Here is a 53,953-nt window from a genome sequence, read left to right as displayed (position 1 = left end):
TCCTCGACGACGCCCTGCCGCGGGGCGCCGACCTGATCACCCTCGTGCGCATCGTCCACGACCACGACGACGCCCGCGTCGCCGCGTTGCTGCGCGCCGCGCACGCCGCCCTCGCGCCGGGCGGCACCCTGCTCATCGCCGAGCCCATGGCGGGCACGCCCGGCGCCGAGCCGATCGCGGACGCGTATTTCGGCTTCTACCTCCTCGCGATGGGCAGCGGCCGGGCCCGCACGCCCGACGAGCTCCGAGCACTCCTGGCGGAGGCTGGATTCGGCCGGATCCGCACGGTTCCGACGCGCCGGCCGCTGCTGGCTCGCGCGATTGTCGCCGCGCGTTGACAGGAACATGTGTAAAGAAGACTTGACGGTCGTTAATGTCCGTCTAAGCTGACATCAACGGACGCATCCCCGGACCCACCGGAGAGCAGAACCGGGAAACACGGGCGGAAAGGCATCGACTGATGGACGCGCTCGCTGTCGTTCTCGAACAACCGGAGCAGCTGGCGCTCTCGCGCCTGCCCCTCAGCCCGGCCGGCGAGTCCGACGCGGTGGTGGCGATCTCCTGGAGCGGCATCTCCACCGGCACCGAGCGCCTGCTCTGGTCCGGACGCATGCCGAGCTTCCCCGGCATGGGCTATCCCCTGGTTCCCGGCTACGAATCGGTCGGCACCGTCATCGCGGCCGGCCCGGCGAGCGGGCGCCAGGTCGGCGAGACCGTGTTCGTGCCCGGCGCCCGCTGCTTCGGCGAGGTCCGCGGCCTGTTCGGGGGCGCCGCCTCCCACCTGATCGTCCCGGGTGGGCGCCTCGTTCCCGTCGATCCGAACCTCGGCGAGACCGCGATCCTGATCGCCCTCGCGGCGACCGCCTACCATGCGCTCGCGGGAATCAGCCCGGGCGAGCGCTCCCTGATCGTCGGCCACGGTGTCCTCGGGCGCCTCCTCGCGCGCCTCACGGTGCTGGCCGGCGGGGCGCCGACCGTGTGGGAGACGAACGCCCTGCGGGCGAGGGGCCGGTTCGGCTACCCGGTGGTGGCGCCCGAGACCGACGAGCGGCGCGACTACGCGACGATCACCGATGTCAGCGGGGATGCGAGCCTGCTCGACAGCCTGATCGGCCGGCTCGCCCCCTCCGGCGAGATCGTGCTCGCGGGCTTCTACGAGGCGCCCCTCGCCTTCGCCTTCCCGCCGGCCTTCCTGCGCGAGGCACGCATCCGGGTCTCGGCGGAGTTCCGGCCCCACGACCTGACCGCCGTCACGGCGCTCATCGAGCGCGGTGCGCTCTCCCTCGACGGCCTGATCACGCATCGCCGCCCGGCGACCGACGCCCAGGCCGCCTATCGCACGGCCTTCGGCGACCCCGAATGCCTGAAGATGATCCTCGATTGGAGGGCCGCCCCATGAACATGCACCTCACCAGCGCCCTTCGCGCCGAGGCGAGCGAAGGCCCCGATCCGGTGCCGACCAAGGCCACCAAGGAGACGCAGATCATCGCGATCTACGGCAAGGGCGGCATCGGCAAGTCGTTCACCCTGGCGAACCTCTCCTACATGATGGCCCAGCAGGGCAAGAAGGTGCTGCTGATCGGCTGCGACCCGAAGAGCGACACCACCTCGCTGCTGTTCGGCGGCCGGGCCTGCCCGACCATCATCGAGACCTCGACCCGCAAGAAGCTCGCGGGCGAGGCCGTGGCCATCGGCGACGTCTGCTTCAAGCGCGACGGCGTCTACGCGATGGAACTCGGCGGGCCGGAGGTCGGGCGCGGCTGCGGCGGGCGCGGCATCATCCACGGCTTCGAACTCCTCGAGAAGCTCGGCTTCCACGAATGGGGTTTCGACTACGTCCTGCTCGACTTCCTCGGCGACGTGGTCTGCGGCGGCTTCGGCCTGCCGATCGCCCGCGACATGTGCCAGAAGGTCATCGTCGTCGGCTCGAACGACCTGCAATCGCTCTACGTCGCCAACAACGTCTGCTCGGCGGTCGAGTATTTCCGCAAGCTCGGCGGCAATGTCGGGGTCGGCGGCCTCGTCATCAACAAGGACGACGGCACCGGCGAGGCCCAGGCCTTCGCCGAGGCCGTGGGCATCCCGGTCCTGGCCGCGATCCCGGCCGACGAGGACATCCGCCGCAAGAGCGCGAATTACGAGATCATCGGCAAGCCCGACGGGCGCTGGGGCTCGCTGTTCTCGGATCTCGCGGCGAACGTCGCCGAGGCCATCCCGAACCATCCGAGGCCCCTGAGCCAGGACGCCCTGCTCGGCCTCTTCTCGGGCGAGAGCGTCGGCCGCGACGTGGTGCTGGAGCCCGCCACCTTCGAGGACATGTGCGGCGCCTCGCCGGTGGTGAAGCCGTCCCTCGAAGTCGTCTACGACGAGGTCTAGGCGCATGGCCGTCACCCTCGACATCGCCGACCTGCGCGCCCGTCGCGACAAGCCCGCCTCCGCGCTCCAGAGCGCGCAAGGCCCCGCGCAGGTGCCCGCCGAGATCGTCAGCCTCGCGGCGACCCGCGAGGACGGCCATGGCTGCCACGCCGGCAAGGACGCGATGCGGGCCGCGGCGCGATCCGCCGGGATGAGCCCGACCCTCGACCAGCTCGCCAAGGATTATCCGGCCGGCCCCCACGACCAGCCCCAGAGCATGTGCCCGGCCTTCGGCTCGCTCCGGGTCGGCCTGCGGATGCGGCGCACCGCCACGATCCTGTCGGGCTCGGCCTGCTGCGTCTACGGGCTGACCTTCACGTCGCATTTCTACGGCGCCCGCCGCACGGTCGGCTACGTGCCGTTCAACTCCGAAACCCTGGTCACCGGCAAGCTGTTCGAGGACATCCGCGACGCGGTGCACCAGGTGGCCAAGCCCGCCGATTACGACGCCGTCGTGGTGATCAATCTCTGCGTGCCGACCGCCTCCGGCGTGCCGCTCCGGCTGCTGCCGAAGGAGATCGACGGGGTCCGCATCATCGGCATCGACGTGCCGGGCTTCGGGGTGCCGACCCATGCGGAGGCCAAGGACGTGCTCGCCGGCGCCATGCTGAAGGTCGCCCGCACGGAGATCGAGCAGGGCCCGGTCCAGGCGCCCCGGGGCGGCCGCGCGGCCCGCCCCGCCGTGACGCTCCTCGGCGAGATGTTCCCGGCCGACCCGGTGGTGATCGGCGCCATGCTCGACATCCTCGGCCTCGATGCCGGGCCCGTGGTGCCGACCCGGGAATGGCGCGAGCTCTACGCGGCCCTCGACGGGGCGGCGGTGGCGGCGATCCACCCGTTCTACACCGCGAGCATCCGCGAGTTCGAGGCCGCCGGCCGGCCGATCGTCGGCTCGGCGCCCGTCGGCCATGACGGCACCGCCGACTGGCTCGACCGGATCGGCGCCGCCTGCGGGGTCGGGCGCGAGACCGTCGCGGCCGCCCAGAACCGGCTGCTCCCGGCGATCCGGGGCGCCCTGTCCGCCCGCCCGATCCAGGGCCGCATCACCCTCTCGGGCTACGAGGGCTCGGAGCTCCTCGTCGGGCGCCTCCTCGTCGAGAGCGGCGCGGACCTGCGCTACGTCGGCACCGCCTGCCCGCGCACGCCCCATTCCGAGGCCGACCGCGACTGGCTCGAGGCCCGCGGCGTCATGGTCCGCTACCGGGCCTCCCTCGAGGACGACCTCGCGGCCTTCCACGCGTTCCGGCCGGACCTCGCCATCGGGACGACGCCGGTGGTGCAGAAGGCCAAGGAGGCCGGCACCCCGGCCCTGTACTTCACCAACCTGATCTCCGCCCGCCCCCTCATGGGCGTCGCGGGCGCCGGCTCGCTGGCGCAGGTCGTCAACGCGGCGCTGGCCAATGCGGGACGCTTCGACGCGATGCGGAGCTTCTTCGCCGGCGTCGGCGCGGGCCACGCGGCCGGCATCTGGGAGGAGGTGCCGAAGGCCCGCAAGAGCGCGGCCCCGGCTCCGACGGCGAAGCCCCACGCCCACGATCCGATCGGGGAGATGGCCTGATGCTCGTCCTCGATCACGACCGCGCCGGCGGCTACTGGGGCGCCGCCTACGTCTTCTCCGCCATCAAGGGCCTGCAGGTGCTCATCGACGGCCCCGTGGGCTGCGAGAACCTGCCGGTCACCTCGGTCCTCCACTACACCGACGCGCTGCCGCCCCACGAATTGCCCATCGTGGTCACCGGCCTCGCCGAGGAGGAACTCGGCCGCCACGGCACCGAGGGCGCCATGAAGCGGGCCCACGCCACCCTCGACCCGGCGATGCCGAGCGTCGTCGTGACGGGATCGATCGCCGAGATGATCGGCGGCGGCGTGACGCCCGAGGGCACCAACATCCAGCGCTTCCTGCCGCGCACGATCGACGAGGACCAGTGGCAGGCGGCGGACCGCGCCATCAACTGGCTCTGGCAGGAGCACGGCGCCAGGCGCTTCGCCAGAAAGGGGATCCCGGCCCGGCCCGCCCGCAAGGAGGGCGAGCGCCCCCGCGTCAACATCATCGGCCCGGCCTACGGCACCTTCAACATGCCCTCGGACCTCGCCGAGATCCGCCGCCTCGTCGAGGGCATCGGGGCGGAGGTCAACCTGACCTTCCCGCTCGGCGCGCATCTCCAGGACGTGCCCAGGCTCGTCAACGCCGACGCCAATATCTGCCTCTACCGCGAGTTCGGGCGCCTGCTCTGCGAGGCCCTCGACCGGCCCTACCTGCAGGCGCCGATCGGGATCCTGTCGACGACGGCCTTCCTGCGCAGCCTCGGCTCGATCCTCGGCCTCGATCCCGAGCCCTTCATCGAGCGCGAGAAGCACACCACGATCAAGCCGGTCTGGGACCTCTGGCGCTCGGTGACGCAGGACTTCTTCGGGACCGCGAGCTTCGGCATCGTGGCGACCGAGACCTACGCCCGCGGCGTCCGCCACTTCCTCGAGGAGGAGATGGGCCTGCCCTGCACCTTCGCGGTGGCGCGCAAGCCCGGGGCGAAGCCCGACAACGCGACCGTGCGCGCCGCGATCGCCGAGACGCCGCCGCTGGTCCTGTTCGGCTCCTTCAACGAGCGCATGTACCTGGCGGAGGCCGGGGCGCGGGCGGTGTTCGTGCCGGCCTCCTTCCCGGGCGCCATCATCCGGCGCCACACCGGCACGCCCTTCATGGGCTATGCCGGCGCGACCTACCTCGTGCAGGAGGTCTGCAACGCCCTCTTCGACATGCTCTTCCACATCCTGCCGCTCGCCCGCGACATGGATGCGGTGGAGGCGACCCCCGCCCGCGCGCACCGGGAGATCGCCTGGGACGCGGCGGCCCGCGCCGCCCTGAACGAGCGCGTCGAGCGCCAGCCGGTGCTGGTGCGGATCTCGATGGCCAAGCGCCTGCGCGACGCCGCCGAGCGCGAGGCCCGCCGCGTCGGCGCCGCCGAGGTCGCCGTCGACCACGTCGACGCCGCCCACGAGGGCCTGAGACTGGGAGCCGCCGCATGAGCGCGGGCGGCGTCCCCATCCGAGCCCTGTCCTCGGACACCGCCCCGGGCCGCGCCACCGCGCGCCGGTCCCGGGCCGATCTCGAACCCGTTCAGCCAGCGCCTCCGGTCCGGAGCCGCCAGCAGGAGAGCAGCACCATGCGTGGGATGAATGCGACGTCGCGCCTCCACCAGGAAGAGACGCAGTTCCGGATCATTCTGGCCGCGACCTACCCGTTCTTCCTCGTGGCGGCGGTGGCGCAGCGCGTGCTGCCGGACCGGTCGCCGCGCCCCGCCGCCGCGCGACAGGGCCTGAGCGCCCGCCGCTCGGTCTTCGGCGAGGCCAAGGCCATGGCGGTCTCGGCCATTCCCTTCGCCTTCATGGGCTGACGCCCGGGGCAGCCGAAACGCTTCCGTCGGGTGACCGCGCGCCGGTGACCAGACGGAAGTGCTGCCGAGGCGAGCGTGCCGCCCGGCATCACCCGTCGCGCCCCTCGGGGGCGCGGCCAGCCAAAGCGGAGGTATCGATCGATGGCCGGTGGAATAGAACGACCCAGCAGCCTGTCCGGGCTGACGGAACCCGAAGCCAAGGAGTTCCACGCGATCTTCTTGACGAGCTTCATCATCTTCACGGCGATCGCCGTGGTCGCCCACATCCTGGTCTGGATGTGGCGCCCGTGGCTGCCGGGCCCGAAGGGCTACGCCGCCCTCGACGGCATCACGAGCGCCGCCCACGGCCTCGTGACGATGATCTCCTGAGGAGGCGCACCCATGCACAAGGTTTGGCTTCTCTTCGATCCGCGCCGCACCCTCGTGGCGCTGTTCACCTTCCTGTTCGTCCTGGCCCTGCTGATCCACTTCATCCTGCTCAGCACGGACCGGTTCAACTGGCTCGAGGGACCGAAGGCACCCAAGACCGCGATCTCGCTGCAGATCGAGACGCCGCTCCCGGCGTGACCGAGCCACCGGTCCCCGCCGGTGCGCGCGCCGCCGGGGACCGGCCCCTTCCCAAGACCTGCGGCGGACGGAGGAGCGGGTGACCGCCCCCGCCCGCGGCGCCCCGCGAGGCGTCGCGCCCGGTGGGCTCGCGCGCGCGCTCCGAACGGCGAAGCGTCCTCGCTTCGCCTGAACCGCTCCCGCCCGGAGGGTATCCGCGATGGCGATGCTCAGCTTCGAGAAGAAATACCGCGTCCGCGGCGGCACGCTCGTCGGCGGAGACCTGTTCGATTTCTGGGTGGGACCGTTCTACGTCGGGTTCTTCGGCGTCACGACGCTGTTCTTCTCGGTGCTCGGCACGGCCCTGATCCTGTACGGGGCCGCGATCGGCCCGACCTGGAACGTCTGGCAGATCAACATCGCGCCACCCGACATCAAGTACGGCCTCGCCCTCGCGCCCCTGAAGGAGGGCGGCCTGTGGCAGCTCATCACCTTCTGCGCGATCGGGGCGTTCTGCTCCTGGGCGCTGCGCGAGGTCGAGATCTGCCGCAAGCTCGGCATCGGCTACCACGTGCCCTTCGCCTTCTCGGTGGCGATCTTCGCCTACGTCACGCTGGTGGTGATCCGCCCCTTCCTGATGGGCGCCTGGGGGCACGGCTTCCCGTACGGGATCCTGAGCCATCTCGATTGGGTCTCGAACACCGGCTACCAGTACCTGCACTTCCACTACAATCCGGCGCACATGCTGGCGGTGTCGTTCTTCTTCACGACGACCCTCGCGCTCTCGCTCCACGGCTCGCTGATCCTGTCCTCCACCAATCCGCCCAAGGGCGAGGTGGTGAAGACGCCCGAGCACGAGGACACGTTCTTCCGCGACTCGATCGGCTACTCGATCGGGACGCTCGGCATCCACCGCCTCGGCCTGTTCCTGGCCCTCTCGGCGGGGTTCTGGAGCGCCGTCTGCATCGTCATCAGCGGTCCGTTCTGGACGCAGGGCTGGCCGGAATGGTGGGGCTGGTGGCTCAACCTGCCGGTCTGGCGCTGAAGGGGGAGGTCGGGCAATGGCCTATTACCAGAATATCTTCACGCAGGTGCAGGTCCGGCCGGTCGAGCCCGAGAAGGGCGTGCCCGTCGCGGTGGACGCCCGCTGGGGCAAGCCCTTCCACAGCTACCTGATGGGGCTGATCGGCAACGCGCAGGTCGGGCCGATCTATATCGGCTACCTCGGCGCACTGTCCTTCACCTGCGGGCTGATCGCCTTCGAGATCATCGGGCTCAACATGCTGGCCTCGGTGAACTGGGATCCGGTCCAGTTCGTGCGCCAGCTCCCCTGGCTCGCCCTGGAGCCGCCGCGCCCGCAATACGGCCTGCGCATCCTGCCCCCGCTCAACGAGGGCGGCTGGTGGCTCATCGCCGGCTTCTTCCTCACCACCTCGATCCTGCTCTGGTGGCTGCGGCTCTACCGGCGGGCCCGGGCCCTCGGCCTCGGCACCCACGTGCCCTGGGCCTTCGCCAGCGCCATCTGGCTCTACCTCGTCCTCGGCTTCATCCGGCCGATCATGATGGGTTCGTGGAGCGAGGCGGTGCCCTTCGGGATCTTCCCGCACCTGGACTGGACCGCGGCCTTCTCGCTGCGCTACGGCAACCTCTTCTACAACCCCTTCCACATGCTCTCGATCGTCTTCCTGTACGGGTCGACGCTGCTCTTCGCCATGCACGGGGCGACCATCCTGGCCACGAGCCGCTACGGCTCGGAGCGTGAGATCGACCAGATCGTCAACCGCGGCACCGCCACCGAGCGCGCCGCCCTGTTCTGGCGCTGGACCATGGGCTTCAACGCCACCATGGAATCGGTCCACCGCTGGGCCTGGTGGTTCGCGGTCCTGACCACGCTGACCGGCGGCATCGGCATCCTGCTCACCGGCACCGTCGTGGACAACTGGTACCTCTGGGCGGTCAAGCACGGCGTCGCCCCATCCTACCCGCACGTCTACGGTCCGATCGTCGATCCCCTCAGCGCGCCCGGAGGGACGCCATGAAGACTGTCCTCGGAATTGCGGGCGCCGTCGCCGCGCTCTTCCTCACCATCGCGATGTTCGGGACGGCGGGCTGGACCCGCCCCCCGCTCGCCGTCAGCCAGAACGGCTACCGCGGCACCGGCATGGATCAGGTCGAGTCCCGGGCGGACGCGATCGCGGTCAAGGCCGAGAACGTGGCGCCCGCTCCCGCGGACCCGGCCGAGCCCGGGGGTGACCTCGCCGGCAAGACCTACGAGAACGTCAAGGTCCTGCAGAACCTGACCACGAACGAGTTCAACCGCCTGATGGTCTCGATGACGGAATGGGTCAGCCCGGAGCAGGGCTGCACCTATTGCCACAACACCGAGAACATGGCCGACGACAGCCTGTACCAGAAGCGCGTCGCCCGGCGCATGCTGCAGATGACCCAGCACATCAACACCGAGTGGAAGCAGAAGCACGTCCAGGGCGCCGGCGTGACCTGCTACACCTGCCACCGCGGCCAGCCGGTGCCGGCCAACATCTGGTTCACGGATCCGGGCCCGAACGCGACCTCGGGCTTCATCCCGCGCAACAACGGCCAGAACCTCGCCAAGGCCTCGGTCGGCCTCGCCTCGCTGCCCTACGACACCCTGACGGAGTTCCTCGGCCAGAAGGAGATCGACAACAACCTCATCCGGGTGAACGCCACGACGGCGCTGCCGGAGGGCAAGGGCAAGCCGATCCAGGCGGCCGAGAAGACCTACGGCCTGATGATGCACATGTCGCAGGGCCTCGGGGTGAACTGCACCTACTGCCACAACACCCGGGCGATCTCGAACTGGTCCGAGAGCACGCCCCAGCGCGTCTCGGCCTGGCACGGGATCCGGATGGTCCGCGACCTCAACGGCAACTACCTGGAGCCGCTGCTCTCGACCTTCCCGCGCAACCGCCTCGGCGTGCTCGGCGACGTGCCGAAGGTGAACTGCACCACCTGCCACAACGGCGTGAACAAGCCCCTGAACGGCGCCCACGTGATCGACGCCTATCCGGAGCTGGCGCGGCCGGTGGTGGCGGAGGCCCCCGCGGGCGCGGCAGCGCCGCCCGCGCTTCCCGCGCCGGCGGCGCCCGCCCCCGCACCCGCGAGCCCCGCGCCCGCGATGCCCTCGGACGCGCCCAAACCCTGACCCGCGACGCCGTCGGGACCACCGAGCAGAAACGCCCGCCGGATCCCGATCCGGCGGGCGTTGCCGCGTCCGGGACACACCGGGAGGCCGACGGGCGGGCCGGGGATCGGCGGGGGGCGCCCCGTCTTGCCTTGGCGGGGCGAATCCTGATAAGGGACCCGCCTTTCCGCGATGTGTCTGCTGCCATCGCCGGGGATGCCGTGAGGTGCCCCCGTCCCCGAGACTCTTTGCATGGGCGGCCGGCCTCCACCGCGCCGAGTTAAGACCGATGAAGATTCGCAACTCGCTGAAGTCGCTCCGCGGCCGGCACCGTGACAACCAGCTCGTGCGCCGCAAGGGCCGGGTCTACGTCATCAACAAGACCCAGAAGCGCTTCAAGGCCCGCCAGGGCTGAGACCGCGCCCCGCGTCCGCCGCGACGCGGACGCGAGCCGCTTGGGGACGCGAGACACGTGGAGACGCGCGGCAAGCGAGCGCGTTGACGCGCTCGTGCAGGGGGCACAAGCTCCCCGGATGCTGCGCCTCGTCCCGCTCTCCCTCGCGGCGGCCCTCCTCGCCGCCCCGATCCCCGCCCAGGCCGCCCCGCCCGGCACCGTCCTGCGCGACGGCCAGGGCCACGAGGGCACCACCGGCCAGAGATCCGGCGAGCCGAGATCCGGCGAGGCCAAGCCCGCCAAGCCGCAGCCCCCCGCGAGCCTCGACGAACTCTACGACCGGCTGAAGAGCGCCGAGGACCCGGTCGAGGCCAAGGGCGTCTCCAAGCTCATCGAGCGCCGCCTCGACCGGTCCGGCAGCGCCACGGCGGACCTGCTGACCGAGCGGGCGCGCCAGGCCATGTCGACCCAGGACCTGCCCCTCGCCGCCGAACTGATGGACCGCGTCACCGCCCTCGAGCCCGGCTGGGCCGAGGGATGGAACCGCCGGGCCACGATCTTCTGGATGCTCTCCGACAAGTACGCGGCCATCACCGACCTGCAGCGGACCCTGGTGCTGGAGCCGCGCCACTTCGAGGCCTGGGCGGCCCTCGGCCGGATCTACCAGTCGGTCGAGGACAAGCGGCGCGCCCTCGAATGCTTCCGGCGGGCCTCGGCCCTCTATCCGCGGATGGAGAAGCTGCAGGACGCCATCGACCGTCTCGCCCCCGAGGTCGACGGCCGCGACCTCTGATGGTCGCCCTGAACGCGCTCGCGGCATCCATCGGGATCCTGGCTGCGCTGGTCGGCGCGGTCCTCGGCGCCGGCGCGCTCGCGACGCTGGTCATCACGCTCCGGGTCGGCGCGCAGCATCCCCCGGCCGGGCCCTTCGTGGCCGTCGCCGGAGGGCGTCTCGCGACGATCGAGGCCGGCCCCCGCGAGGGCGCACGCGCGACCGTGGTGCTGCTGCACGGCGCCTCCGCCAACGCCTCGGACCCGATGGAGGGCGTCGGCCGGACCCTCGCGGCGCAGGGGTTCCGGGTCATCGCCTTCGACCGCCCCGGCTTCGGCTGGAGCGACCGGCTCTCGGGCGCGCAGGCCGCCATCCCGGCGGTCCAGGGGAACGCCGTCGCGCAGGCCCTGGATCACCTCGGGATCGGCCCGGCGATCGTGCTCGGGCATTCCTGGGCCGGGTCCCTCGCCCTCAGCCTCGCCCTCGACCACCCGGAGCGCGTCGCCGGCCTCGTGCTGGTGGCGCCGGTGGCGCGGCCGTTCCCGCCCCGGGGCCCGGTCCCGTGGTACGTCCGGCTGGCGTTGCAGCCGCCAATCGCCTGGGTGCTCAGCCGGACACTCGCCGCACCGGTGGGGCTGCGCTACCTCGCGGGGGCCGCCCGCACGGTCTTCGCCCCGCAGGCCGTGAGCCCCGATTACCTCGCGCGCAGCCGCGCCACCCTGGTGCTCCGCCCCGACACCATGCTGGCGAACGTGCAGGATCTCGTCGGGCTCGGACCCGCCCTCGACGCGCAGGGCCCGCGCTACCCGACGATTCGGATCCCCACCGTGATCGTGGCGGGAGGCGCGGATGCGGTGGTGCGCACGGACCAGCAGGCCGCGCCGCTCGCCGCGGCGATTCCGGGGGCGCGCCTCGTGGTGCTGCCCGGCATCGGCCACATGGTGCAGTACGTGGCGGCCGAGGCCCTCGCGGCGGAGGTGGCACGCCTGGCGGATCGCCTCCCGGGGCGGGTCGCGGAGCCGGCGCTCCCCTGAGGCGCGTCCTCCGGGCGAAGCCGGAGGCGCGGCGCCTCAGGCCTTGGCGGCATGCTCGCGGGTGATGAAGGCGATGCGCACGAGGTTCGTGGCCCCCGGCGTCCCGAAGGGCACGCCCGCGACCACGATCACCCGGTCGCCGATCTCGGCGAAGCGCTCGCGCACCGCGAATTTCGCGGCCCGGAAGGCCATGTCGTCGACGTCGCTCGCATCGTTGGTGACGATGGGGTGCGTGCCCCAGGCCATGGCGAGGCGGCGCGCGGTCTCGCGCTTCGGCGTCAGGGCGATGACGCTGGCGTTCGGGCGCGAGCGCGCGAGGCGCAGGGCCGTCGAGCCCGAATGCGTCCAGGCCATGATGGCGTTCAGCCCCAGCGCGTCGACCATCTGGTGGGCCGCCGCCGCGATGGCGTCCGCCGCCGTCGCCTCGGGGTCGGAGCGCTGGGCGGTCAGGATCGTCCAGTAGAGCGCGTCCTTCTCCACCTGCTCGGCGATGCGGCTCATGGTGGAGATCGCCTCGACCGGGAAGGCGCCGGACGCGCTCTCGGCCGAGAGCATTACGGCGTCGGCCCCCTCGTAGACGGCGGTCGCCACGTCCGAGACCTCGGCGCGGGTGGGGACCGGGGCGGTGATCATCGATTCGAGCATCTGCGTGGCGACGACCACGGGCTTGCCCAGGCGGCGGGCGGCGCGGGTGATGCGCTTCTGGACGCCGGGCACCTGCTCGAGGGGCATCTCGACGCCGAGATCGCCGCGGGCGACCATGAGGCCGTCGGAGACCTCCATGATCTCGTCGAGGCGGGTCAGCGCCTGCGGCTTCTCGATCTTGGCCATCACCAGGGCGCGGCCGGCGCAGACCTTCTTGACCTCGGCGACGTCCTCGGGACGCTGCACGAAGGAGACCGCGATCCAGTCGGCGCCGGCGTTGAGGCCGGCCTCGAGGTCCGAGCGGTCCTTGTCGGTCATCGCCGGCATCGGGATGACGGTGTGGGGCAGGGAGACGCCCTTGCGGTTCGAGATGCGGCCGCCGACCTCGACGCGGGTCACGGCGCGGCCCCCGCCCACCTCCGTCACGGTGAGGCGCAGCTTGCCGTCGTCGATGATGACGGAATGGCCGGGCTCCAGCGCCGAGAGGATCTCGGGATGGGGCAGGAAGACCCGGTTCACGTCGCCGGGGGCTTGGTCGCTGTCGAGGGTGAAGCTCGCGCCGTTCTCCAGCATGGCGCTGCCCTCCGCGAAGGCGCCGACGCGCAGCTTCGGGCCCTGCAGGTCCACCAGGATCGCGATCGGCCGCCTGGCCTCGCGCTCGATGGCGCGGATCACCTCGATCTTCTCGGGCAGCCGCTCGCGCGGCAGGTGGCTCATGTTGAGGCGGAAGACGTCGGCGCCCGCGTGGAACAGCCTCGAGATCATCTCCGGGGTGTCGGAGGCCGGCCCCAGGGTTGCGACGATCTTCGTGCGGCGTGAGCGTTTCAATCCGGCCTCCATCAAGGCTGCGCGTAGCCCGCCGAATTCATCATTGTCCGGCTTGAGGGCGCGGCGGCCACAAGCACCGGTCCAACGGCCACGTCAAGCGCGCAGCGCGCCGCCCCGGGGTTTCGTGGGGGTGGGCTGCAGCGGGCGCACGGCGGCCGGCCGCCGCTCAGGGCTGCGGCGTGCCGGGCTGGCTCGGGTCCGTGAGCTGGATCGTCCAGCTCTTCTGCTCGCCGGTATCGACCTCGAAGAAGCCGTTGCGGTCGTAGCCGCGGGCGAGGCAATCCTCGACCCCGCGGATCGTGAACTCGGAATCCTTGGTGCACATCAGCGAGCGCCCGCTCCACTCGCCGCCGCGCGTGTAGTCCACCGCGAACACGTAGTAGAACCGGGCCGCGAGCGCCCCCTTGAGCAGGGTCTCGCAGGCCTTCGGGGTCAGGTCCCACCAGCCTTCCGTGACCCAGCCCTGCGGGTCGCGGTAGCCGAGGGCGATGCCGACCTTGCTGGCCGTGAGGTTGCACATGCGCAGGTCCGCCCGCGCCGGCCCGGGCGCGAGCCCGAGGCCGAGCAGCAGCGCGGCCGCGAGGGGCGTCCGGAGAGGGGCGAGGGACAAGCGTCTATCCGACGAGGATGATGCGGCAATCGTTGACATTGGTGCGGGTGGGGCCGGGCCGGACGAGATCGCCGATGCGCTCGAAGAAGGCGGTCGAGTCGTTGTCGGCGAGCATCGCGGCCGGATCGAGGCCGGCGGCGCGGGCGCGGGCCAGCGTCGTCGGGTCGACGAGGCCGCCGGCCGGGTCGGTGGCCTCGCCGCGTCCGCCGTCGGTCCCATCCGTATCGGCCGCGATGCCGGCGATCCCGGCCTCGCCATCGAGGGCGATCGCCAGCGCCAGCGCGTATTCCTGGTTCGGGCCGCCATGGCCCTCGCCCCGGATGGTGACGGTGAGCTCGCCCCCCGAGATCAGCGCCGCCTTGCGGCCCGCGGCCTTGATCTCGCGGGCGAGGCGCGCGTGCTCGGCCGCGACCTCCCGGGCCTCGCCCTCGAGGTCGGAGCCGAGCATCACGACCTCGTAGCCGGCGGCGCGGGCGGGCGCCGCGGCGGCCTCGAGGGCGTCGATCGGCCGGGCGATGATGCGGTACTCCGCCCGCGCGAAGGCCGGGTCGCCCGCCTTCGGGGTCTCGTTGGCGGGATTGTTGAGGAGGACCCGGGCGGCATCGGGAAGCGGGATGGCGCGCCGCTCGCAGATGGCCCGGGCCTCGGCCAGCGTGGACGGGTCCGGCACGGTCGGGCCGGAGGCGATGACGGCCGGGTCGTCGAAGGGCACGTCGGAGATCGCCAGGGTCAGGATCGAGCGGGCGTTCCGGGCCGCCATCGCGAGGCGCCCGCCCTTGATGCGCGAGAGGTGCTTGCGCACGGTGTTGATCTCGCCGATCGGCGCGCCCGAGCGCAGCAGCGCCTTGGTGATCGCCTGCTTCTCGGGCAGCGTCAGGTCGCCCGCGGGGGCGATCCAGTTCGCCGAGCCGCCGCCGGAGAGGAGCACCAGCACCTCGTCCTCGGGCCCGGCCTGTCCGGCGATGCGCAGGGTCTCCTTGGTGGCCTCGATGCCGGCGGCGTCGGGGACCGGGTGGCCGGCCTCGACCATGCGGATGCCGGGGGCCTCCTGCCCGTAGCCGTGGCGAGCGACCGCGAGGCCGACGATGCGGTCCTCCCCGAGCCCGTGCTCCTCGCGGTAGAAGCGGCTCGCCACCGCCGCCATGCTGCCGCCGGCCTTGCCGGCGCCGAGGATGATGAGGCGCCCCGGGGTCGGCGGCGGCAGATGGGGCGGCAGGCACTTCACCGGGTGGGCTGCCGCGATGGCCTCGTCGAGGAAGCCGGTGAGCAGCGTCCGCAGGGTGTCGGCCTGCGCGTCCTGAACGGCGGGAGGTTTCACGGTCATGCGGGCGTCCTGTCCTGTCTGTCGTGCGTCCTCGCCTTCGCGCCCGCGTTCGGCGAGGGGAGGGCGACGGGCCGGATTGTTGCCGTGAGCGCACGATCCTTGATACGTGCTCTGCCCGAGCCTCGACCTATCGGCAAGCTTGAAACGTTTCGGATCCCCCATGGCCGCCGCGCACCCGCCCCATCCCGTCGAGACGGTCTCCGGTGATCCCGCCTGCGGGCTCCTGATCCTGTGCGACCATGCCTCGAACTTCGTGCCCGAGGATATCCCTCTCGGGGTGGCGGAGGCGGAGTTCGCCCGCCACATCGCCTACGACATCGGCGCGGCCGGGGTGACGCGCCGGCTCGCGGCGGCGCTCGGCGCCCCCGCGATCCTGACCCGGTTCTCCCGCCTGATCATCGATCCGAACCGCGGACGGGAGGACCCGACCCTGGTGATGCGCCTCTCGGACGGGGCGGTGGTGCCCGGCAACGCCCGCATCGACGAGGCCGGCAAGGCCGCGCGCATCGCCCGCTTCTACGACCCGTTCGACCGGGCGATCGAGGCCGGGATCGCGGCCGGCGCGGCGGCCGGGGCGACCCCCGCCATCGTGACGATCCACAGCTTCACGCCCTATTGGCGCGGCGTCGCCCGGCCCTGGCAGGTCGGCATCCTGTACGACCGGGACGACCGCCTCAGCGCCCCCCTGATCGCGGGCCTTCGCGCCGACCCGGCCGGCCTCACGGTCGGCGACAACGAGCCCTACGGCGGCGGCCTGCCCGGCGACACCATCGACCGCCACGCCATGGCGCGGGGCCTGCCCAACGCCCTGGTGGAGATCCGCCAGGACCTCATCGCCGGCGAGACCGGCCAGGCCGAGTGGGCGGAGCGGTTCGCGCGGCTGCTGCGGCTCCATCTCGCGCGCGCCGCTTGACGCGGACCCCGCCAGTCCTGACCTCAGGCCGAGCCGGACGCTTCGCCCGAGACGTGTCCGCCCCAGGAGCCAGGAGCAAGCCATGCGTGAGATCGACGCCCAGACCCAGACCGAGCTCGAGGCCGCCGTCTTCCGGCGCCTCGTCTCGCACCTGCGCAACCGCACCGACGTGCAGAACATCGATCTGATGAATCTCGCGGGCTTCTGCCGCAACTGCTTGTCGAACTGGCTCAAGGACGCCGCCGACGCGCGCGGCCTGCCGCTGAGCAAGGACGAGAGCCGCGAGCAGGTCTACGGCATGCCCTATTCCGACTGGAAGGCGCAGCACCAGGCGGAGGCCAGCCCCGAGCAGCAGGCCGCCTTCGCCAAGGCCCAGGCCGAGCCCCATTGAGGCGCGGCGGCGGGATAATCTCCCGGTAAGGTTGCTGGATTACGAACCCGCTCAGGGCGCATCCCGCGATGCGCGTGCAACGAGGGAATCATCATGGCAGCCTCCGCCGCCCCCGCCGTCGACCCGTCCTCCGTCGCGGCCGACCAGCTCAAGAGCTTCATCGAGCGCATCGAGCGCCTCGAGGAGGAGAAGGCGGGCCTCGCCGGGGACATCAAGGATGTCTACGCCGAGGCCAAGGGCAACGGCTTCGACACCAAGGCCCTGCGCAGGATCGTGTCGCTCCGCAAGAAGGACCATGCCGAGCGCCAGGAGGAGGAGGCGATCCTCGAGCTCTACATGCAGGCCCTCGGGATGGCATAGGCCTCGGCCCGGCCCCTCAGTCCCGTCCAGCCTCGGCATCCGCGCGCGCGAGGGCCCGCCACTTCAGCACCAGCCCCTCGAAGGCCGCGATGTCGTCCGGGCCGAGGCGCCCGAGGGTGCGGGCGACGTAGGCCTCCTGCGCGATAATCCCGCGCGAGGCGAGATCGGTGCCGGCCGGGGTCAGGTGCAGCGCGTGCGAGCGCCGGTCGCCCGGAATCGCGCGCCGCTCGACCAGACCGGCCTCGACCAGCCGGTCGATCAGGCCCGAGACGTTGCCCTTGGTGACGTAGAGGCGCGCGGCCAGCTCCTGCTGTGTCAGGCCCTCCCGCTCGGTCAGGGTCGAGAGCACGTCGAATTGCGGGATCGAGAGGCCGATCTCGCGCAGCTCCGCGCCCACGGCGGCGGAGACCCGCCGGTTCAGGCGGATGAACCGGAACCAGACCCGGAGCGGGTCGACGGGCTCCGGAACCGGGCTCGGCTCTGGGGGCATGGCTTGCGGACGCGACATCGTGGAGCGAGCCTATAGCAGACCTGCGGCCCCAGGGCAGCGGCCGCGCACGATGCAACTGTGGGTCGCGCCGCCTCGGCCTCCGGGGCGGCCGAGAGCGCGTTTGGCCGACGGTACGGTCGGGCAAGGCGGCTGGCCTCGGGCGGCACGGGGCTGTAAAGCTTGGCCCGCGACCGACCCGCCTCGACCGCAGCCCGGACAAGTCAATCGTTTCATGCGTCGCCTGCTCATCGAGGAACCCGTCACGCGCGCCGGCGCGCTCTCGCGCCGCTTCGCCCTGTTCTCCCTCCTGGTCACCGGCATCGCCCTGCTGCTCGTGCGCGATCCCCGGGCCGAGGCCGGGCCGGCGCTCGCGACCCTCGGGGCCGGGCTGCTGGTCGCGGTCCTGGCGGTCGCGACCGCGGCCTTCGCCTTCGTGCGGGTCTGGCGCGAGGGCGCGCGCGGACTCGGGGCCGCGCTCGGCGGCCTCTTCCTGGCCGCCCTCGTCCTCGCCTACCCGGCCTATGCGGGCCTGCGCGGCCTGCGGCTCCCGGCGCTCACCGACGTCACCACCGATATCGAGAACCCGCCGGCCTTCTCGCGCTCGCGCGTCGCCTTCGCGGCCCGCAACGGACGCTACCCCGCCGATCCCGAGACGCCGGCCCGCGAGCGGCAGCGCGCCGCCTACCCGCAGATCGCGCCCCTGACCCTCGACATCGATGCGGACCAGGCCTTCGAGCTCGCCCGCAAGGCCGCGGTGAATCGGCGCTGGCAGATCGTCGAGGCGATCCGCCCCGGCGGGCGCGTCGGCAACGGCCGGATCGAGGCCGTCGCCCGCAGCTTCGTGCTGAACCTGCCCGACGACGTGACGGTGCGGGTGCGCCCGCGGGCCGACGGCGCCCGCATCGACGTGCGCTCGGCCTCCCGCCTCGGCCCGCGCGACTTCGGCACCAACGCGGACCGGATCCGCGCCTATCTCGACGAGGTCGCCAACCTGGCGATCGCGGTGAAGTAGGGGCTGCGCGCGCCCAGCGCGCGCTCAGGCCGGGTCGGCGCCGGGCCGGTAGAGGCCGTCGAGCCGGGCCGGGCCGTCCGTCAGGACGAGCCCGCGCTCCACCAGATCCTCGAGATGGGCGAAGACCGAAAGGGCGGCGGCCCCGATCAGGGCCGGGTTCAGGCCCTGGTAGATCGCCTCGACGATGGCGCGGATGCCCGCGTCGCCCGCCCCGATCCGGGCGCGGATCGCGCTCTCGCGCTGCCGGCGATGGGCCGCGAGGCCGCGCACGAAGCGCCGGGGGTCCCGCACCGGACCGCCGTGGCCCGGCCAGTAGATCCGCTCGCCGCGCTCCCGGAGCTTGTCGAGGGAGGCCATGTAGGCGCGCATCGAACCGTCCGGCGGCGCCACGATGCTGGTGGACCACGCCATGACGTGGTCGCCCGAGAACAGGGCCTCCTCCTCCGGCAGCGCGAAGGCGAGGTGGTTCATGGTGTGGCCCGGGGTCTCGACCGCCACCAGGGTCCAGCCCGGCCCGGCGACCGTGTCTCCCTCGCGGAGCAGGCGGTCCGGGCCGTGGAGGCGATCGGCGCTGGCATCGAGGATCGGCAGCTCCCCCTCGGCGAGGGAGCGGGCGGCCTTGTGCGGGCCGCAGCCGACGATCGGCGCACCCGTGCGGGCCGCCAGCAGGCGCGCCCCGGGGGAATGGTCGCGGTGGGTATGGGTGACGACGATGGCCCCGATCGTCTCGCCCGAGAGGTCCGCGAGGAGCGCCTCGACATGGGCGGCATCCTCCGGACCGGGATCGATCACGGCGACGCGGCCGTGCCCGACCACGTAGCTGCAGGTGCCGCTCGCGGTGAACGGACCGGCATTCGGGGCGATCCGGCGGCGGATCAGGGGCGTCAGGATCTCCATCACGCCGGAGGCGGGCATCGCCGCGTCGAAGCTCGGCTCGGCCGCGGGCTCGCCATTCGGATCACTCATGCAGACCACCCCCATGCCGTGTCCGGGCGCTGCCCGGAACGCGCCGCGGCGCCCGGGCCGCGCCGCGGGCCGACCTACGCCATCGCGGGGCGGGCGACAACGCCGGCGCGCCGCGCCGGGTCAGGGGCCGAAGGGGGAGGGTGCCACGATGCGTACCGGTGCGAAGCCCCCCGAGGCGGCGCGCTCCGCCCCCTCGAAGCCCGGGCCCGCCGCCGCCACCCGGATGATGCCCGCCCGGTCGGCCGCGCGCATCGCCCGGCGGAAGGCGCGGGCCTCGGCCTCGCGCCGCAGGGCGCCGACCTTGTCCTCGATGGCGCGGCTCTGCGCGCGCGGCAGATCGCGCGCCTTGCGGAAATCCACCATCGCGACGGCGCCGGGGCGGATCCGCGTCACGACGCTGGCGCTCTCCTCGGTCGCCACCACGTCACCCTTGCGCAGGGTGAGATCCCGCACGAGCGCGAGGGGCGGGCTCCCGTCGGCGGATTGGCAGGAGCACTCGGGGACGCGCTTCTGCCGGTAGACGTTGGCGAAGGCGAAGGCGCGGTAGGGCTGGCCCTTGAGGCTCACGGCCCGGTCGAGGTCGATCTCGCCGGCCGGCAGGGTGTAGAGGCTCGTCGCCGCGTTCGGACAGGCGGCCGCGCAGGCAGCCTCGTGCACCGGAAGGTCGCGGCGCGCGGCGAGGTTGCCGAGGGGGAACAGGAAGCCGTCGCAGCTGCGCACGCAGATCGTCCGCGTGCCCAGGGCGACGCCCGAGGCATCCGCATTGCTGCGGATGGCGGCGCGCCGCCGCGTCGGGCGCGGGGCCGGACGGTCGGAGAAGAGCCGCCGGGGCGTCTGCGCGACGTGGCGCGTCGCGTGGATGCGGCGCGCATCCGGGAGGTTGGCGTAGCGAAGAGGCTGGCGCGGGGGGGCCGCGACCGGCTCGGCTCGCGGCCCGCGGAAGATCTGCTCGAGGAAGCCGAACAGGCCGTCGCGCTCGGAGGCGTGCACCAGGCTCGTGCCGACCGTCACGCCGCCGATCCCCAGGATCAGGCCGGCGAGCGCCGTTCCGATCATCTGTCGCCGGGTCCCGCCCGACGCCATGAACCGGCGCCACTGCACGCTGATCGCCATCCTGCCCCCCGACCGCGGGCCCGCCTCGGACCGGAAGCCCGAAGATGCGGGACCACGGCTCCCCATTTGTCCGACGACGATTGCCGCGCGGCCGACCTAACCAAGGTCAGCACGGCCGGACAATTGCGGAAGACAACCGATGGCGCCGAAAGTCAGGGAGAGCGCCGGAATGCAGCGAGAGACTTGGCCGGCAGGTCCGGTATGCCCGCAATGTGAAGAGTACGTACCCACGAAAAAGCCGCCCAGAGGGGCGGCTGCTCGTTCCCGGACCGGACGGTGCGCCGGTCCTGTCCGCGCGAGAGATCCTCGCCCTCAGCGGCGCCCATGCTGGGGATGGCTCCGGACGCGCACCGGTACCGGCTGAAGCCGGGGCGCCGGGAGCGCACCTTCGAGAAGACGGTCGACGCCCTTCATGGCTGCCTCGGCAGCGGCAACGGCGGCTTCGGTGAAGCGCTTGGCGATCGCGGCGACGGTGTCTCTCATTGCAGAACTCGCGTTCAGGTAATGGCAACGAACGCGGCGACGGACCTGACTGTTCCGGGTACCGCGCGTGCTGAGCCTCATGTGGGATGCGATCCCCGCAAACATCAAGTCCGGGGTCGATGCGCCGCAGCGCCGCCGGCGGTCACGGCCTCGACGCGGCCGGACGACGCGCTCACGAACACATGTCAAGACTCCCCAGGAACCGAACCGAAACCTTGACGTTATTGCCATCAGAAGGTGACGGCTAAGCCCGCACCACTGTTTTGGAAGGATCACGCAAATGCTCGGTTGGGCCGTAACGTTTCTCGTGGTGGCCCTCGTGGCTGCTCTGCTCGGCTTCGGCGGCATTGCCGGCACGGCGATGGAAGCTGCCAAGCTCGTGTTCTTCGTCGCCATCGTGCTGTTCGCGATCTCGGCCGTCATCGGCCTGATGCGCGGCCGCTCGCCCACCCTCTGACGAGCGGGTCCTCCAGACCCGCCTCGCGCAAGAAGGCCGCCTTGCCCGGACGGCATGGCGGCCTTCTTCGATTCCGGGCGCTGGAGCAGCAGGCGCGCTCCCGAGGCTCAGATCTTGTCGCCCTCGCCCGCGTCGAGCTTCAGGATCAGATCGCGGAAGCGGTCGGGCACGGGTTGCTGCACCACCGAATCGTACATCGCGCGCAGGTGAGCGCCGAGGCGCCTCTGGGTCAGCTCGCTCAGGCCCTGCCCGGGATCGGCGAGGGCGGCGGGACGCGCACCGCTCCCGGCGCCGGGGGCCTGGCGTCGTGGCGGTCGCGCTCGCCCCCCGTGGCGGAGGTCGCCGGCCTTACCGTCTTCCGTCATGGACAGGTCCCCTTGATGCCGGCAGCCGGCACCGCCGCGATTGTTTTGCGGCTTGACATACGTCATGGCTGCAGCAGCAACGCCGTGCCACACAAACGGTTCCGCCGCTCCGGAACGGAGTCGGGCGGACCGCGTTGGGGCGGAAGCTACCAGAAGAACGGCTAGGCCCAGGGGATCTAATGTCGACATCTCAACTCGTCGTGCAGCACCTGCCGTATCTGCGCCGCTACGCGCGCGCGCTGACCGGCAGCCAGGTGGCCGGCGATGCCTACGTGGCCGCAACGCTCGAGACGCTCGTGAACGAGCCCGAGACGCTCGGGCGCAGCGCGAACGTGAAGGCCGATCTTTTCCGCGTGTTCACCAGCATCTGGAACTCGCTCTCGGTGAACGGGCAGAGCGAGCAGGTGCAGCACGACCTCCCGGCCGAAGTCCGCCTCGGGCAGATCACGCCCCTGCCGCGCCAGGCCTTCCTGCTCTCCTGCCTCGAGGGCTTCTCCGAGGAGGATGCGGCGATCATCCTCGACGTCGACGTCTCGGAGGTCCGCGACCTCGTGGACGAGGCCGGCCGCGAGCTCGCCGCCGACATGGCCACCGACATCCTCATCATCGAGGACGAGCCGCTGATCGCCATGGACCTCGAGGCTCTGGTCGAAGGCCTCGGCCACAACGTGATCGGGGTCGCACGCACCCGCACCGAGGCGATCAAGATCGCGTCCGAGGGCAAGCGCCCCGGCCTGATCCTCGCCGACATCCAGCTCGCCGACGGCTCCTCGGGCCTCGATGCGGTGAACGACCTGCTGAAGACCTTCGAGGTACCGGTGATCTTCATCACCGCCTATCCCGAGCGCTTCCTCACCGGGGAGCGTCCGGAGCCGGCCTTCCTCATCGCCAAGCCCTTCCAGCCGGCGAACGTCTCGGCGGTGATCAGCCAGGCCCTGTTCTTCCAGCAGAGCGCCCGCCGCCGCGAGGCCAAGACGGCCTAGATCGACGGCCTGGATCGACGGCCTGGATCGACGGCCCGGATCGCGATCGTCCGGGCCTGGAGCCGCGGCCGCCTCCCGGCCCTCGGTCCACTCGATGCAACGAGCCCCCAGCCCCCGGCGCTTGCGCCGGGGGCTTTTTCGCGCGTCCGGGCAGGACATGGGCACGAGAAACGGCACGAACACGAAAAAACGGGCCGGATAAGATCCGACCCGTTCGAAGGTTCCGGCCAATGCACAAGGGGAATGCGGGGAGGACCAGGTGGCCGGGTGTCATGCTAACGAGCGGCACCGGGCGCAGTTCCGCTTCTCGACGCTTTTTCACCCGTTGCGGTTTTTTCGTCACAGGCAGGGCTGTGGAGGGCGGTGGAAAGCGCGCCACGATGGTGCGCAATGCACGGTCGAATACAGTTTCTAAAGGAAGCGTGACAGTCGAGGAACCGAAATCGCACCGCGCACGTTGTCGAAACATCCTGTCAAGCTCCCATGGGAGATCACAACGATGCTTCGGTCTGGCTTGATTCTCGGCATGAGTGGACCGGCTGCCATCCTGACGATCCTCATCCAACCCGTGGTGCGGCAGACCGCCGACGAGTGGACCGCGCCCCTGGCGATCTCGGTGCCGGCCGCGGCCTCCGCGATCGCGCCGGCCCCGCTGCCGGGCATGCGCCCGGTCTCCCTGGCGCTGAGCCCCACCCGCGTCGCCGCGGTGTCCCGCCCGGCCGAGCGCCCCGCCGCCGTGGCGAACCAGCCGACCTCCGACATGAACGAGAAGTCGCCGCTGAAGCCCCGCCGCATGCGCGAGGGCTGCGAAGGCGCCCTCAGCTCGCTCGTCGGGCCGGAAGCCCGCCGCATGGTTCCGGGTCGCTGCATCTCCTGAGACGCCGCTGACGGCTCCCGCCTTCGCGGGAGTTGCGGTCCAGCCGATCCGGCAACGACGAAGCCCTCCCGCGCGCCGCGGGAGGGCTTCGTCGTTCGGAATCAGCGTTCCGTCCGCCGATCGGTCGGGGCGGTGGCGCAACCCCGGAGCCGGGGCACGCCACCATCCTGTCTTATTCCGCGCCGCCGCGTCCGGTGCCGGTGGACTGACCACCCTTGCGGCCCGCCGACGAGGCGAGTTCGCGATCCTGCGAGAACGAGCGCTTCTCGGCCGGGACGCTGCGTCCCCCCTTGCTCGCGATCTCCCGCTGGCGTTCGAGATCCATCGACGCGAAACCTCTCTTCGAGGTTGAGTTCCCAGATGCCATCAGCGCCTCCTCAGGCTTTGTCTCACACCCGGAACAACCTTCACCAATAACCGAAGGTTCCTCTGCTCAGCCTGCGTCACGGAAAAGGGCAACCACGCAGGCGACGACGCGTTGTGCGGGCAGTCGGCGATCCGGATCGTGCGTTCGCGGACCGATGCGAGGGAGCAGACCATGACGAATCGCGAGATGGCCAAGGGCGCGGTGGGACCGGAGGCCGCGGCGGCGCCGCAGCCGAACACCCGGAAACTGCCGCCGATGCCGGCTCCCGAGGACAGCGCCACCCCGACGACGGACGAGGAGCCGATCGATTCGCCGCAGCCGAATGCGAGTATCGAGCGGGATCCGCCGGCGCCCGGGCATTCCGGGCTCTCGACCGATCGCGCGTAGGGCCCGGCCGGAGCGGCCGGGCCCTCAGGCCCGGCGCGTGCGGCGGCTCAGCAGCAGGATCCCGAGGGCGAGGGCGATCACGGTGGCGGCCGCCGCGACGCCGAGGATGCGGTGGATCAGCGGCGTGTAAATGCCGCGGGCGGCATCGAAGCCGTAGCAGAGCAGGGCGAGGCGGTCGCCGAGATGGCCGGCGCGGCCCTCGCCGGCCTCCACGAGGGCGAGGCGCAGGTCGCGACCGTTCAGTGCCAGCGGCGAGAGGATGCGGGCCACGCGGCCCTCCGGGGTCAGGAGAAGCGCCGCGGCCGGATGCGCGATGCTGTCCGTCCCGGGATCCGGGACGAAGCCGTAGCCGAGGGCGCCGGTGAGCCGCCGCACGGCAGCCTCGTCGCCGACGAGCGCCCGCGTCCTCGCGGCAATGGCCGGCAGGCCGAGTTCCTGGTCGAGCATGCGCCGGGCGGCGGCCGTGTCGTCGCGGGGATCGAGGCCGACGAGGACGAGGCTGTAGTCGCGGCCGGCCTCGAGCCCCGTGGCGGCGAGGGCGTTCCCCGACATCGACAGCATCGGGTCGCAGACATTGCCGCAGGTGTAGTCGACCGGCAGCAGCAGGGTCGGCCGGCCGCCGATCGCCTCGGACAGGCGCAAGGGGCGGCCCTCGGCGGCGTCGGTGAAGGCGAGGTCGAGGGGCGCCTGGGCGTCGGGCTCCGGTGCCACGACGACCCGCGCGAGTTCCGCCTGGGTCAACCGGGCCGCGGCCGGGGCCGGCCACAGGCAGGCGAGCACAAGGGCAGTGCGGGCGAGGGCACGCGCGTCGGGCATCGCCGGCCGCCTCCGTCCCGACCGCAGGGACCGAGCCGGTCCGCGTGGAGGCTTGCCCGATCGTGGCCCGAAGCGCAGCCCGTCACGGCGACGCGGGGCCGCGAGGCTGGACAAGGCGTGCGAGACCCGCATGGTGCAGGCTCCCACCGTCACCGGCCGGCCTCGCGCCCCGGCGCGACCCGTTTCGGAGCCCAGCCATGACCCTCGATACCGAGGTCTCGTCCCTCAGACAGGTCCCGCTCTTCCGGGAGGTCGAGCCCTCGCGGCTCAAGCTCCTCGCCTTCACGAGCGAGCGCGTCCACTTCGAGCCCGGGCAGCGCTTCTTCTCCCGCGGCGACGTGGCGGACGCCGCCTACCTGATCCTCGAAGGGAGCGCGGCGGTCTCGATCGAGGGGCCGCAGGGCCCGTTCCGGCTCGCCCTGCTCGGCGCCAACGCGCTCGTCGGCGAGATGGGCATCCTGGCCGACCAGCCGCGCTCCGCCACGGTGACGGCGGAGTCGGCCACGACCGCCCTGCGCATCGACCGCGGCGTCTTCCTCGAACTGCTCGCGCAATTCCCGCAGATCGGCATCGCGGTAATGCGCGAGCTCGCGGTCCGCCTGGAGCAGACCAACCAGGCCCTGGCGCAAAGCCGGGTCTGAGGGCCCGCGCCTCAGCGGTACTTCCAGCCCCAGGGCCCGTAGATCGGGTATCCGCGCCGGTAGGCCTCGTACTCCGCCCCGCGATCGTTCGGGCGGTAGCCGTTGCGGTAGGCGTAGGGGCTCGGCTCGACATAGCCGGGGTTCTGCAGTTCCTGGCGCAGGGCGCCGTCGCCCTCGCCGGAGGAGCCGCCGTTGCGGGCCTGCGCGGCTCCCGCCGTGAGCGCGAGGGCGAGCGCCGCGGCCAGGATCGGAGCGGCCAGGATCGGAGCGGCTAGGATCAGTGCGGCCGGATTCGCCGCCAGGGCATCGATGCGCATCGTGGTCTCCCGGAACATCCTCACGGCGGGTAACGGCGCCGCGGGCCGCCCGGTTGCGGGACGGCGGCGGGGTCGCGCGCCGTGGCGTGCGACACGGCACGGCGGGGCAGGGTCCGGTCAGGCGGGCGGGTAGGTGATGAATTCTATCAGCGAGCCGTCGGGATCGCGGAAATAGACGCTCACGCCCTCGCCGGCGGCGCCGTGGCGCTGCACCGGGCCGCGCTCCACCGGCACCCCGTGCAGGGCGAGGTGGGTCATCGCGGTCTCGATCGTGCCCGACCAGCGGAAGCAGAGGTCGCTCCCGCCCGGCATCACGGGCTTGTCCGCCACCGGCTCCCCGATCTGGCCGGGCCCGTGCACGTTCAGCTGGACGCCGCCGAACCGGTAGACGAAGCCCCGGCCGCGCGGGATCGCCTCCGCCCCGAGGACATCGCGGTAGAAGGCGGTGGAGCGGTCCCAGTCCGAGACGTGGATGACGCAATGGTCGAGGTGAATCGCGGGGCGGAGTTCCGCCCCCGGCCCCTCTCGCGCGTCGCTCGGCAAGGTCTGCGTGTCGGCCATGGTCGCCCCCGTCTCCGGCTCGTCACCAGGGCAGATAGGGCGCCGGGGACCCCGAACGAGGCTTCGCGGACGCTCCGCCACGGCCGGCCTCAAATTCTATCAAATGTGTGAAGCCCGCAGAGGGAGGCGGGCGCTTACCGCCTCCATGCGGCGCAAAAGTCACACAGAAATGGTCGGCGAGAGGGTAGTCAGGACCCCAATCGAGACGAACCAGCCGATGGTGAGGACCATGAATACCCGCCGGATCCTGATCGCCGCGATGCTGATCGCGCCGCTCGCCGCCTGCAACCAGCGGGGCCCGATCAACGTGGCCGCCGACGACGAATCGGCCTGGTACATCGGCACGATGCCCGACAGGCCCTACGACGTGCCCCTCGTCGACAAGTCGCGCCTCGATCCGAAATACCGCCGTCAGGTCGCGCGCTATACCGGCCCCGAGAAGCCGGGGACGATCGTGGTGGACATCGACCAGCGTCAGCTCGCGCTGGTGCAGGAGGACGGCACCGCGGTCCAGTACGGCGTCGGCGTCGGCAAGCTCGGCTTCTCCTGGAAGGGCGAGGCCCGGATCGGGCGCAAGGGCGTCTGGCCCGACTGGCATCCCACCACCACGATGGTGTCGCTCAACCCGGACCTGCCGCGCACCCGCAAGGGCGGCCTCGACAACCCGCTCGGCGCCCGCGCCCTCTACCTGTACCAGGGCAACCGGGACATCCTGTTCCGCATCCACGGCACCAACGAGCCCTGGAGCATCGGGGAGCAGATGTCGTCGGGCTGCATCCGCATGCTCAACGAGGACATCGTCGATCTCTACGAGCGCGTGCCCGTCGGCGCGACGGTCCTGGTCAGGCGCAACGGCCGGTATCGGGCCTGATCGAAGCTTCGGGCCCGATCGCGTTCTTGTCCCCATCGACGACGGCGCCCGATCCGGAGCCGGCCCCGCGCCGGCTCCCGTCCCGGCATCGCCGGAATACCGGAACCGGACCCGCCTCATGACGATCACCCTCGCCAAGCTCCAGCCGATCCTCGCCATCGCGGCCGGGGTCCTGATCCTGCTCCGGCCCCAGCTTCTGCACTACATCGTCGCCGTCTACCTGATCCTCGTGGGATTGATCGGCCTCGGCGTGTTCCGCGCCCTGTCCTGACGCCGGGATTTTGCCGCGCGGCGAGAGCCGGCGCCATCCGGAGACACTTCGCGGTCGCAGCAAGGCGCTGACGGCGCCATCGAGCGCCTCCGGGCCCGGCCGATGGCGCGCTTTGGCCGCCCGCCGCCCGCCATCCCAGCGCGGCCAGGACCGACCCGGGCCCGGCACGGGCCCCGAACCGGCCGAACACGTCGCAGGACACGTGACTGGAGCAAGACACCCGGCCTCCAGGCTCGGCGCCGGATCCGGGATCCGTAGTCCGGCGATTGGCCTTGCGCAGATCTCCGCTCTATCTTGGGCCGCGAAGGGCCGCGCTTGCGCCTGCCCACCGCCTTCCCACTGCCGTCGCATCCGGGCGGTGACGGGAGGCGGGCCGTGTCATGGTCCGCGATGTGCGCAGCTGTGCCGTTCATCTTGCATTGCGGAATCAGATGGTCCAACCCGCCGCGATGAGCTCGGGGCTGTCACAAACCTGCAGACTGGACGGAAACGATATGGCGACCGACGGCGCGACGAAGTGGGTTTACTCCTTCGGTGACGGCAAGGCCGAGGGCAAGTCCTCGATGCGCAACCTGCTCGGCGGCAAGGGGGCGAACCTCGCCGAGATGTCGAATCTCGGCCTGCCCGTGCCTCCGGGCTTCACCATCACGACCGAGGTCTGCACCTATTATTACGACCACGGGAAGCAGTACCCGCCGGAGCTGAAGGATCAGGTCGCGGCGGCCCTCGCGCAGGTCGGCGGGCTCGCGGCCAAGACCTTCGGGGATTCCAAGACGCCGCTCCTCGTCTCGGTCCGCTCGGGCGCCCGCGCCTCGATGCCCGGCATGATGGACACCGTGCTCAACCTCGGCCTGAACGACGAGACCGTCGAGGCCCTGGCGGAAGGGGCGGGCGACCCGCGCTTCGCCTACGATTCCTACCGCCGCTTCATCACCATGTACGCGAACGTCGTGCTCGGCGTGGAGCACCACGCCTTCGAGGAGGCGCTCGAGCACTACAAGGAGGGCAAGGGCGTCTCCCTCGACACCGAGCTCGGCGCCGAGGACTGGAAGCAGCTCGTCACCAAGTACAAGGCCATCGTGCGGGCCGAGCACGGCTCGGACTTCCCGCAGGCGCCGGAGGACCAGCTCTGGGGCGCGATCGGCGCCGTGTTCGATTCCTGGATGATCCCGCGCGCCAAGAAGTACCGGGAGCTGAACGGCATCCCGGAGAGCTGGGGCACCGCCGTCAACGTGCAGGCCATGGTGTTCGGCAACATGGGCGACACCTCGGCCACCGGCGTCGCCTTCACCCGCAACCCCTCGACGGGCGAGAGCGCGCTCTACGGCGAGTTCCTGATCAACGCCCAGGGCGAGGACGTGGTGGCGGGCATCCGCACGCCGCAGGACATCACCGAGAAGGCCCGGATCGAGGCGAAGTCCGACAAGCCCTCGATGGAGCGGGCGATGCCCGAGAGCTTCGCCGAGCTGACGCGGATCTACGGCATCCTCGAGACGCATTACCGCGACATGCAGGACATGGAGTTCACCATCGAGAGCGGGAAGCTCTGGATGCTCCAGACCCGCAACGGCAAGCGCACCGCCAAGGCCGCGCTGCGCATCGCGGTCGACCTGACCAACGAGGGCCTGATCACCCACGAGGAGGCGGTCGGCCGCGTCGAGCCGGGCGCCCTCGACCAGCTCCTGCACCCGACCATCGACCCCAAGGCCGAGCGCAAGGTGATCGCCTCGGGGCTGCCCGCCTCGCCGGGCGCGGCCACGGGCGAGATCGTGTTCAATTCCGAGGACGCGGAGGCCGCCAAGAAGGCCGAGCGCAGGTGCATCCTCGTGCGCATCGAGACGAGCCCCGAGGACATCCACGGCATGCACGCCTCGGAGGGCATCCTCACCACCCGCGGCGGCATGACGAGCCACGCGGCGGTGGTGGCCCGCGGCATGGGCAAGCCCTGCGTCTCGGGCGTCGGCTCGATCCGGATCGACTACAAGGCCAAGACCCTCTCGGTCGGGGGCGTCACCCTCAAGGCCGGCGACCGCATCACCATCGACGGCTCCACCGGCCAGGTGCTCCAGGGCGAGGTGACGATGCTCGAGCCCGAGCTGTCGGGCGACTTCGCCACCCTGATGGGCTGGGCCGACAAGGTCCGGACCATGAAGGTGCGGGCCAACGCCGACACCCCGACGGATGCCCGCGCGGCGCGCAACTTCGGCGCCGAGGGGATCGGGCTCTGCCGCACCGAGCACATGTTCTTCGAGGGCGACCGCATCGTGGCGGTGCGCGAGATGATCCTCGCGGACGACGCCGAGGGCCGCCGCGCGGCGCTCGCCAAGATCCTGCCCTACCAGCGTCAGGACTTCGTGGAGCTGTTCACCATCATGTCGGGCCTGCCCGTCACGATCCGCCTGCTCGACCCGCCGCTGCACGAGTTCCTGCCCCACACCGACGCGGAGGTGACCGAGGTCGCCAGGAGCACCGGCGTCTCGGAGGACAAGCTGCGCCGGCGCATGACCGAGCTCAGCGAGTTCAACCCGATGCTGGGCTTCCGCGGCTGCCGCCTCGCGATCGCCTTCCCGGAGATCGCCGAGATGCAGGCCCGCGCGATCTTCGAGGCCGCCGTCCAGGCCGCCGAGGAGACCGGCGCGCCCGTCACCCCCGAGGTGATGGTGCCCCTCGTCTTCACCCGGGCCGAGTTCGACATCGTCAAGGCCCGCATCGACGCCATGGCGAAGGCCGTCTCCGAGGAGAAGGGCGCCCCCCTCGATTATCAGGTCGGCACCATGATCGAGCTGCCCCGCGCCGCCCTGAAGGCCGGGGAGATCGCCGAGACGGCGGAGTTCTTCTCCTTCGGCACCAACGACCTGACCCAGACCGCGCTCGGCATCTCGCGCGACGACGCGGCCACCTTCCTGGGGCCCTACACCCAGAAGGGGATCCTGGCCGCCGACCCGTTCGTGACCATCGACCAGGAGGGCGTCGGCGAGCTCGTGCGCATCGGCGTCGAGCGCGGCCGCAAGACCCGGCCGGACCTCAAGCTCGGCATCTGCGGCGAGCACGGGGGCGACCCGGCCTCGATCGGCTTCTGTCAGGAGGTCGGCCTCGACTACGTCTCCTGCTCGCCCTACCGGGTGCCGATCGCGCGCCTCGCCGCTGCCCAGGCGGCCCTGCAGGCGACGGCCGGCCAGGCGGAGTGAGGGCGCCCGGGCCCGGCACCCGCGGCCGGCAGGCTTAACCCCCCGTCAACCGCGCGAGACAAATGCCTGCGGGAAATTTCCCGCAGGCCGTCGAACCCATGTCGGGCCGGCACGTTAGCTGCTAGTGGCGGACCGGCGCGCGTGGGCGTTCTCCGGGTCCGTCCGGGCGTCAGTCACGTGCGGGAACGACGGCCATGAACGACCCGAGCCCGACCCCCCTGTATGTTGGTGAGAGCCCCGTCGCCGTCCCGATTCCGCGGGCGGTCGAGCGGGCCTATCTGTGGTGCGTCGCCGGCCTCGGCGGCGTCGCCACGGCCGCGCTGCTGATCGTCGCGGTGGCGACCCAGAGCAACGCCGAGGCCGAGCGCATCGCCGCCGGCCAGGCGAACGGGGCCGGCTACCTCGAAACCCTGGTCTCGGCCCTCGCGACGGGGCAGGGCCGCAAGCCCTTCTGAGGGCGGGACCCGCATCCGATCGGCCGCCGCCGGGCGAGCCCGGCTCCGGGCGAGCCCGGCCGCGGGCCGGCTCAGCGCTGGCCGGGCACGGGCCGCAGGGCCGATCCGCTGAAGCGGGCGGCGGCGAGCTCGTCGCCGGGGCTCTGGCGGGAGAAGCGCGTCGCGACCGCGCCGGCCGGCTCCGCCACCAGGGCGTCCGGCGCCGCCTCCGGCCGGGCCCGCGCGAGCGCCACGTGGACCGGCGCGGCGCGGCTCGCCGGGGCAGCGCCGCCGGTGGCCGCCACGGCGTCGAACAGGGCGCGCAGCTGAGCCTTCGGGGCGGCATCGGCCGGGATCAGAACGGTCGCCTTCGGGGCCGGGGCGGGCGCCGGCCTGGCCTCGGGCTCCGGCGCAGCGACCACGCTCACATTCGCCACGCTCACATTCGCCATGCCGATGCCGCCGAGACCGGCGAGCTGGACCGGGCGCGGGGGCGGCAGCGGCATGGTGAGGGCCGCCGCGACGGCGGCGAACTCGGCCGGGCGGCGCGGGGGCAGCGGCGCGGCGACCGCGGCGAGGATGCCGGCCGCGCTCTCCTTGCCCGCGTCCTTGCCCGCGTCCTTGCCGGAGTCTTTGCCAGCATCCTTGCCCGCGGCCTGCGGCGTCTCGGCGGTGAGCAGGCTCTGGGCGTCGCGCCCGTCCCGGCGCAGCAGCGATCCGCGCAGGGCCTCGCTGGCCGCGGGCGCCGTGTAGGCGAGGGCGCGCTGCGTGCCCGTCGTGTCCTCCGGATCGGCGCTGGCGACGGCGACGACGGGCTTCGCCCGGGCGCGGGCCGGGGCCGCGGCGTCCGGCGCCTCGCTGGCGCCGCCGCCGCCGAAGAGGCCGGCGAAGAAGCTCTTGATGCTCGGGCCGTCATCCTCGTCGGCCTGCGCGACCTGGGTCACGCCGAGCACGGTGCCGCCGCGCGACAGGATCTCGGCGCGGGCCTCCTCGTAGCGGGGGAGGGGGTGGTTGTCGGTGGGCAGGTGCACCGTCTTGCCGTCGGGGAAGAGGCGGGCCAGCTGGTCGTGGGTCATGCGCGGCCAGGAGCGGACCGAGCCGACGTCGAGATGGACGAAGGGCGAGCCCGCCCGCGGGTACCAGCCGACGCCGCCGCGCTGCATCCGCATGCCGACCGCCCGGATCTGGTCGATCGAGACGTCGGGCAGGTAGAAATCCATGGCCTTGCCGAGCATGTGCTGGCTGTACTCGGCCACCGCCTTCGAGCGGCGGCGCAGCATCGCGTTGGTGCCGGGCGAGCGATAGGCCGAGACGACGTGGATCGCCTCGCCGGAGCCGGTCTGCCGGTAGGCCTCCCACACGGTGTCGAACAGGCGCGGGTCCATCTTGGTCGGCTCGTCGACGCGCCAGTCGCGCAGGAGCCAGTTCAGCTGCTCCAGGGCCGCCCGGTCGTAGCGCCCGTCGCGCTTGAACGTGACCGTGAGGCTTTCCTTGGAGTGGGTGTGGAAGATCGAGAGCGTGCGGGTGTCGCCGTTGGCGACGGCATCCTGGGTGCCGCTGGTGCCGGCGATCAGCGCCAGGGCGACGGCCGGGACGGCGAGGCCGAGGCGGCGGGCGGTGCGGGGTCGAAGGCGGTCGCGGAGGAGGACGCGCAGGTGGGATGCGGCCCTGGACGGCCCGTCTCGCAGCAGCCTACGCACGATGGTCTCACCCTCTGCCAGAGCCCGCGCCGGGCGCGGGGGTCATGGTGAACGCAAGGTTGCCGAAAACCGTAAATGCCCGGTTATCGGGTCCTCGGGCTGAACACCGCCGCGCGCTAACGGCTAAGGCGCAACCGTGGCGAAATCTTGCCCGCAAGAGCGCGGCCGCACACGCGCGTCCGACACCGTTCACGGGCTCGCCAGCGCCGGGTGGAAATCGGGTGTGGATGCCGATCGCGGGGTGGGGCTACCACCAGCCCCGGCTGACCGGGGCGGGCCGCGGCGTCCACAGGCCGGGCTCGCCGAACTCGACCGGGGCGCCCTCCGCCGAGGCCCGCGCCGTGGCCCGGCGCGGGGCGCGCTGGACGACGGGCTTCGGCGCCCGGGGCGCCTCCGCGACCTTGCGCTTCGGCTCGTCCGGCCCGCGCACCATGGCGGGGGCGCCGCCGGGCAGGCCGAGGGCCGTGCGCATCCGGGCATCGTAGCCGTAGAGGTCGGGCAGCGTGCGGTAGCCGCCGCCGTCGTCCAGATAGGCCGTGAAGTAGGCGAGGTGGACCGGCAGCTTCTCGGGCAGGCGGATCGAGCGCTCGCCCTTGCCGATCAGCTTCTTCAGCCGCTCGCTCGACCACGCGTCGGGCAGGACCGCGTCGGCGAAGCGGAACGGGTCGTCGACGCGCACGCAGCCGTGGCTCATCGCCCGGTGGCCCGCCGAGAACAGCGCGCGGTTCGGCGTGTCGTGCAGGTAGACCGCGTGGTTGTTCGGGAACATGAACTTGATGAAGCCGAGCGCGTTGCGCTCGCCCGGGGGCTGGCGCACCGAGATCGCGTTGCCGTGCCGGACCACCTGGTAGCCGCGCCGCGCCGCGTAGTTCGGGTCGCGGGCGAGCCCGGGCAGGAACTCGTTCTTGAGGATCGAGGGCGGCACGTTCCAGGACGGGTTGACCACCGCGTATTCCATCGCCCCCGAGAAGATCGGCGTCGGGGATTCGGTCTTGCCGACGATGACCCGGGCCTCGTCCCGCAGGCTGCCGTCGCGGACGACGCGCAGGCGGAATTCCGGGATGTTCACCATGACGTAGTCGCGCCCGAGATCGGACGGCAGCCAGCGCCAGCGCTCCATGTTGACGAGGAGGGTCGGCTCGTCGCCGCTCACGGGGCCCCGCGCCGGGGGCGTCGCCAGGGCCACGACGGTCTGGACCGTGAGCATGCCGTTGGCCGGCAGGCCGCGGCTGCGCTGGAAATCCGTGATCGCGGCGGCCACGGCCGCGTCGTAATCCTCGGGCTCGCCGGGGCCGGCATCGAGGGTGCCGCCCGCGCGGGTCTCGAGACCGAAGCGGGCCCGGATCAGCGGCACGCGCGCATCCCGCATCCCGAGCTTCAGGACCGGGCCGCCGGGCAGCCGCACCACGGGCGTGGCGGCGGGCGTGCGGTCGCGCAGGGCCGCGAGGCGCTGCTTCAGGGCCCGGTAGCCGGCCTCCTGCGGATTGTAGCGCTGCAGCAGGTCGCCCGCGCCGGCACCGCCCGTCGCGATCGCGCCGAGCACCGCGTCCGGCGCCGGCAGGTCGAGGGCCGGGGTGATCAGGCGGGACAGGTTGGCGAGGCTGATGCGGCCGCCCCGGGCGTCGCGGGCGTAGAGCGCGACGGCGGCCGAGAGCTTCAGGTCGGCCTCCGCGATCTCGGCCTCGGTGTCGGGCCGGCTCAGCACGCCGAGCACGGGCACCGGGTAGGCGTTCGGGTCGAGCCCGTCCTCGCCGGCCTTGGCGAGGCGCGCGGCGGCGGACCGCGCGGCCGGGGTGAAGCGGCCGTCGACGACCCAGACCGGCCTGAAGGCGCCGAGGGCGTAGAAGGCCTGGATCGCCTCGCGCTCCCGGGTGGTCAGGCGCGGCAGGAGGGGCGTGGCGGCGGCGAGCCGGGTCGCCACGGCGGCCGCCTGCGGGTCGCTTGGCACCGGGGGCGGGGCGGGGGCCTCCGCGACCGGCGCCGGGTCGAGGCCCGGGGCCGAGGCGGCGGGGCCGGAGGCAGGCGCGGACCCGCCCTGCGGCGCCGGCTGAGGCGCCTCGGCGGCGGGCGCCGGAGCCGGTTCGCCGGAGCGCGCAGCCCCGGGCTTCGCCGCCTCGGTGTCCGGCGCGGCGGCCTTGGGATCGGCGGGCTCGGGGGTCTCGGTCTCGGGCGCGAGGGGGGCGGCGGGTTCCACGGCGGCCCGCTGCAGGGACGCCGCTGCGCCGGGCGCCGGGCCTGCGCCGGATTGCGCGCGCGCGAGGCTCGCATGGGCGACGGACCCGGCGAGGAGGGCGGCCAGTGCGACGGTGGCGGAGCGCGAGACGCCCATGTGTGTCTCTCCCGGGAACGGCCTCAGGCGGGCCAACCCGTTCGTATGATTATCATCTCAAGCGCGGCCGTGTGCAATCGCACGCCGGCCGCACGCCGCCGCGATTCCGGACCTCAGGCCGCGGCGTCGGACTTCTCGTCCCCTTCGAGACCGAGGTCCTTGAGCTTGCGGTACAGGGTGGATCGGCCGATTCCGAGGCGGCGCGAGACCTCGGACATCCGGCCGCGGTAGAATTGCAGCGCGAAGCGGATGATCTCGGCCTCGAGGGCATCCATCGGCTTCATCTCGCCGGTATCCTCCACCACGAGGGACATGGCGTGCGGGTCGCGCACCTCGACCCGGACGATCTCGCGCACCGGCTCGGGGGCGCCGGCGGGCAGGATCGGCTGGCTCGGGGCCGGGGGGATGCGCACGTCGAAGCCCTCGACCTGGGCGGCGATCTGCGGGAATTCCGCGACCGTCAGCTCGTCCCCGTCCGCCAGCACCACCGCCCGGAACAGGGCGTTCTCGAGCTGGCGCACGTTGCCGGGCCAGCCGTAGCGGGTCAGCAGCGCCATCGCCTCCGGGGTGATCGAGCGGACGCGCTTGCCCTCCTCCGCGGCGAAGCGCGCGCAGAAGGAGCGCACGAGGTCCGGGATGTCCTCCCGCCGCGCCCGCAGGGGGGGCAGCGTCATCGGGAAGACGTTGAGGCGGTAATAGAGGTCCTCGCGGAAGCGGCCCTGCTTGACGAGGTCGAGGAGCGAGCGGTTCGTGGCCGAGACGAGGCGGATGTCGACGCGCACGCTGCGCTTGGCGCCGACCGGATCGACCTCGCCCTCCTGCAGGGCGCGCAGCAGCTTCACCTGCGCGTCGAGGGGCAGCTCGCCGATCTCGTCGAGGAAGAGCGTGCCGCCCGAGGCCTCGACGAACTTGCCGACATGCCGCTCGGTGGCCCCCGTGAAGGCCCCCTTCTCGTGGCCGAACAGGGTCGATTCGACGAGGTTGTCGGGGATCGCCCCGCAATTGACGGTGACGAACGACTTGCCCCGGCGCTCGCCCGAGCCCTGGATCGCGCGGGCCAGCACCTCCTTGCCGACCCCCGACTCGCCCTCGATCAGGACCGGGATGTTCGATTTCGCGGCGCGCTCGGCGAGGCGGATCACCCGGTCCATGTCGGGGCTGCGCGAGGCGAGGTCCTTGAAGGTGAGGGAGCCGGAGGCGCGCCGGCGCATGCGCCGCACCTCCTCCTCCAGCTGGTCGACCTTGAGGGCGTTCTTGATCGAGACCTGCAGGCGCTCGGCGCCGGCGGGCTTCACCACGAAATCCACGGCGCCGGCCCGCATCGCGGTCACCACCGTGTCGATCGAGCCGTTCGAGGTCTGGACGATGACGGGGGTGTCGAGGCCGGCCTTGCGCATCTCGGCGAGCACCCCGAGCCCGTCGAGGCCGCCCGGCATCACGAGGTCGAGGAGCACCACGTCGACCGCGTCGCCCGCCCGCAGGGCCGCGAGCCCGTCCACGCCGTTCTCCGCGACCTTCGCGTCGAAGCCGAAGCGGCGCACCATCGCCTCGGTGAGGCGGCGCTGCACGGGATCGTCGTCGACGATGAGGACCGTTGTCGACATGGTGGCGTCCCTTGCTCTAGCCGCTCGGCCGAACCCGCGCGCCCCGCGCCGGGGCGCGGGCCCGCATCGGCGGCCGAGGGCTGTTTCGTTTCGAGCCGCAGGGTCGCGCAAGAGCGTAAAGTCCCGCTTAACGACGATCCGAGTTTTTCCGCGGGTCCGCGAGCGTACCGGGCGCGGCGCCAGGTGCGGCGCCAGGTGCGACGCCATGTGCGACGCCATGACGGCGGTGCGGGGCGCCGGGCCGCGGCCGCGGACGCGGCGGCTCCGGTTGATCGCGGCGCCATTGCGCCGATATCTCTCCCCGGGCGGGGCGTCGGCGTCCCGCATTCCAGGAGATCGAGAACACCATGTCGAGCCGTGCCGTCGCGCCTGTCCTGATGCCCGAACCGTCGCGCAGCGCGGATGGGAGCCACGCCGCCAAGGCCGCGGCCCGCGCGGTCGACCTCGGGGCGCTACCCGAATGGGACCTGAGCGACCTCTATTCCGGCCTCGACGCACCCGGTTTCCGCGCCGACCTTGAGCGCGCCGAGGCCGATTGCCGGTCCTTCGCGGGGCGCTACGCCGGCCGCGTCGCGGAGATCGCGGGCGGGCCCGACGCCTCGGCGGCGCTGGCGGAGGCGGTGCGCGCCTACGAGGGCATCGAGGAGCTGCTCGGCAAGCTGATGTCCTATGCGGGCCTCGTCTACTCGGGCGACACCACGGACGAGCGCCGGGCCAAGTTCTACGGCGACACCCGCGAGCGCCTGACGAACGCCTCGGGCGACCTCCTGTTCTTCGCCCTCGAGCTGAACCGGATCGCGGACGCGGTGATGGATGCCGCGATGGCCTCCGGGCCCCTCGCGCACTACGCCCCCTGGCTCGAGGACCTGCGCCGGGAGAAGCCGTTCCAGCTCGAGGACCGGATCGAGAAGCTGTTCCTCGAGAAATCCGTCACCGCCAACGCCGCCTGGGACCGGCTCTTCAACGAGACCATCGCGTCGCTGCGCTTCACGGTCGGGGGCGAGTCGCTGACGCTCGAGCCGACCCTCAACAAGCTGCAGGACCCCGACGGCGCCGTCCGCCAGGAGGCCGCGGGCGCCCTCAGCGCGGTGTTCCGGGCGAACCTCCGGATCTTCACGCTGATCACCAACACCCTCGCCAAGGACAAGGAGATCTCCGACCGCTGGCGCGGCTTCAAGGACGTGGCGGATGCCCGCCACCTCGCCAACCGCGTCGAGCCGGAGGTGGTCGCCGCCCTCGTCGAGGCCGTGCAGGCGGCCTATCCGCGCCTGTCGCACCGCTACTACAGGCTCAAGGCCAAGTGGTTCGGCGTCGAGGCCCTGCCATACTGGGACCGCAACGCGCCCCTGCCGCGGGTGGAGCAGCGCACGATCCCCTGGACCGAGGCGCGCGACACCGTGCTCGACGCCTACGGGGCCTTCTCGCCCCGGATGGCGAGCATCGCCCGGGACTTCTTCGACCGGCGCTGGATCGACGCGCCGACCCGCCCCGGCAAGGCGCCGGGGGCCTTCGCGCACCCGACCGTGCCCTCCGTCCACCCCTACGTGCTGGTCAATTACCAGGGCAAGCCGCGGGACGTGATGACCCTGGCGCACGAGCTCGGCCACGGGGTGCACCAGGTGCTCGCGGGCCCGAACGGCGCCCTGATGGCGCCCACGCCCCTGACGCTCGCCGAGACCGCCAGCGTCTTCGGCGAGATGCTGACCTTCCGGCGCCTGCTCGCCAACACCCGCGACACCACCCAGCGCCGGGCCATGCTGGCCGCCAAGGTCGAGGACATGATCAACACGGTGGTGCGCCAGATCGCGTTCTACGCCTTCGAGCGCAAGGTCCACCTCGCCCGCCAGCAGGGGGAGCTCACCGCCGAGCAGATCAACGCCCTCTGGATCTCGGTCCAGGCCGAGTCCCTCGGGCCGGCCATCACCCTGGATGCGGGCTACGAGCCCTTCTGGGCCTACATCCCGCACTTCATCCACTCGCCCTTCTACGTCTACGCCTACGCCTTCGGCGACTGCCTCGTGAACTCCCTCTACGGGGTCTACGCCAAGGCGGAGGGCGGCTTCGTCGAGCGCTACTTCGCGCTCCTCTCGGCGGGCGGCTCGAAGCCCTACGGCGAACTCCTCGAGCCCTTCGGGCTCGACGCCAGCGACCCCGGCTTCTGGCAGATCGGCCTCGGCATGATCGAGGGCATGATCGCCGAGCTCGAGGCCATGGAGGCGCAGGGCTGAGGCGGGGCCTGGACGCGCCCCCGCGGGGTGTTATACGATCCGTACAACATCCCGCGGGGGCGCCCCATGAAGCTCGAAGTCAAGAAGATCGGCAACTCGACCGGGCTGATCCTGCCGCGGGAGCTGCTCGGCGTCCTGAACCTCGCGCAGGGAGACTGGCTCTACGTGACGGAGAATGCCGACGGCTCCGTGCGCCTCTCGCCGTATGACCCGACCTTCGAGACGGGCATGAGGATCGCCGAGAAGGCGATGAAGACCTACCGGAACGCTCTCGCCGAACTCGCCAAATGAGCGAGGTCGTCTGGCTGACCAGCGACCTCGTCCAGGCCATCCATGCCCATCAGCTCAAGCAGTTCGGCGGACCGCCGGGCCTGCGGGATGCGGGTGCGCTGGAATCGGCCCTCGGCCGCCCGGTCAACCGCCTGGCCTACGGCGAGGCCGACCTCGCGGAGCTGGCTGCGGCCTACGCCTTCGGGATCGCCAGGAACCACCCCTTCGTCGACGGGAACAAGCGCGCCGCGCTGCTCGCGCTCGTGACCTTCCTGGGCCTCAACGGCATCGACTTCGTCGCCGACGAGGCCGAGGCGGTGGTGATGATCCTCGGCCTCGCGGCGGGCGAGATCGACGAGGGCGGCCTCACCCGCTGGATCCGCGACAACGCGCCGGCGGCCTGAGGCGGGGCGCGACGCAGGGACCCAGCGCCCTGGCGCCCGGGCGAAGGCGGCTTATCTCCCGGTCGGACCCACCACCGATCCGCCCGACCGCCTTCCCGGCGCCCCCATTTCCCCGCGAGCCCCTCCCCGCGACAGCCCAGCAGAGCCCCGATGGCCGAGACCGACCCCGAAGCCAACCGCTTCTCCGCCCGCGCGAGCCGCTACGCCCGCGTCGGCGCCAATGTCGGCGGGGTCGCGGCCCGGATGGCGGGGGCGCGCCTGTTCGGCAAGGAGGGCACCACCAACGCCGCCGCCCTGGCGCAGGCGCTGGGCGGCCTCAAGGGGCCGATCATGAAGGTGGCGCAGCTCCTCGCCACCGTGCCGGACCTGCTGCCCCCCGAATACGCGGCCGAGCTGCAGAAGCTCCAGGCCGACGCCCCCCCGATGGGGGCGGCCTTCGTCAAGCGCCGGATGATGGCCGAGCTCGGGGCCGACTGGCAGGGCCGCTTCGGCAGCTTCGAGCTGAGGCCCGCCGCCGCCGCCTCCCTGGGCCAGGTCCACCGGGCCACCGCCCGCGACGGGACGCTGCTCGCCTGCAAGCTGCAATATCCGGACATGCAATCGGCCGTCGAGGCCGACCTGAAGCAGCTCGAGGTCGCCTTCGCGCTGCACCGGCGCATGAATTCCTGGCTCGACACCCGCGAGATCGCCAAGGAGATCGGCGCCCGGGTCCGCGAGGAGCTCGATTACGTCCGGGAGGCCAAGCACGCCGACCTCTACGGCGCCGTGCTCCGGGACATCGACGCCGTGCGGGTGCCGGCGGTCCACCACGACCTCTCGACGAAGCGGCTCCTCAGCCTCGGCTGGCTCGAGGGCGAGCGCATCCTCGGCTTCGCCGAGGCCCCGGTCGAGATCCGCAACCGCATCGCCCAGGCGATGTTCAAGGCGTGGTGGCACCCGTTCAGCCGCGCCGCCGTCATCCACGGCGACCCGCATCTCGGCAATTACACGGTGTTCTCGGAGGGCGGCGAGGCGCGGGGGATCAACCTCCTGGATTACGGCTGCGTGCGCATCTTCCATCCCCGCTTCGTCGGCGGCGTCGTCGATCTCTACCGGGGCCTCCTCACCGGCGACGAGCCCCGCATCGTCCACGCCTACGAGGTCTGGGGCTTCAAGAACCTCAACCGCGAGCTGATCGACATCCTCAACATCTGGGCCCGCTTCATCTATGGGCCGCTCCTCGAGGACCGCACCCGCACGGTGGCGGACGGGGTCAAGCCCGGCGAGTACGGCCGGCGCCAGGCCTTCGAGGTGCACCAGGCGCTCAAGGCGCGCGGCCCCGTGACGGTGCCGCAGGAATTCGTCTTCATGGACCGGGCCGCGGTCGGCCTCGGCGCCGTGTTCCTGCACCTGCGATCGGAGCTGAACTACCACCGGCTGTTCGAGGCCGAGATCGAGAGCTTCTCCCTCGAGGCCCTCGCGGAGCGCCAGGGCGAGGCGCTGGCCCAGGTCGGCCTTGCGCGGCCGCGATGACGGCCTTGCGCGGCCGCGATGAGGCGCGGGCGCGCGGCTCCGGCGCGCTCACCCCCCCCGAAAGTCTGAGACGGGGTGCGAAAACCCCCGATCCGCCGCCCGCAAGGGCAGGAATCCGCTGGACAAGCGCTCTGGTATACCAGAAACTCCGCCCCAACAGATCGTCGGTCCGCCTGCTGATTGCGAGCCGCCAAGGCTTGCGCTAAATCCGCTCGGGATCAAGCAAGACGACGTCAAGGGAACGAGCGCGCGATGGCTGATACGAAGACCGTGTCCGGGGTGAGCTACAGCCCGGCAATGGACGCACAGACGCACGAGCAGACCTATCGCGGCTTCGTTCGGTTCGTGGAGATCGCCACCGGCGTCGTGATCTGCTGGGTCCTGGCCCTGGCGGTGGGCGGCATCCGCGAGGCGTGGCTGACGGCGATCCTCGGCGTGGTGCTGTCGAGCGTGGCCGGCGCCGTCGGCGCCTTCGCCCCCGCCATCGGCTGGAAGGCGCCGTTCGTGGTCGCCGTCCTGCTCGCCCTCTACCTGGCCTTCGCCTGACCGGGACGCCGCCCTCGTCTTCGCTATCGTGAAGGTCAGGGGCGGCTTTACGTTACATTTGAAGCGTTTCCATCAGATCAACCGGGCCACCCGCCTCGAAAAGCCGCGTCGAATCGCGCAGTCGTAGGCGGTCCATCGAAGGGGAATTCCTGAATGCGCATCGCTGTGCTGTCGGAGGCGGATCCCGCGGAGCCGCGGGTCGCGGCGGTGCCGGAGACGGTGAAGAAGTTCAAGGCCCTCGGGGCCGACGTCGTGGTGCAGGCGGGCGCGGGCCTCAAGGCCGGCGTGCCGGACGCCGAGTACGAGGCCGCCGGCGCCAGCATCGTGCCGAGCGCCGAGGCCGCGGCCGGCGAGGCCGACCTCGTCCTCAAGGTGCGCCGGCCCGGCGCCGAGGAGCTCCCGGCCTTCAAGAAGGGCGCCGTGGTCGTGGCGATCATGGATCCCTACGGCCGCGAGGCGGAGCTGAAGGCGATCGCCGAGGCCGGCATCAGCGCCTTCGCGATGGAGCTGATGCCCCGCATCACCCGCGCCCAGGTCATGGACGTGCTCTCCTCCCAGGCCAACCTCGCGGGCTACCGCGCGGTGGTGGACGGCGCCGCCGAGTACGGCCGCGCCATGCCCATGATGATGACCGCCGCCGGCACCGTGCCGGCCGCGCGCGTCTTCGTGATGGGCGTCGGCGTCGCCGGGCTGCAGGCCATCGCCACCGCCCGCCGCATGGGCGCGGTGGTCACCGCCACCGATGTCCGCCCCGCCACCAAGGAGCAGGTCGAATCCCTCGGCGCAAAGTTCGTGGCGGTGGAGGACGACGAGTTCAAGCAGGCTGAGACCGCCGGCGGCTACGCCAAGGAGATGTCGGCGGAGTACCAGAAGAAGCAGTCCGAGCTGGTGGCGACCCACATCGCCAAGCAGGACATCGTCATCACGACGGCGCTGATCCCGGGCCGCCCGGCCCCGAAGCTCGTCTCCGAGGACATGGTGGCGGCGATGAAGCCCGGCTCCGTCCTGATCGACCTCGCGGTGGAGCGCGGCGGCAACGTCGCGGGCGCCAAGGCCGGCGAGGTCGTCACCACCGACAAGGGCGTGAAGATCGTCGGGCACCTCAACGTGCCGGGACGCCTCGCCGCCACCGCGTCGAGCCTCTACGCGCGCAACCTCTTCGCCTTCGTCGAGACCCTGATCGACAAGGAGGCGAAGACGCTCGCGATCAAGTGGGACGACGAACTCGTCAAGGCCACGAACCTCACCCGAGACGGTGATGTCGTGCACGCCTCCTTCCAGCCCAAAGCAGCCTGATCCCGCCGGAGACACCGATGGCAACCCTCCCTCCCGATCAGGCGGTCGACCAGACCCGCGTGCTCGCCGACACCGCCCGCGCCGCAGCCGAGGCGGCCCGCCGCGCCGCCGACCAGGCGGCCTCCATCGCCGACGGCCTCGGCCACGGCGTCAGCGCCGTGACCCACGGCGCCGTCGACCCCACCGTGTTCCAGCTCGCGATCTTCGTGCTGGCGATCCTCGTCGGCTATTACGTGGTCTGGTCGGTGACGCCGGCGCTGCACACGCCGCTGATGTCGGTCACGAACGCGATCTCCTCGGTGATCATCGTCGGGGCGATCCTCGCCGCCGGCGTCCCCTATCTCGAGCACGGCACCGGCTGGGCCCGCGTCTTCGGCTTCGTCGGCATCATCCTCGCCAGCGTGAACATCTTCGGCGGGTTCCTCGTGACGCAGCGCATGCTCGGCATGTACAAGAAGAAGGCCTGAGACGATGTCCCAGAACGTCTCCGCCCTCCTCTACATCGTCGCCGGCGTCCTGTTCATCATGGCGCTGCGGGGGCTCTCGCACCCCACGACCTCGCGGCAGGGCAACCTGTACGGCATGATCGGCATGGGCCTCGCCGTGCTGACCACCCTCGTCGGCCACCCGCCGGCGGGCGTCGGCGCCTGGGCGCTGATCATCCTCGGCCTCGGCATCGGCGGCGGCGCCGGCGCGGTGATCGCCAAGCGCGTGCCCATGACGGCGATGCCGCAGCTCGTCGCGGCCTTCCACTCCCTCGTCGGCCTCGCGGCGGTCGCGGGCGCGGCGGCCACCCTCTACGCCCCGCAGGCGGTGGGCATCCTCGAGAACGGCCACATCCACAAGGAGTCGCTGTTCGAGATGGCGCTCGGCGTCGCCATCGGCGCCATCACCTTCACGGGCTCGGTCATTGCCTTCGCCAAGCTCGACGGGCGCATGTCCGGCAAGCCGATCATGCTGCCGCAGCGGCACGCCATCAACATCGCGCTCGCCATCGCCCTGGTGGCGCTGATCGCGATCTTCATCGGCACCGAGAGCAAGGTCATCTTCTGGCTGATCGTGCTCCTGTCCTTCGCGCTCGGCGGGCTCCTCATCATCCCGATCGGCGGCGCCGACATGCCCGTCGTCGTCTCGATGCTGAACTCCTACTCGGGCTGGGCCGCGGCCGGCATCGGCTTCACCCTGGGCAACCTCGCGCTGATCATCACGGGCGCGCTGGTCGGCTCCTCGGGCGCGATCCTGTCCTACATCATGTGCCACGCGATGAACCGGTCGTTCATCTCGGTCATCCTCGGCGGCTTCGGCGGCGACGCCGCGGCGGCCGGCGGCGAGGGCCAGGTCGAGACGCGCCCGGTCAAGCAGGGCTCGGCGGACGACGCCGCCTACATCATGAAGAACGCCGAGCGCGTGATCATCGTCCCCGGCTACGGCATGGCGGTGGCGCAGGCGCAGCACTCGCTGCGCGAGATGGCGGACCTGCTGAAGAAGGAGGGCGTCGACGTGAAATACGCCATCCACCCCGTCGCGGGCCGCATGCCCGGGCACATGAACGTGCTCCTGGCCGAGGCCAACGTGCCCTACGACGAGGTCTTCGAGCTCGAGGACATCAACGGCGAGTTCCCGCAGGCGGACGTGGCCTTCGTGATCGGCGCCAACGACGTCACCAACCCGGCCGCCAAGACCGACAAGGCCTCGCCGATCTACGGCATGCCGATCCTCGACGTGGAGCGGGCCAAGACCGTGCTGTTCATCAAGCGCGGCATGGGCTCGGGCTATGCCGGCGTCGAGAACGAGGTGTTCTTCCGCGACAACACCATGATGCTGTTCGGCGACGCCAAGAAGGTCGTCGACTCGATCCTCAAGAACCTCTGATCCCGGGCGTCCGGACCGGCACGGGGCGCGGGGCGGGCGGCGACGCCCGCCCCGCTTCGCGTTCCGGCGGCCCGGGATGCGTAGCCCGGCGGGCCGGCACGCGCCGCGCGGTGGGCCGGGACACGCGGTCCCGCGGCACCGGCGCGTCGCCTCCCCGGGTGTCTCATCCGGGCGGCAGCATCCCGGGCCCGATCCGGCTATGATCCGTCCCGTGTCAGCCGCATCCGCCTTGCCCGATCCCCCCGCGCCGCGCGCCTTCCTGGACGTCACCGCCTCGGTGCTGGGGCGGCCCTGGCGCGACCGCTGCGCCGGGACCGCCGAGCAGGCCCACGCGGCGACCATGACCCAGGCCTACGGCCTGCCGGACCTCCTGGCGCGCGTGCTCGCCGGCCGGGGCGTCCTGCCGGGGGCGGCCGAGGCGCATCTGCGCCCGCGCCTGCGCGACCTGATGCCGGACCCCGATTGCCTGCTCGACATGGAGGCGGCGGTGGACCGCCTCGCCCTGGCGGTGCGCCGGGGCGAATCCGTCGCGGTCTTCGGCGATTACGACGTGGACGGGGCGGCGAGCGCCGCCCTGCTCGCCGGCTACCTGCGGGGCCTCGGCGTCCCGGCCCGCATCCACATCCCGGACCGCATCACCGAGGGCTACGGCCCGAACGCCGCCGCCATGCGCAGCCTCGCGGGGGAGGGGGCGAGCCTGCTGGTGACGGTCGATTGCGGCACCGCCGGCCACGAGCCCCTGGCGCTCGCCGGGTCGCTCGGCCTCGACGTGATCGTGCTCGACCATCACGGCGCGCCGGAGCTGCTGCCCCCGGCCCGGGCGGTGGTGAACCCGAACCGCCTCGACGACCTCTCGGGCCTCGGCCATCTCTGCGCGGCGGGCGTCGTCTTCCTCACCCTGGTGGCCCTCAACCGGCGCCTGCGCCGGGACGGCGTGTTCGGGGCGGGCCGGCCGGAGCCCGCCCTCCCGGACGCCCTCGACCTCGTGGCGCTGGCGACCGTCGCCGACGTGGTGCCCCTCGTCGGCCTCAACCGCGCCTTCGTGGTGCAGGGGCTGACCGTGATGCGCGCCCGGGGCCGGCGCGGCCTCGCCGCCCTCCTGGACGCCGCCTCCCTGGAGGAGCCCCCGGAGGCCTGGCACCTCGGCTACCTCCTCGGGCCCCGCATCAACGCGGGCGGGCGCATCGGCGACGCCTCCCTGGGGGCGCGCCTCCTCACCACGGACGATCCGATCGAGGCGGCCCGCATCGCGGCCGAGCTCGACCGGCTGAACCGGGAGCGGCAGGCGATCGAGGCCGAGGCGGTGGCGGCGGCCGAAGCCGAGATGGACCACGCCCTCGGCCTCGACCCGGAGCGGCCGGTGCTGGTGGCGGCCTCCCCCGACTGGCATCCCGGCATCGTCGGGCTGATCGCGGCGCGCCTCAAGGAGCGCTTCGGCCGCCCGGCCTTCGCCTTCGCGCTGCGCCCGGACGGCACGGCGGTCGGCTCCGGCCGCTCCATCCTCGGCGCCGATCTCGGGCTCGCCGTGCGCGCCGGCGTCGCGGCGGGCCTCGCCCTCAAGGGCGGCGGCCACGCCATGGCGGCGGGCGCCACGATCCGGGCCCCCGACCTCGCCCGCTTCCAGGCCCACCTGCGCCAGACCCTGGCGGCGTCCGTCCACGACGCCCGGTCGGTGGCGGCGCTCCTCCTCGACGGCACCGTCAGCGCCGGCGGCGCCACCGCCGAGATGGTGCGGCTGCTCCAGCGGGCCGGTCCCTTCGGGCAGGGGGCGCCGGAGCCCGTCTTCGCCCTGCCGCGCCACCGCATCGTCGACGTCGCCCCCGTGGGCAACGGCCATGTCCGGGCCCGCCTGCGCAGCCTCGACGGCCAGGCGATCGGCGCCATCGCGTTCCGGTCGGCGCAAGGGCCCCTCGGCCAGGCGCTGCTCAACGGGATCGGCCGGGACTTCCACGTCGCCGGAACCCTCGCCTGCGACCGCTGGCGCGGCGCCGAGCGCGCCCAGGTCCGGATCTGCGATCTCGCGGCGAGCGCCTGACCCGGCGGCCGGCTCCGGCCGGGCGATCCCGCACGCACGGGTCCGCGCCCAAGGTCCGCGCCCAAGGTTCGCGCCCAAGGTTCGTTCCCGCGCAAGGGTCCGACCCGGCGCGTATCGCGCGCACGCCCGGTTGACACCCGCCTCACCCCTCACCATAAGGGCCTCGCACGCGGCCCGATGGGCCGCAGTGTGGGGGAATGTCCCGAGCGGCAAAGGGGGCGGACTGTAAATCCGCTGCGTAAGCTTCGTAGGTTCGAGTCCTACTTCCCCCACCAAACATCGTTCATGATTTGTTCCATGTCCGAGGCGGCCCGACGGGTCGCCTTTTTGTTTGCGCCGAGGGCCGCGGCGGCGCCTTCTCAAGCCGGCTGAGCCGTGCTATCCCGCCGCTTGCGCGGGTGTAGCTCAATGGTAGAGCAGCAGCCTTCCAAGCTGAATACCCGGGTTCGATTCCCGGTACCCGCTCCACTCGCCTCCTCGCTGCGATCTGCCCGGCCCGCCGTGGCCGGCGCCCCGGGCCCCGGACGGACGAAGGGGCGGACCCCTTCCGGATGCCCGCCCCCCGCGTCGCTTCGATGATCGGAAAATCCCGATCCGGATCAGAGGCTTAGAAGGCGCTGAACTTGTAGTTCAGGCCGGCCCGGACGATGCTGCCCTCGGTCCGGAAGCGCGCCGTGTAGGACCCGGTGCCTACGCCCGGCACCGCCGCTACCAGCACGTTGCGGCTGCCGAGGTCGTAGTGCAGGTACTCGGCCTTGAGCGTCACGGCCTCGGACTTGATGCCGAGCAGCGAGCCGATGGCGAAGCGGTTCAGGAAGCTGTCGGTGGGGATCGCCCACTCGACGCCGCCGCCGTAGGAAAAGCCGGTCGAGAGATCGTCGTAGCGGCCGGCGAACTGCAGGGCATTGCCCGGGGTGTAGAAGTTCACGTCGTAGAAGACGTTGCCGTAAGCGAAGCCCCCGAGGCCGTAGACCATGAACCGGTCGAAGGCGTAGCCGACCTTGCCGTTAACGGTGCCGAGCCAGTCGAGGCTCTGACGGTAGGAGGCCGGGTTCGGCACGACGCTGCCGGCGAGGGGGGCGCCGAGGACGAAGCGGCTCTTGGTGACATCGGTCCAGGTCCAGTCGGCCGCGAAGCCGACGACGAAGCCGGAGCCCGGCGTGAACTGGTAGTTGTAGCCGAAGCCGCCGCCGATATTGGCGATTGCATCGGTCGTGGTGAGGACGGCGGGGACCCGGCGCCCGGCCGCGACGTTGCCGGCGGTCACGGCGGTGTTGCCGACGGTCGTGATGCGCTGACGGTCCGTGAAGGTGTAGGCCGAATGCAGGCCGGCGTAGAAGCCGGTCCAGGTGAAGACCGGGATCGGCGTGAAGACCGGGGGGGGCTCGCGGCGCGGCAGGTCGGCGGCGTGGGCGGAGCCCGCGATGAGGGCCGTGGCGGCACTCGCGAGAAGAAGCTTCTTGATCATGTGTCTGCTGTCCCGAAGGCCGGAGGTTGATGCGGCCAAGTTTAGGGACTCGCGAGAGGGCGCCCTATGCCCGCGCGGCCACACATGCGTCGGAAAAGCGTGGCGTCTCGTCAGTTTCCGATCTTTTCTCATCAGACCGTGAGCGGAAGAGGGTCGTGAGCGCGGTTTCGCACCGGCGCTTCGGCGACGCTCGGGCCATCGTCGATGGCCCCGCCGCGCATGCGGCCTAACACATGAGCGCGAGCGTCGGCCTTCCGAAGGTCGGCCCGCCTTGCCTAACGCATCGCAGCATGACAGGCTGACCGCGTTCGAAACGACGATACGGGAGAGCCCAGGCCGCGCAGATCAAGCCGATCAGTTCGAGCCATGGCGCCGACGGAGCAACCACCCCCGGAAACTCTCAGGCACAATCACCGTTTCGTTGGACAATCTGGAGAGAGGCGCCGCACGGCGTCCACCGAAGGAGAAATCCCAATCTGCGCAAGCGGTTGGGAGAAGCTCTCAGGTAACCGCGACAGATGGGGGCAAGGCATGGCTCACCCGAGCTTTGTCGATGCTGGCTGTCGTGGAGAACCCAGATGCACGAAGATGCTGTCGAGCCCGTCGCTCCGGCTGCCCCCCCCGTCCCGAGATCGATCGAGCCTGAGCGGACGCCGCTGCACGCGACGCATCTGGCGCTGGGTGCCCGGATGGTGCCCTTCGCAGGGTACGCGATGCCGCTCCAGTACCCGGCCGGGCTGCTCAAGGAGCATCTGTACACCCGGGCGGCGGCCGGGCTGTTCGACGTCTCCCATATGGGGCAGATCGCCCTCCGGGCCGACGACCCGGCGGAGATCGCGCGCGCCCTCGAGGCGCTGATTCCCGCCGATCTCCTCGGCCTCGCGCCGGGCCGCCAGCGCTACGGGCTGTTCACCGACGCGTCCGGCGGCATCCTCGATGATCTCATGGTCGCCCGCCTGGGCGACCGGTTCGTTCTCGTCGTCAACGCGGCCCGCAAGGCGGCGGACGAGGCCCATCTGCGCGCCCACCTGCCCGCCTCGATCCAGATCGAGGTGCTGCCCCGTGCCCTGATCGCCCTGCAGGGCCCGAAGGCGGAGGCAGCTCTGGCCCCCCTCGCCCCCGAGGTCGCGGCGATGCGCTTCATGGATGCGCGCGAGGTCGCGGTCGGCGGCGTTCCGGCCATCGTCACCCGGTCCGGCTATACCGGCGAGGACGGGTTCGAGATCTCGCTTCCGGCCGATGCCGCGGCGGGGATCGCGGAGGCCTTCCTCGCGAGCCCGGAAGTTCTGCCCATCGGCCTCGGTGCCCGCGATTCGCTGCGCCTCGAAGCAGGCATGTGCCTGCACGGCTCGGACATCGGTCCCAGCACGTCCCCGGTCGAGGCGGCCTTGAGCTGGGCGATCTCTCCGGCGCGTCGGGGCTCCGGCGCCCGGGCGGGAGGTTTTCCGGGCGCAGCCCGTATCCTCTCGGAACTCGATGCCGGCCCGGCCCGGCTGCGCGTCGGCCTGCGGCCCGAAACCCGCGTGCCGGTCCGGCCGGGCGCTCCGCTCTTCGCGGGCGCGGACGACGACCTGCCCGTCGGGACCGTCACGTCGGGCGGGTTCGGGCCGAGCGTCCAGGCACCGGTCGCCATGGGCTATCTGCCGAGGGCGCTCTCGGACGCCGGCCGGCAGGTCTTCGCCGAGGTGCGCGGACAGCGTCTCCCGCTCGTCGTCACCCGCCTTCCCTTCGTTCCGGCCGGCTTCAAGCGCGGCTGATCCCGATCGATCCCTGAGGAGCAGAACCATGCTGAGATTCACCGACGAGCACGAGTGGCTGAAGCTTGAGGGCGACATCGCCACGGTCGGCATCACCACCCACGCGGCCGAGCAGCTCGGCGACCTCGTCTTCATCGAGCTCCCGAAGGTCGGGGCCGCGCTCAAGAAGGGCGAGGCGGCGGCCGTCGTGGAATCCGTCAAGGCGGCGTCCGACGTCTACGCGCCGGTCTCCGGCGAGGTCACCGAGGTCAACCCCGCCGCCGTCGACGATCCGGCGACCGTCGGCAGCGACCCGCAGGGCGCGGGCTGGCTCTACAGGATCCGCCTCTCGGACCCCGGCGCCATGGACGGCCTGATGGACGAGGCAGCCTACGCGGCCTTCGCCAAATAGGACGCCATTCCGAAGGGCCTCTCACGGAACGAAGCCCCTCGCCGCATCAACCGCAACGTCGAGCCGGAATCTCCCATGAGCGCTGACAGGTACGACCCCTACGACTTCGCCAATCGCCGCCACATCGGCCCGACGCATGCGGAGATCGCCGAGATGCTCGCCCTGGTCGGAGCGCCCGATCTCCAGGCGCTCATCGACGAGACCCTGCCGTCGGACATCCGCCAGGAGGAGCGGCTCGATTTCGGCCGGGCCCTCACGGAACGGCGGGTGATCGAGCACATGCGCGCGACGGCCGACAAGAATCGGCTCCTCGTCTCGCTGATCGGACAGGGCTACCACGGCACCACGATGCCGCCGGCGATCCAGCGCAACATCTTCGAGAACCCGGCCTGGTACACGGCCTACTCGCCCTACCAGCCGGAGATCAGCCAGGGGCGGCTGGAAGCGCTCCTGAACTTCCAGACGCTCGTCTGCGACCTGACCGGGCTCGATGTCGCCAACGCCTCGCTCCTCGACGAGGCGACCGCGGCGGCCGAGGCGATGGGCGTGGCGCGACGCGTCGCGACCGCGAAGGCCGATGCCTTCTTCGTCGACGCGCAATGCCTGCCCCAGACCATCGCGGTGCTGAAGACCCGCGCCGCGCCGCTCGGCTGGCAGGTCATCGTGGGCGATCCCTTCACGGACCTCGATCCGCGGGCGGTGTTCGGCGCGCTGTTCCAATACCCGGGCGTCTGCGGCGCGATCCATGACTTCTCCGGCCCGATCGCGGCCCTGCACGAGGCCGGAGCCATCGCGGCCGTCGCGGCCGACCCGCTCGCCCTCGCGCTGCTGAAGCCGCCCGGCGAGATGGGGGCCGACATCGCGGTCGGCTCGATGCAGCGCTACGGCGTGCCCGTGGGCTATGGCGGCCCGCACGCCGCCTACATGGCCACCCGCGATGCGCATAAGCGCTCGCTGCCCGGCCGCATCGTCGGCGTCTCGTTGGATGCCCAGGGCAACCGGGCCTACCGCCTCGCCCTGCAGACCCGCGAGCAGCATATCCGCCGCGAGAAGGCGACCTCGAACATCTGCACCTCGCAGGTGCTGCTCGCGGTCATCGCCTCGATGTATGCCGTCTATCACGGCCCGCGCGGGCTCAAGGCCATCGCCGAGCGGGTGCATCGCGATGCCGTGCGCCTCGCCGAGGGCTTGCGGCAGATCGGCTTCCGGGTCGAGCCGGCGCATTTCTTCGACACGATCACGGTCGATGTCGGGCCGTTCCAGGGTCTGATCCTGAGGAACGCGGTCGAGAACGGCGTCAACCTCCGGACGGTCGGCTCCGACCGGATCGGCATCACGGTGGACGAGCGGACGCGGCCCGACATCATCCAGGCGGTCTGGCGTGCCTTCGGCGGCGAGCATCTGCGCTACGACGAGGGCTGGCCGGATCCGCGGCTGCCCCAGGATCTCGTGCGGACCTCCGAGTACCTGTCGCACCCAATCTTCCACATGAACCGGGCCGAGAGCGAGATGACGCGCTACATGCGCCGCCTCGCCGACCGCGACCTCGCGCTCGACCGGGCGATGATCCCGCTCGGCTCCTGCACGATGAAGCTCAACGCCACCGTCGAGATGCTGCCGGTCTCCTGGCCGGAATTCGCGGAGATCCATCCCTTTGTCCCCGCCGATCAGGCGGCCGGCTATCGCGAATTGATCGACGACCTCTCGGCCAAGCTCTGCGCGGTCACCGGCTACGACGCCATCTCGATGCAGCCGAACTCGGGCGCCCAGGGCGAGTATGCCGGGCTGCTGGCGATCCGAAGCTACCATCTCGCCCGAGGCGAGGGGCACCGGACCATCTGCCTGATCCCGTCCTCGGCGCACGGCACCAATCCGGCCTCGGCCCAGATGTGCGGCATGAACGTCGTGGTGGTCGGGGCGGACCGGCACGGCAACATCGACCTCGACGATTTCCGCGCCAAGGCCGAGCAGCACGGGCCGAACCTCGCCGCCTGCATGATCACCTACCCGTCGACCCACGGCGTGTTCGAGGTGCGTGTGCGGGAAATCTGCGACATCGTCCACGCCCACGGCGGCCAGGTCTATCTCGACGGGGCGAACCTGAACGCCCTCGTCGGGCTCGCACGACCCGGCGACATCGGCGCCGACGTCAGCCACCTCAACCTGCACAAGACATTCTGCATCCCGCATGGGGGCGGGGGGCCCGGCATGGGGCCGATCGGCGTCAAGGCGCATCTGATCCCGCATCTGCCCGGCCATCCGGAAACGGGCGGGGAGGGAGCGGTCTCGGCAGCGCCCTTCGGCTCGGCCTCGATCCTGCCGATCTCGTGGAGCTACTGCCTGCTCATGGGCGGGCGCGGGCTGACGCAGGCGACCCGGATCGCGATCCTCAACGCGAACTACATCGCCAAGCGCCTGGAGCCGGCCTTCCCCGTCCTCTACGCGGGCAAGAACGGGCGCGTCGCCCATGAGTGCATCATCGACGTGCGGCCCTACCAGAAGAGCGCCGGGATCAGCGTCGACGACATCGCCAAGCGCCTGATCGATTGCGGATTCCATCCGCCGACCATGAGCTGGCCGGTGGCCGGCACCCTGATGATCGAGCCGACCGAATCCGAGACCAAGGCCGAGATCGATCGGTTCTGCGATGCCATGCTGGCGATCCGCGAGGAGATCCGGGCGATCGAGGAGGGCCGCTCGGACCGCCAGAACAACCCGCTGAAGAACGCTCCCCACACGGTTCAGGACCTGATCGGCGCGTGGGAGCGCCCCTACTCGCGCGAGGCCGCCTGCTTCCCGGCCGGCACACTCGGGATCGACAAGTACTGGCCGCCGGTGAACCGGGTCGACAACGCCTACGGCGACCGCAACCTGATGTGCAGCTGTCCGCCGCCGGAGGATTACGTCAAGGCTGCCGAGTGACGGAACCCGAGGGGCGGCGCGCGGGGCCGCGAGGCTGCGTGAAACCTGCCCCTTGATCAAAGGACGGCGACCCTCTAAGCGGTCCGCGCCTTTCGCCCGGCTCGACGACTTGAGGGCGACCGTTCAGGTCCGCGCCACCGCGGGCCTTGCCGCAGGAAAGAGACGATGGCCAAAGAGAAGTTTTCGCGCACGAAGCCGCACTGCAACATTGGAACGATCGGCCACGTTGACCA

55 protein-coding genes, 2 tRNA genes and 1 riboswitch (1 of these 58 cut by a window edge) are annotated in these 53,953 nt (G+C 71.8%); of the genes, 41 read left to right on the top strand and 16 right to left on the bottom strand.

Annotation, left to right across the window (positions count from 1 at the left end; translation table 11 throughout):
- The 14 genes from F6X51_RS22845 to F6X51_RS22780 all read left to right on the top strand — a co-directional run.
- Positions 1 to 338, top strand: partial view of a methyltransferase gene (locus tag F6X51_RS22845; RefSeq protein ID WP_150965980.1) — the 3' portion only. Its footprint begins 820 nt before the window's first position; the window shows 338 of its 1,158 coding nt (coding positions 821-1,158); the start codon falls outside the window, past its left edge; the stop codon is at positions 336 to 338.
- A 122-nt stretch (positions 339 to 460) separates the two neighbouring features.
- On the top strand, positions 461 to 1,399 hold the full coding sequence (gene bchC, locus F6X51_RS22840) for a chlorophyll synthesis pathway protein BchC (protein ID WP_150965979.1): 939 nt from the start codon (positions 461 to 463) through the stop codon (positions 1,397 to 1,399).
- Complete coding sequence (locus F6X51_RS22835) at positions 1,396 to 2,376, top strand: chlorophyllide a reductase iron protein subunit X (RefSeq protein ID WP_150965978.1); 981 nt, start codon at positions 1,396 to 1,398, stop codon at positions 2,374 to 2,376. The genes bchC and F6X51_RS22835 overlap by 4 nt, the downstream gene beginning before the upstream one ends.
- A 4-nt stretch (positions 2,377 to 2,380) precedes the next feature.
- Positions 2,381 to 3,973: a chlorophyllide a reductase subunit Y gene (gene bchY / locus F6X51_RS22830; RefSeq protein ID WP_150965977.1), complete on the top strand. Its 1,593-nt coding sequence runs from the start codon at positions 2,381 to 2,383 to the stop codon at positions 3,971 to 3,973.
- A complete protein-coding gene (bchZ, locus tag F6X51_RS22825) occupies positions 3,973 to 5,439 on the top strand; it encodes a chlorophyllide a reductase subunit Z (RefSeq protein WP_150965976.1) in 1,467 nt (488 codons plus the stop codon). Before bchY ends, bchZ begins: the two co-directional genes overlap by 1 nt.
- A gap of 137 nt (positions 5,440 to 5,576) precedes the next feature.
- Positions 5,577 to 5,807, top strand: a complete 231-nt coding sequence (locus tag F6X51_RS22820) for a hypothetical protein (RefSeq protein ID WP_191970219.1) — start codon at positions 5,577 to 5,579, stop codon at positions 5,805 to 5,807.
- A 141-nt stretch (positions 5,808 to 5,948) separates the two neighbouring features.
- The gene (gene pufB / locus F6X51_RS22815) at positions 5,949 to 6,176 is read left to right on the top strand and encodes a light-harvesting antenna LH1, beta subunit (protein ID WP_150965975.1); all 228 of its coding nucleotides are present in this window, start codon (positions 5,949 to 5,951) and stop codon (positions 6,174 to 6,176) included.
- Positions 6,177 to 6,188: 12 nt separating this feature from the next.
- Entirely contained in the window at positions 6,189 to 6,374 is a 186-nt protein-coding gene (gene pufA, locus F6X51_RS22810; RefSeq protein WP_150965974.1) for a light-harvesting antenna LH1, alpha subunit, read from the top strand.
- A 199-nt stretch (positions 6,375 to 6,573) separates the two neighbouring features.
- Entirely contained in the window at positions 6,574 to 7,398 is an 825-nt protein-coding gene (pufL, locus tag F6X51_RS22805) for a photosynthetic reaction center subunit L (RefSeq protein WP_150965973.1), read from the top strand.
- Between the two features lie 16 nt (positions 7,399 to 7,414).
- Complete coding sequence (pufM, locus tag F6X51_RS22800) at positions 7,415 to 8,392, top strand: photosynthetic reaction center subunit M (RefSeq protein ID WP_150965972.1); 978 nt, start codon at positions 7,415 to 7,417, stop codon at positions 8,390 to 8,392.
- Positions 8,389 to 9,537, top strand: a complete 1,149-nt coding sequence (gene pufC / locus F6X51_RS22795; RefSeq protein ID WP_150965971.1) for a photosynthetic reaction center cytochrome PufC — start codon at positions 8,389 to 8,391, stop codon at positions 9,535 to 9,537. The genes pufM and pufC overlap by 4 nt, the downstream gene beginning before the upstream one ends.
- Before the next feature lie 268 nt (positions 9,538 to 9,805).
- The gene (ykgO, locus tag F6X51_RS22790; RefSeq protein WP_003601867.1) at positions 9,806 to 9,931 is read left to right on the top strand and encodes a type B 50S ribosomal protein L36; all 126 of its coding nucleotides are present in this window, start codon (positions 9,806 to 9,808) and stop codon (positions 9,929 to 9,931) included.
- A gap of 118 nt (positions 9,932 to 10,049) precedes the next feature.
- Positions 10,050 to 10,703 (top strand): tetratricopeptide repeat protein, encoded by a 654-nt coding sequence (locus tag F6X51_RS22785; protein WP_246696963.1) that lies wholly within the window; start codon positions 10,050 to 10,052, stop codon positions 10,701 to 10,703.
- Positions 10,703 to 11,716 carry an alpha/beta hydrolase gene (locus tag F6X51_RS22780; protein WP_150965970.1) on the top strand — a complete coding sequence of 338 codons (1,014 nt, stop codon included), beginning with the start codon at positions 10,703 to 10,705 and terminating at the stop codon, positions 11,714 to 11,716. Before F6X51_RS22785 ends, F6X51_RS22780 begins: the two co-directional genes overlap by 1 nt.
- A 36-nt stretch (positions 11,717 to 11,752) precedes the next feature.
- On the opposite strand, the gene pyk is transcribed toward F6X51_RS22780, so the two are convergent.
- The 3 genes from pyk to F6X51_RS22765 form a co-directional block, all read right to left on the bottom strand.
- Positions 11,753 to 13,189, bottom strand: a complete 1,437-nt coding sequence (gene pyk, locus F6X51_RS22775; protein ID WP_150965969.1) for a pyruvate kinase — start codon at positions 13,187 to 13,189, stop codon at positions 11,753 to 11,755.
- A 166-nt stretch (positions 13,190 to 13,355) separates the two neighbouring features.
- Positions 13,356 to 13,838: a DUF1036 domain-containing protein gene (locus F6X51_RS22770; RefSeq protein WP_150965968.1), complete on the bottom strand. Its 483-nt coding sequence runs from the start codon at positions 13,836 to 13,838 to the stop codon at positions 13,356 to 13,358.
- Complete coding sequence (locus tag F6X51_RS22765; RefSeq protein ID WP_150965967.1) at positions 13,804 to 15,123, bottom strand: glycerate kinase type-2 family protein; 1,320 nt, start codon at positions 15,121 to 15,123, stop codon at positions 13,804 to 13,806. Before F6X51_RS22765 ends, F6X51_RS22770 begins: the two co-directional genes overlap by 35 nt.
- A 160-nt stretch (positions 15,124 to 15,283) precedes the next feature.
- Here F6X51_RS22765 and F6X51_RS22760 point away from each other — a divergent pair, with 160 nt between their 5' ends.
- From F6X51_RS22760 to F6X51_RS22750, 3 genes are all read left to right on the top strand, one after another.
- Positions 15,284 to 16,036 carry an N-formylglutamate amidohydrolase gene (locus tag F6X51_RS22760; RefSeq protein WP_150965966.1) on the top strand — a complete coding sequence of 251 codons (753 nt, stop codon included), beginning with the start codon at positions 15,284 to 15,286 and terminating at the stop codon, positions 16,034 to 16,036.
- An 82-nt stretch (positions 16,037 to 16,118) separates the two neighbouring features.
- Positions 16,119 to 16,427, top strand: a complete 309-nt coding sequence (locus F6X51_RS22755; RefSeq protein ID WP_150965965.1) for a DUF1244 domain-containing protein — start codon at positions 16,119 to 16,121, stop codon at positions 16,425 to 16,427.
- A gap of 93 nt (positions 16,428 to 16,520) precedes the next feature.
- Positions 16,521 to 16,787: a DUF2312 domain-containing protein gene (locus F6X51_RS22750; protein ID WP_150965964.1), complete on the top strand. Its 267-nt coding sequence runs from the start codon at positions 16,521 to 16,523 to the stop codon at positions 16,785 to 16,787.
- Between the two features lie 16 nt (positions 16,788 to 16,803).
- Here the strand turns inward: F6X51_RS22750 and F6X51_RS22745 are convergent, their stop codons facing one another.
- Positions 16,804 to 17,295: a MarR family winged helix-turn-helix transcriptional regulator gene (locus F6X51_RS22745; protein ID WP_246696962.1), complete on the bottom strand. Its 492-nt coding sequence runs from the start codon at positions 17,293 to 17,295 to the stop codon at positions 16,804 to 16,806.
- Between the two features lie 214 nt (positions 17,296 to 17,509).
- Here F6X51_RS22745 and F6X51_RS22740 point away from each other — a divergent pair, with 214 nt between their 5' ends.
- Positions 17,510 to 18,289, top strand: a complete 780-nt coding sequence (locus tag F6X51_RS22740) for a DUF1499 domain-containing protein (RefSeq protein WP_150965963.1) — start codon at positions 17,510 to 17,512, stop codon at positions 18,287 to 18,289.
- 24 nt (positions 18,290 to 18,313) lie between these two features.
- Here the strand turns inward: F6X51_RS22740 and F6X51_RS22735 are convergent, their stop codons facing one another.
- The 3 genes from F6X51_RS22735 to F6X51_RS28130 form a co-directional block, all read right to left on the bottom strand.
- Positions 18,314 to 19,255 (bottom strand): MBL fold metallo-hydrolase, encoded by a 942-nt coding sequence (locus tag F6X51_RS22735; protein ID WP_150965962.1) that lies wholly within the window; start codon positions 19,253 to 19,255, stop codon positions 18,314 to 18,316.
- Positions 19,256 to 19,375: 120 nt separating this feature from the next.
- On the bottom strand, positions 19,376 to 20,311 hold the full coding sequence (locus F6X51_RS22730; protein WP_246696961.1) for a DUF2865 domain-containing protein: 936 nt from the start codon (positions 20,309 to 20,311) through the stop codon (positions 19,376 to 19,378).
- A gap of 369 nt (positions 20,312 to 20,680) precedes the next feature.
- On the bottom strand, positions 20,681 to 20,851 hold the full coding sequence (locus F6X51_RS28130; protein ID WP_191970218.1) for a hypothetical protein: 171 nt from the start codon (positions 20,849 to 20,851) through the stop codon (positions 20,681 to 20,683).
- A gap of 280 nt (positions 20,852 to 21,131) precedes the next feature.
- Between F6X51_RS28130 and F6X51_RS22725 the strand changes: the two genes are divergently transcribed.
- On the top strand, positions 21,132 to 21,308 hold the full coding sequence (locus F6X51_RS22725; RefSeq protein ID WP_003599466.1) for a DUF1328 domain-containing protein: 177 nt from the start codon (positions 21,132 to 21,134) through the stop codon (positions 21,306 to 21,308).
- Positions 21,309 to 21,415: 107 nt separating this feature from the next.
- Here the strand turns inward: F6X51_RS22725 and F6X51_RS22720 are convergent, their stop codons facing one another.
- Positions 21,416 to 21,673, bottom strand: a complete 258-nt coding sequence (locus tag F6X51_RS22720) for a NepR family anti-sigma factor (RefSeq protein ID WP_150965961.1) — start codon at positions 21,671 to 21,673, stop codon at positions 21,416 to 21,418.
- Positions 21,674 to 21,852: 179 nt separating this feature from the next.
- On the opposite strand from F6X51_RS22720, the gene F6X51_RS22715 reads away from it, so the two are divergent.
- Together F6X51_RS22715 and F6X51_RS22710 are read left to right on the top strand one after the other, a co-directional pair.
- Positions 21,853 to 22,656 (top strand): response regulator, encoded by an 804-nt coding sequence (locus F6X51_RS22715; RefSeq protein ID WP_150965960.1) that lies wholly within the window; start codon positions 21,853 to 21,855, stop codon positions 22,654 to 22,656.
- Positions 22,657 to 23,182: 526 nt separating this feature from the next.
- Positions 23,183 to 23,533, top strand: coding sequence for a hypothetical protein (locus tag F6X51_RS22710; protein WP_246696960.1), 351 nt, complete (start codon positions 23,183 to 23,185; stop codon positions 23,531 to 23,533).
- A 172-nt stretch (positions 23,534 to 23,705) separates the two neighbouring features.
- Here F6X51_RS22710 and F6X51_RS22705 read toward each other — a convergent pair whose 3' ends face one another.
- Complete coding sequence (locus F6X51_RS22705) at positions 23,706 to 23,900, bottom strand: con-10 family general stress protein (RefSeq protein ID WP_147027425.1); 195 nt, start codon at positions 23,898 to 23,900, stop codon at positions 23,706 to 23,708.
- A gap of 171 nt (positions 23,901 to 24,071) precedes the next feature.
- Between F6X51_RS22705 and F6X51_RS22700 the strand changes: the two genes are divergently transcribed.
- On the top strand, positions 24,072 to 24,287 hold the full coding sequence (locus F6X51_RS22700; protein WP_150965958.1) for a hypothetical protein: 216 nt from the start codon (positions 24,072 to 24,074) through the stop codon (positions 24,285 to 24,287).
- Between the two features lie 24 nt (positions 24,288 to 24,311).
- On the opposite strand, the gene F6X51_RS22695 is transcribed toward F6X51_RS22700, so the two are convergent.
- Positions 24,312 to 25,103 carry an SCO family protein gene (locus F6X51_RS22695; protein WP_191970217.1) on the bottom strand — a complete coding sequence of 264 codons (792 nt, stop codon included), beginning with the start codon at positions 25,101 to 25,103 and terminating at the stop codon, positions 24,312 to 24,314.
- Between the two features lie 197 nt (positions 25,104 to 25,300).
- Here F6X51_RS22695 and F6X51_RS22690 point away from each other — a divergent pair, with 197 nt between their 5' ends.
- Complete coding sequence (locus F6X51_RS22690) at positions 25,301 to 25,744, top strand: Crp/Fnr family transcriptional regulator (RefSeq protein ID WP_150965957.1); 444 nt, start codon at positions 25,301 to 25,303, stop codon at positions 25,742 to 25,744.
- An 11-nt stretch (positions 25,745 to 25,755) separates the two neighbouring features.
- Here F6X51_RS22690 and F6X51_RS22685 read toward each other — a convergent pair whose 3' ends face one another.
- The gene (locus tag F6X51_RS22685; RefSeq protein ID WP_150965956.1) at positions 25,756 to 26,061 is read right to left on the bottom strand and encodes a hypothetical protein; all 306 of its coding nucleotides are present in this window, start codon (positions 26,059 to 26,061) and stop codon (positions 25,756 to 25,758) included.
- Positions 26,062 to 26,178: 117 nt separating this feature from the next.
- Entirely contained in the window at positions 26,179 to 26,622 is a 444-nt protein-coding gene (locus F6X51_RS22680) for a VOC family protein (protein WP_150965955.1), read from the bottom strand.
- 217 nt (positions 26,623 to 26,839) lie between these two features.
- Here F6X51_RS22680 and F6X51_RS22675 point away from each other — a divergent pair, with 217 nt between their 5' ends.
- The 4 genes from F6X51_RS22675 to F6X51_RS22660 all read left to right on the top strand — a co-directional run bounded on the left by F6X51_RS22675 (position 26,840) and on the right by F6X51_RS22660 (position 31,407).
- Positions 26,840 to 27,493, top strand: a complete 654-nt coding sequence (locus F6X51_RS22675; protein WP_150965954.1) for a L,D-transpeptidase — start codon at positions 26,840 to 26,842, stop codon at positions 27,491 to 27,493.
- Between the two features lie 118 nt (positions 27,494 to 27,611).
- Positions 27,612 to 27,764: a DUF3096 domain-containing protein gene (locus F6X51_RS22670; RefSeq protein ID WP_150965953.1), complete on the top strand. Its 153-nt coding sequence runs from the start codon at positions 27,612 to 27,614 to the stop codon at positions 27,762 to 27,764.
- A gap of 494 nt (positions 27,765 to 28,258) precedes the next feature.
- Positions 28,259 to 30,952, top strand: coding sequence for a pyruvate, phosphate dikinase (ppdK, locus tag F6X51_RS22665; RefSeq protein WP_150965952.1), 2,694 nt, complete (start codon positions 28,259 to 28,261; stop codon positions 30,950 to 30,952).
- A gap of 194 nt (positions 30,953 to 31,146) precedes the next feature.
- Entirely contained in the window at positions 31,147 to 31,407 is a 261-nt protein-coding gene (locus F6X51_RS22660) for a hypothetical protein (protein ID WP_150965951.1), read from the top strand.
- 71 nt (positions 31,408 to 31,478) lie between these two features.
- Here F6X51_RS22660 and F6X51_RS22655 read toward each other — a convergent pair whose 3' ends face one another.
- From F6X51_RS22655 to F6X51_RS22645, 3 genes are all read right to left on the bottom strand, one after another.
- On the bottom strand, positions 31,479 to 33,041 hold the full coding sequence (locus F6X51_RS22655; RefSeq protein WP_150965990.1) for a DUF882 domain-containing protein: 1,563 nt from the start codon (positions 33,039 to 33,041) through the stop codon (positions 31,479 to 31,481).
- A 292-nt stretch (positions 33,042 to 33,333) separates the two neighbouring features.
- Positions 33,334 to 35,415 carry a L,D-transpeptidase family protein gene (locus F6X51_RS22650; protein ID WP_150965950.1) on the bottom strand — a complete coding sequence of 694 codons (2,082 nt, stop codon included), beginning with the start codon at positions 35,413 to 35,415 and terminating at the stop codon, positions 33,334 to 33,336.
- Positions 35,416 to 35,528: 113 nt separating this feature from the next.
- Positions 35,529 to 37,019, bottom strand: coding sequence for a sigma-54-dependent transcriptional regulator (locus F6X51_RS22645; RefSeq protein ID WP_150965949.1), 1,491 nt, complete (start codon positions 37,017 to 37,019; stop codon positions 35,529 to 35,531).
- A gap of 347 nt (positions 37,020 to 37,366) precedes the next feature.
- On the opposite strand from F6X51_RS22645, the gene F6X51_RS22640 reads away from it, so the two are divergent.
- From F6X51_RS22640 to F6X51_RS22590, 11 genes are all read left to right on the top strand, one after another.
- Positions 37,367 to 39,247 (top strand): M3 family oligoendopeptidase, encoded by a 1,881-nt coding sequence (locus F6X51_RS22640; protein WP_150965948.1) that lies wholly within the window; start codon positions 37,367 to 37,369, stop codon positions 39,245 to 39,247.
- A gap of 66 nt (positions 39,248 to 39,313) precedes the next feature.
- Positions 39,314 to 39,538, top strand: a complete 225-nt coding sequence (locus tag F6X51_RS22635) for an AbrB/MazE/SpoVT family DNA-binding domain-containing protein (RefSeq protein WP_150965947.1) — start codon at positions 39,314 to 39,316, stop codon at positions 39,536 to 39,538.
- Entirely contained in the window at positions 39,535 to 39,921 is a 387-nt protein-coding gene (locus F6X51_RS22630) for a type II toxin-antitoxin system death-on-curing family toxin (RefSeq protein ID WP_150965946.1), read from the top strand. Before F6X51_RS22635 ends, F6X51_RS22630 begins: the two co-directional genes overlap by 4 nt.
- A gap of 150 nt (positions 39,922 to 40,071) precedes the next feature.
- Positions 40,072 to 41,433 (top strand): ABC1 kinase family protein, encoded by a 1,362-nt coding sequence (locus F6X51_RS22625; protein ID WP_150965945.1) that lies wholly within the window; start codon positions 40,072 to 40,074, stop codon positions 41,431 to 41,433.
- Between the two features lie 252 nt (positions 41,434 to 41,685).
- Positions 41,686 to 41,979 (top strand): aa3-type cytochrome c oxidase subunit IV, encoded by a 294-nt coding sequence (locus tag F6X51_RS22620; protein WP_150965944.1) that lies wholly within the window; start codon positions 41,686 to 41,688, stop codon positions 41,977 to 41,979.
- Positions 41,980 to 42,132: 153 nt separating this feature from the next.
- Positions 42,133 to 43,275 (top strand): Re/Si-specific NAD(P)(+) transhydrogenase subunit alpha, encoded by a 1,143-nt coding sequence (locus F6X51_RS22615; RefSeq protein ID WP_150965943.1) that lies wholly within the window; start codon positions 42,133 to 42,135, stop codon positions 43,273 to 43,275.
- A 17-nt stretch (positions 43,276 to 43,292) separates the two neighbouring features.
- Positions 43,293 to 43,742 carry a proton-translocating transhydrogenase family protein gene (locus tag F6X51_RS22610; RefSeq protein ID WP_150965942.1) on the top strand — a complete coding sequence of 150 codons (450 nt, stop codon included), beginning with the start codon at positions 43,293 to 43,295 and terminating at the stop codon, positions 43,740 to 43,742.
- Positions 43,743 to 43,746: 4 nt separating this feature from the next.
- Positions 43,747 to 45,147 (top strand): NAD(P)(+) transhydrogenase (Re/Si-specific) subunit beta, encoded by a 1,401-nt coding sequence (locus F6X51_RS22605; RefSeq protein ID WP_150965941.1) that lies wholly within the window; start codon positions 43,747 to 43,749, stop codon positions 45,145 to 45,147.
- A gap of 199 nt (positions 45,148 to 45,346) precedes the next feature.
- The gene (recJ, locus tag F6X51_RS22600) at positions 45,347 to 47,182 is read left to right on the top strand and encodes a single-stranded-DNA-specific exonuclease RecJ (RefSeq protein ID WP_150965940.1); all 1,836 of its coding nucleotides are present in this window, start codon (positions 45,347 to 45,349) and stop codon (positions 47,180 to 47,182) included.
- 191 nt (positions 47,183 to 47,373) lie between these two features.
- Positions 47,374 to 47,457: transfer RNA gene (locus tag F6X51_RS22595), tRNA-Tyr, on the top strand.
- A gap of 119 nt (positions 47,458 to 47,576) precedes the next feature.
- A tRNA-Gly gene (locus F6X51_RS22590) sits at positions 47,577 to 47,650 on the top strand.
- Positions 47,651 to 47,789: 139 nt separating this feature from the next.
- Here F6X51_RS22590 and F6X51_RS22585 read toward each other — a convergent pair.
- On the bottom strand, positions 47,790 to 48,650 hold the full coding sequence (locus tag F6X51_RS22585; protein WP_150965939.1) for an outer membrane protein: 861 nt from the start codon (positions 48,648 to 48,650) through the stop codon (positions 47,790 to 47,792).
- Between the two features lie 420 nt (positions 48,651 to 49,070).
- Positions 49,071 to 49,178: riboswitch (glycine riboswitch) on the top strand.
- Between the two features lie 50 nt (positions 49,179 to 49,228).
- Between F6X51_RS22585 and gcvT the strand changes: the two genes are divergently transcribed.
- The 3 genes from gcvT (at position 49,229) to gcvP (ending at position 53,720) form a co-directional block, all read left to right on the top strand.
- Positions 49,229 to 50,407 (top strand): glycine cleavage system aminomethyltransferase GcvT, encoded by a 1,179-nt coding sequence (gene gcvT, locus F6X51_RS22580; protein WP_150965938.1) that lies wholly within the window; start codon positions 49,229 to 49,231, stop codon positions 50,405 to 50,407.
- A 28-nt stretch (positions 50,408 to 50,435) separates the two neighbouring features.
- Positions 50,436 to 50,798, top strand: a complete 363-nt coding sequence (gene gcvH / locus F6X51_RS22575; RefSeq protein ID WP_150965937.1) for a glycine cleavage system protein GcvH — start codon at positions 50,436 to 50,438, stop codon at positions 50,796 to 50,798.
- Between the two features lie 75 nt (positions 50,799 to 50,873).
- Positions 50,874 to 53,720, top strand: a complete 2,847-nt coding sequence (gene gcvP / locus F6X51_RS22570; RefSeq protein WP_150965936.1) for an aminomethyl-transferring glycine dehydrogenase — start codon at positions 50,874 to 50,876, stop codon at positions 53,718 to 53,720.
- Positions 53,721 to 53,953 lie beyond the last annotated feature (233 nt).

It is taken from the genome of Methylobacterium planeticum (assembly GCF_008806345.1).
GTDB lineage: Bacteria > Pseudomonadota > Alphaproteobacteria > Rhizobiales > Beijerinckiaceae > Methylobacterium > Methylobacterium planeticum.
The sequence above is the reverse complement of the archived record's forward strand: the minus strand, read 5'-3'. Positions and strand labels throughout refer to the sequence as shown.

Bases quoted from the DNA above. Each gene is read 5' to 3' on its own strand.
- F6X51_RS22685 (WP_150965956.1), bottom strand. From the start codon at position 26,061: ATGCGCATCGATGCCCTGGCGGCGAATCCGGCCGCACTGATCCTAGCC.
- F6X51_RS22640 (WP_150965948.1), top strand. From the start codon at position 37,367: ATGTCGAGCCGTGCCGTCGCGCCTGTCCTGATGCCCGAACCGTCGCGC.
- F6X51_RS22780 (WP_150965970.1), top strand. From the start codon at position 10,703: ATGGTCGCCCTGAACGCGCTCGCGGCATCCATCGGGATCCTGGCTGCG.
- F6X51_RS22740 (WP_150965963.1), top strand. From the start codon at position 17,510: ATGCGTCGCCTGCTCATCGAGGAACCCGTCACGCGCGCCGGCGCGCTC.
- F6X51_RS22820 (WP_191970219.1), top strand. From the start codon at position 5,577: ATGCGTGGGATGAATGCGACGTCGCGCCTCCACCAGGAAGAGACGCAG.
- pufL (WP_150965973.1), top strand. From the start codon at position 6,574: ATGGCGATGCTCAGCTTCGAGAAGAAATACCGCGTCCGCGGCGGCACG.
- pufM (WP_150965972.1), top strand. From the start codon at position 7,415: ATGGCCTATTACCAGAATATCTTCACGCAGGTGCAGGTCCGGCCGGTC.
- F6X51_RS22645 (WP_150965949.1), bottom strand. From the start codon at position 37,019: ATGTCGACAACGGTCCTCATCGTCGACGACGATCCCGTGCAGCGCCGC.
- F6X51_RS22585 (WP_150965939.1), bottom strand. From the start codon at position 48,650: ATGATCAAGAAGCTTCTTCTCGCGAGTGCCGCCACGGCCCTCATCGCG.
- F6X51_RS22670 (WP_150965953.1), top strand. From the start codon at position 27,612: ATGACGATCACCCTCGCCAAGCTCCAGCCGATCCTCGCCATCGCGGCC.
- F6X51_RS22750 (WP_150965964.1), top strand. From the start codon at position 16,521: ATGGCAGCCTCCGCCGCCCCCGCCGTCGACCCGTCCTCCGTCGCGGCC.
- F6X51_RS22715 (WP_150965960.1), top strand. From the start codon at position 21,853: ATGTCGACATCTCAACTCGTCGTGCAGCACCTGCCGTATCTGCGCCGC.
- F6X51_RS22835 (WP_150965978.1), top strand. From the start codon at position 1,396: ATGAACATGCACCTCACCAGCGCCCTTCGCGCCGAGGCGAGCGAAGGC.
- ykgO (WP_003601867.1), top strand. From the start codon at position 9,806: ATGAAGATTCGCAACTCGCTGAAGTCGCTCCGCGGCCGGCACCGTGAC.
- F6X51_RS22725 (WP_003599466.1), top strand. From the start codon at position 21,132: ATGCTCGGTTGGGCCGTAACGTTTCTCGTGGTGGCCCTCGTGGCTGCT.
- F6X51_RS22615 (WP_150965943.1), top strand. From the start codon at position 42,133: ATGCGCATCGCTGTGCTGTCGGAGGCGGATCCCGCGGAGCCGCGGGTC.
- F6X51_RS22695 (WP_191970217.1), bottom strand. From the start codon at position 25,103: ATGCCCGACGCGCGTGCCCTCGCCCGCACTGCCCTTGTGCTCGCCTGC.
- ppdK (WP_150965952.1), top strand. From the start codon at position 28,259: ATGGCGACCGACGGCGCGACGAAGTGGGTTTACTCCTTCGGTGACGGC.
- F6X51_RS22710 (WP_246696960.1), top strand. From the start codon at position 23,183: ATGAGTGGACCGGCTGCCATCCTGACGATCCTCATCCAACCCGTGGTG.
- F6X51_RS22770 (WP_150965968.1), bottom strand. From the start codon at position 13,838: ATGTCAACGATTGCCGCATCATCCTCGTCGGATAGACGCTTGTCCCTC.
- F6X51_RS22785 (WP_246696963.1), top strand. From the start codon at position 10,050: ATGCTGCGCCTCGTCCCGCTCTCCCTCGCGGCGGCCCTCCTCGCCGCC.
- F6X51_RS22650 (WP_150965950.1), bottom strand. From the start codon at position 35,415: ATGGGCGTCTCGCGCTCCGCCACCGTCGCACTGGCCGCCCTCCTCGCC.
- F6X51_RS22700 (WP_150965958.1), top strand. From the start codon at position 24,072: ATGACGAATCGCGAGATGGCCAAGGGCGCGGTGGGACCGGAGGCCGCG.
- gcvH (WP_150965937.1), top strand. From the start codon at position 50,436: ATGCTGAGATTCACCGACGAGCACGAGTGGCTGAAGCTTGAGGGCGAC.
- F6X51_RS22720 (WP_150965961.1), bottom strand. From the start codon at position 21,673: ATGACGGAAGACGGTAAGGCCGGCGACCTCCGCCACGGGGGGCGAGCG.
- bchC (WP_150965979.1), top strand. From the start codon at position 461: ATGGACGCGCTCGCTGTCGTTCTCGAACAACCGGAGCAGCTGGCGCTC.
- F6X51_RS22705 (WP_147027425.1), bottom strand. From the start codon at position 23,900: ATGGCATCTGGGAACTCAACCTCGAAGAGAGGTTTCGCGTCGATGGAT.
- F6X51_RS22760 (WP_150965966.1), top strand. From the start codon at position 15,284: ATGGCCGCCGCGCACCCGCCCCATCCCGTCGAGACGGTCTCCGGTGAT.
- F6X51_RS22610 (WP_150965942.1), top strand. From the start codon at position 43,293: ATGGCAACCCTCCCTCCCGATCAGGCGGTCGACCAGACCCGCGTGCTC.
- F6X51_RS22605 (WP_150965941.1), top strand. From the start codon at position 43,747: ATGTCCCAGAACGTCTCCGCCCTCCTCTACATCGTCGCCGGCGTCCTG.
- pufB (WP_150965975.1), top strand. From the start codon at position 5,949: ATGGCCGGTGGAATAGAACGACCCAGCAGCCTGTCCGGGCTGACGGAA.
- F6X51_RS22630 (WP_150965946.1), top strand. From the start codon at position 39,535: ATGAGCGAGGTCGTCTGGCTGACCAGCGACCTCGTCCAGGCCATCCAT.
- pufC (WP_150965971.1), top strand. From the start codon at position 8,389: ATGAAGACTGTCCTCGGAATTGCGGGCGCCGTCGCCGCGCTCTTCCTC.
- recJ (WP_150965940.1), top strand. From the start codon at position 45,347: ATGATCCGTCCCGTGTCAGCCGCATCCGCCTTGCCCGATCCCCCCGCG.
- bchZ (WP_150965976.1), top strand. From the start codon at position 3,973: ATGCTCGTCCTCGATCACGACCGCGCCGGCGGCTACTGGGGCGCCGCC.
- F6X51_RS22620 (WP_150965944.1), top strand. From the start codon at position 41,686: ATGGCTGATACGAAGACCGTGTCCGGGGTGAGCTACAGCCCGGCAATG.
- F6X51_RS22675 (WP_150965954.1), top strand. From the start codon at position 26,840: ATGGTGAGGACCATGAATACCCGCCGGATCCTGATCGCCGCGATGCTG.
- F6X51_RS22660 (WP_150965951.1), top strand. From the start codon at position 31,147: ATGAACGACCCGAGCCCGACCCCCCTGTATGTTGGTGAGAGCCCCGTC.
- F6X51_RS22680 (WP_150965955.1), bottom strand. From the start codon at position 26,622: ATGGCCGACACGCAGACCTTGCCGAGCGACGCGCGAGAGGGGCCGGGG.
- bchY (WP_150965977.1), top strand. From the start codon at position 2,381: ATGGCCGTCACCCTCGACATCGCCGACCTGCGCGCCCGTCGCGACAAG.
- F6X51_RS22755 (WP_150965965.1), top strand. From the start codon at position 16,119: ATGCGTGAGATCGACGCCCAGACCCAGACCGAGCTCGAGGCCGCCGTC.
- gcvT (WP_150965938.1), top strand. From the start codon at position 49,229: ATGCACGAAGATGCTGTCGAGCCCGTCGCTCCGGCTGCCCCCCCCGTC.
- gcvP (WP_150965936.1), top strand. From the start codon at position 50,874: ATGAGCGCTGACAGGTACGACCCCTACGACTTCGCCAATCGCCGCCAC.
- F6X51_RS22745 (WP_246696962.1), bottom strand. From the start codon at position 17,295: ATGTCGCGTCCGCAAGCCATGCCCCCAGAGCCGAGCCCGGTTCCGGAG.
- F6X51_RS28130 (WP_191970218.1), bottom strand. From the start codon at position 20,851: ATGAGAGACACCGTCGCCGCGATCGCCAAGCGCTTCACCGAAGCCGCC.
- F6X51_RS22690 (WP_150965957.1), top strand. From the start codon at position 25,301: ATGACCCTCGATACCGAGGTCTCGTCCCTCAGACAGGTCCCGCTCTTC.
- F6X51_RS22625 (WP_150965945.1), top strand. From the start codon at position 40,072: ATGGCCGAGACCGACCCCGAAGCCAACCGCTTCTCCGCCCGCGCGAGC.
- F6X51_RS22730 (WP_246696961.1), bottom strand. From the start codon at position 20,311: ATGATCGGAACGGCGCTCGCCGGCCTGATCCTGGGGATCGGCGGCGTG.
- F6X51_RS22635 (WP_150965947.1), top strand. From the start codon at position 39,314: ATGAAGCTCGAAGTCAAGAAGATCGGCAACTCGACCGGGCTGATCCTG.
- F6X51_RS22735 (WP_150965962.1), bottom strand. From the start codon at position 19,255: ATGAGTGATCCGAATGGCGAGCCCGCGGCCGAGCCGAGCTTCGACGCG.
- pufA (WP_150965974.1), top strand. From the start codon at position 6,189: ATGCACAAGGTTTGGCTTCTCTTCGATCCGCGCCGCACCCTCGTGGCG.
- F6X51_RS22765 (WP_150965967.1), bottom strand. From the start codon at position 15,123: ATGACCGTGAAACCTCCCGCCGTTCAGGACGCGCAGGCCGACACCCTG.